The organism is Blautia sp. DFI.6.71 (genome assembly GCF_020593585.1).
Lineage (GTDB): Bacteria > Bacillota > Clostridia > Lachnospirales > Lachnospiraceae > Blautia_A > Blautia_A wexlerae.
The window spans coordinates 1-56,640 of record NZ_JAJDMJ010000018.1; the positions used below are offsets into that span (position 1 = coordinate 1).

Annotated in this window: 66 protein-coding genes and 1 pseudogene (1 of these 67 only partly in view); 9 read left to right on the forward strand and 58 right to left on the reverse strand. The window is 41.7% G+C overall.

The genetic code is table 11. From position 1 onward, the window contains the following. Positions 1-436: 436 nt before the first annotated feature. The 9 genes and pseudogenes from LJE12_RS09380 to LJE12_RS09415 form a co-directional block, all read right to left on the reverse strand. Positions 437-3,412: a leucine-rich repeat protein gene (locus tag LJE12_RS09380; RefSeq protein ID WP_173698058.1), complete on the reverse strand. Its 2,976-nt coding sequence runs from the start codon at positions 3,410-3,412 to the stop codon at positions 437-439. 178 nt (positions 3,413-3,590) lie between these two features. Next, complete coding sequence (locus LJE12_RS09385; protein ID WP_025580554.1) at positions 3,591-3,998, reverse strand: hypothetical protein; 408 nt, start codon at positions 3,996-3,998, stop codon at positions 3,591-3,593. A gap of 175 nt (positions 3,999-4,173) precedes the next feature. Beyond that, positions 4,174-6,099 (reverse strand): protein kinase domain-containing protein, encoded by a 1,926-nt coding sequence (locus LJE12_RS09390; protein WP_055150419.1) that lies wholly within the window; start codon positions 6,097-6,099, stop codon positions 4,174-4,176. A gap of 233 nt (positions 6,100-6,332) precedes the next feature. Further along, positions 6,333-7,271 carry a MetQ/NlpA family ABC transporter substrate-binding protein gene (locus LJE12_RS09395; RefSeq protein ID WP_227226623.1) on the reverse strand — a complete coding sequence of 313 codons (939 nt, stop codon included), beginning with the start codon at positions 7,269-7,271 and terminating at the stop codon, positions 6,333-6,335. 71 nt (positions 7,272-7,342) lie between these two features. Continuing rightward, positions 7,343-8,002: a methionine ABC transporter permease gene (locus LJE12_RS09400; protein ID WP_008707324.1), complete on the reverse strand. Its 660-nt coding sequence runs from the start codon at positions 8,000-8,002 to the stop codon at positions 7,343-7,345. Then, positions 7,989-9,044 carry a methionine ABC transporter ATP-binding protein gene (locus LJE12_RS09405; RefSeq protein ID WP_008707322.1) on the reverse strand — a complete coding sequence of 352 codons (1,056 nt, stop codon included), beginning with the start codon at positions 9,042-9,044 and terminating at the stop codon, positions 7,989-7,991. The genes LJE12_RS09400 and LJE12_RS09405 overlap by 14 nt, the downstream gene beginning before the upstream one ends. Positions 9,045-9,575: 531 nt before the next feature. Next, a pseudogene (locus tag LJE12_RS21065) lies at positions 9,576-9,785 on the reverse strand (transglutaminase domain-containing protein); the annotation flags it as partial. Positions 9,786-9,803: 18 nt separating this feature from the next. Next, entirely contained in the window at positions 9,804-10,076 is a 273-nt protein-coding gene (locus LJE12_RS09410; protein WP_020994112.1) for a hypothetical protein, read from the reverse strand. Beyond that, positions 10,070-10,246, reverse strand: a complete 177-nt coding sequence (locus LJE12_RS09415; RefSeq protein WP_008707318.1) for a hypothetical protein — start codon at positions 10,244-10,246, stop codon at positions 10,070-10,072. Before LJE12_RS09415 ends, LJE12_RS09410 begins: the two co-directional genes overlap by 7 nt. Before the next feature lie 466 nt (positions 10,247-10,712). Here LJE12_RS09415 and LJE12_RS09420 point away from each other — a divergent pair, with 466 nt between their 5' ends. Next, positions 10,713-11,420, forward strand: coding sequence for a hypothetical protein (locus tag LJE12_RS09420; protein WP_008707316.1), 708 nt, complete (start codon positions 10,713-10,715; stop codon positions 11,418-11,420). Here the strand turns inward: LJE12_RS09420 and LJE12_RS20025 are convergent. The 3 genes from LJE12_RS20025 to asnB form a co-directional block, all read right to left on the reverse strand. Next, positions 11,412-11,543 carry a hypothetical protein gene (locus tag LJE12_RS20025; protein ID WP_005424140.1) on the reverse strand — a complete coding sequence of 44 codons (132 nt, stop codon included), beginning with the start codon at positions 11,541-11,543 and terminating at the stop codon, positions 11,412-11,414. The genes LJE12_RS09420 and LJE12_RS20025 overlap by 9 nt on opposite strands. 82 nt (positions 11,544-11,625) lie before the next feature. Further along, positions 11,626-12,144, reverse strand: a complete 519-nt coding sequence (locus LJE12_RS09425; RefSeq protein WP_173706080.1) for a sigma-70 family RNA polymerase sigma factor — start codon at positions 12,142-12,144, stop codon at positions 11,626-11,628. A 252-nt stretch (positions 12,145-12,396) separates the two neighbouring features. Beyond that, a complete protein-coding gene (gene asnB / locus LJE12_RS09430; protein ID WP_173706081.1) occupies positions 12,397-14,229 on the reverse strand; it encodes an asparagine synthase (glutamine-hydrolyzing) in 1,833 nt (610 codons plus the stop codon). Between the two features lie 505 nt (positions 14,230-14,734). Between asnB and LJE12_RS09435 the strand changes: the two genes are divergently transcribed. After that, entirely contained in the window at positions 14,735-16,522 is a 1,788-nt protein-coding gene (locus tag LJE12_RS09435; protein ID WP_055060271.1) for a peptidoglycan-binding protein, read from the forward strand. 85 nt (positions 16,523-16,607) lie between these two features. Here the strand turns inward: LJE12_RS09435 and LJE12_RS09440 are convergent, their stop codons facing one another. Next, positions 16,608-17,249, reverse strand: a complete 642-nt coding sequence (locus LJE12_RS09440; RefSeq protein WP_055201253.1) for a hypothetical protein — start codon at positions 17,247-17,249, stop codon at positions 16,608-16,610. 469 nt (positions 17,250-17,718) lie between these two features. Then, positions 17,719-21,483, reverse strand: coding sequence for a phosphoribosylformylglycinamidine synthase (locus LJE12_RS09445; RefSeq protein ID WP_173679122.1), 3,765 nt, complete (start codon positions 21,481-21,483; stop codon positions 17,719-17,721). Between the two features lie 439 nt (positions 21,484-21,922). Here LJE12_RS09445 and LJE12_RS09450 point away from each other — a divergent pair, with 439 nt between their 5' ends. Beyond that, positions 21,923-22,801, forward strand: coding sequence for a LysR family transcriptional regulator (locus tag LJE12_RS09450; RefSeq protein ID WP_008707308.1), 879 nt, complete (start codon positions 21,923-21,925; stop codon positions 22,799-22,801). Between the two features lie 76 nt (positions 22,802-22,877). Here LJE12_RS09450 and LJE12_RS09455 read toward each other — a convergent pair whose 3' ends face one another. The 3 genes from LJE12_RS09455 to LJE12_RS09465 form a co-directional block, all read right to left on the reverse strand. Continuing rightward, the gene (locus LJE12_RS09455) at positions 22,878-23,708 is read right to left on the reverse strand and encodes an Mrp/NBP35 family ATP-binding protein (protein ID WP_008707307.1); all 831 of its coding nucleotides are present in this window, start codon (positions 23,706-23,708) and stop codon (positions 22,878-22,880) included. Positions 23,709-23,935: 227 nt separating this feature from the next. Continuing rightward, on the reverse strand, positions 23,936-24,283 hold the full coding sequence (locus LJE12_RS09460) for a metal-sensing transcriptional repressor (protein WP_008707305.1): 348 nt from the start codon (positions 24,281-24,283) through the stop codon (positions 23,936-23,938). A 130-nt stretch (positions 24,284-24,413) separates the two neighbouring features. Continuing rightward, positions 24,414-24,641, reverse strand: coding sequence for a hypothetical protein (locus LJE12_RS09465; RefSeq protein ID WP_019162473.1), 228 nt, complete (start codon positions 24,639-24,641; stop codon positions 24,414-24,416). 352 nt (positions 24,642-24,993) lie between these two features. Between LJE12_RS09465 and LJE12_RS09470 the strand changes: the two genes are divergently transcribed. Beyond that, positions 24,994-25,566 (forward strand): xanthine phosphoribosyltransferase, encoded by a 573-nt coding sequence (locus tag LJE12_RS09470; protein ID WP_022380651.1) that lies wholly within the window; start codon positions 24,994-24,996, stop codon positions 25,564-25,566. A 46-nt stretch (positions 25,567-25,612) separates the two neighbouring features. Here LJE12_RS09470 and LJE12_RS09475 read toward each other — a convergent pair whose 3' ends face one another. The 41 genes from LJE12_RS09475 to murB all read right to left on the reverse strand — a co-directional run bounded on the left by LJE12_RS09475 (position 25,613) and on the right by murB (position 53,426). Continuing rightward, entirely contained in the window at positions 25,613-27,145 is a 1,533-nt protein-coding gene (locus tag LJE12_RS09475) for a substrate-binding domain-containing protein (RefSeq protein WP_226824643.1), read from the reverse strand. Positions 27,146-27,170: 25 nt separating this feature from the next. After that, positions 27,171-27,812, reverse strand: coding sequence for a hypothetical protein (locus tag LJE12_RS09480; protein ID WP_025579611.1), 642 nt, complete (start codon positions 27,810-27,812; stop codon positions 27,171-27,173). A gap of 2 nt (positions 27,813-27,814) precedes the next feature. Beyond that, positions 27,815-28,537, reverse strand: a complete 723-nt coding sequence (locus LJE12_RS09485) for a type 1 glutamine amidotransferase (RefSeq protein WP_055057340.1) — start codon at positions 28,535-28,537, stop codon at positions 27,815-27,817. Next, complete coding sequence (locus tag LJE12_RS09490; protein WP_055057339.1) at positions 28,537-29,871, reverse strand: MurT ligase domain-containing protein; 1,335 nt, start codon at positions 29,869-29,871, stop codon at positions 28,537-28,539. The genes LJE12_RS09485 and LJE12_RS09490 overlap by 1 nt, the downstream gene beginning before the upstream one ends. A 330-nt stretch (positions 29,872-30,201) precedes the next feature. Beyond that, positions 30,202-31,089, reverse strand: a complete 888-nt coding sequence (locus tag LJE12_RS09495) for a phosphatidylinositol-specific phospholipase C/glycerophosphodiester phosphodiesterase family protein (RefSeq protein WP_227226624.1) — start codon at positions 31,087-31,089, stop codon at positions 30,202-30,204. A gap of 283 nt (positions 31,090-31,372) precedes the next feature. Then, a complete protein-coding gene (locus LJE12_RS09500) occupies positions 31,373-31,909 on the reverse strand; it encodes a bL17 family ribosomal protein (protein ID WP_008707287.1) in 537 nt (178 codons plus the stop codon). A gap of 138 nt (positions 31,910-32,047) precedes the next feature. Beyond that, positions 32,048-33,007 carry a DNA-directed RNA polymerase subunit alpha gene (locus tag LJE12_RS09505; RefSeq protein WP_008707285.1) on the reverse strand — a complete coding sequence of 320 codons (960 nt, stop codon included), beginning with the start codon at positions 33,005-33,007 and terminating at the stop codon, positions 32,048-32,050. 146 nt (positions 33,008-33,153) lie between these two features. Further along, on the reverse strand, positions 33,154-33,747 hold the full coding sequence (gene rpsD, locus LJE12_RS09510) for a 30S ribosomal protein S4 (protein ID WP_008707284.1): 594 nt from the start codon (positions 33,745-33,747) through the stop codon (positions 33,154-33,156). A 31-nt stretch (positions 33,748-33,778) separates the two neighbouring features. After that, positions 33,779-34,174 carry a 30S ribosomal protein S11 gene (gene rpsK, locus LJE12_RS09515; RefSeq protein WP_008707283.1) on the reverse strand — a complete coding sequence of 132 codons (396 nt, stop codon included), beginning with the start codon at positions 34,172-34,174 and terminating at the stop codon, positions 33,779-33,781. 162 nt (positions 34,175-34,336) lie between these two features. After that, entirely contained in the window at positions 34,337-34,705 is a 369-nt protein-coding gene (gene rpsM, locus LJE12_RS09520) for a 30S ribosomal protein S13 (protein ID WP_008707282.1), read from the reverse strand. 321 nt (positions 34,706-35,026) lie between these two features. Continuing rightward, a complete protein-coding gene (gene rpmJ / locus LJE12_RS09525; RefSeq protein WP_003497809.1) occupies positions 35,027-35,140 on the reverse strand; it encodes a 50S ribosomal protein L36 in 114 nt (37 codons plus the stop codon). Positions 35,141-35,698: 558 nt separating this feature from the next. Beyond that, complete coding sequence (gene infA, locus LJE12_RS09530; protein ID WP_005428560.1) at positions 35,699-35,917, reverse strand: translation initiation factor IF-1; 219 nt, start codon at positions 35,915-35,917, stop codon at positions 35,699-35,701. Positions 35,918-35,942: 25 nt separating this feature from the next. Then, complete coding sequence (map, locus tag LJE12_RS09535) at positions 35,943-36,698, reverse strand: type I methionyl aminopeptidase (RefSeq protein ID WP_008707279.1); 756 nt, start codon at positions 36,696-36,698, stop codon at positions 35,943-35,945. Positions 36,699-36,730: 32 nt separating this feature from the next. Next, complete coding sequence (locus LJE12_RS09540) at positions 36,731-37,375, reverse strand: adenylate kinase (RefSeq protein ID WP_008707277.1); 645 nt, start codon at positions 37,373-37,375, stop codon at positions 36,731-36,733. 69 nt (positions 37,376-37,444) lie between these two features. Beyond that, entirely contained in the window at positions 37,445-38,761 is a 1,317-nt protein-coding gene (gene secY, locus LJE12_RS09545) for a preprotein translocase subunit SecY (RefSeq protein ID WP_008707275.1), read from the reverse strand. Next, positions 38,761-39,201: a 50S ribosomal protein L15 gene (gene rplO, locus LJE12_RS09550; RefSeq protein WP_008707274.1), complete on the reverse strand. Its 441-nt coding sequence runs from the start codon at positions 39,199-39,201 to the stop codon at positions 38,761-38,763. Before rplO ends, secY begins: the two co-directional genes overlap by 1 nt. Before the next feature lie 143 nt (positions 39,202-39,344). Further along, on the reverse strand, positions 39,345-39,527 hold the full coding sequence (rpmD, locus tag LJE12_RS09555) for a 50S ribosomal protein L30 (RefSeq protein WP_008707273.1): 183 nt from the start codon (positions 39,525-39,527) through the stop codon (positions 39,345-39,347). Positions 39,528-39,542: 15 nt separating this feature from the next. Next, a complete protein-coding gene (rpsE, locus tag LJE12_RS09560; RefSeq protein WP_008707272.1) occupies positions 39,543-40,052 on the reverse strand; it encodes a 30S ribosomal protein S5 in 510 nt (169 codons plus the stop codon). A gap of 18 nt (positions 40,053-40,070) precedes the next feature. Next, positions 40,071-40,439, reverse strand: a complete 369-nt coding sequence (gene rplR / locus LJE12_RS09565) for a 50S ribosomal protein L18 (protein WP_008707271.1) — start codon at positions 40,437-40,439, stop codon at positions 40,071-40,073. Between the two features lie 17 nt (positions 40,440-40,456). Further along, the gene (gene rplF / locus LJE12_RS09570) at positions 40,457-40,996 is read right to left on the reverse strand and encodes a 50S ribosomal protein L6 (protein WP_025579624.1); all 540 of its coding nucleotides are present in this window, start codon (positions 40,994-40,996) and stop codon (positions 40,457-40,459) included. A gap of 88 nt (positions 40,997-41,084) precedes the next feature. Beyond that, positions 41,085-41,486 carry a 30S ribosomal protein S8 gene (gene rpsH / locus LJE12_RS09575; RefSeq protein WP_008707269.1) on the reverse strand — a complete coding sequence of 134 codons (402 nt, stop codon included), beginning with the start codon at positions 41,484-41,486 and terminating at the stop codon, positions 41,085-41,087. A 143-nt stretch (positions 41,487-41,629) separates the two neighbouring features. Beyond that, a complete protein-coding gene (locus LJE12_RS09580; protein WP_008707268.1) occupies positions 41,630-41,815 on the reverse strand; it encodes a type Z 30S ribosomal protein S14 in 186 nt (61 codons plus the stop codon). Positions 41,816-41,830: 15 nt separating this feature from the next. Further along, on the reverse strand, positions 41,831-42,370 hold the full coding sequence (gene rplE, locus LJE12_RS09585) for a 50S ribosomal protein L5 (protein WP_008707267.1): 540 nt from the start codon (positions 42,368-42,370) through the stop codon (positions 41,831-41,833). A gap of 21 nt (positions 42,371-42,391) precedes the next feature. Continuing rightward, a complete protein-coding gene (gene rplX, locus LJE12_RS09590) occupies positions 42,392-42,703 on the reverse strand; it encodes a 50S ribosomal protein L24 (protein ID WP_008707266.1) in 312 nt (103 codons plus the stop codon). Between the two features lie 11 nt (positions 42,704-42,714). Beyond that, positions 42,715-43,083, reverse strand: a complete 369-nt coding sequence (gene rplN / locus LJE12_RS09595; RefSeq protein ID WP_008707265.1) for a 50S ribosomal protein L14 — start codon at positions 43,081-43,083, stop codon at positions 42,715-42,717. A 13-nt stretch (positions 43,084-43,096) separates the two neighbouring features. Next, positions 43,097-43,351 (reverse strand): 30S ribosomal protein S17, encoded by a 255-nt coding sequence (gene rpsQ / locus LJE12_RS09600; protein WP_008707264.1) that lies wholly within the window; start codon positions 43,349-43,351, stop codon positions 43,097-43,099. Between the two features lie 15 nt (positions 43,352-43,366). Then, entirely contained in the window at positions 43,367-43,576 is a 210-nt protein-coding gene (rpmC, locus tag LJE12_RS09605) for a 50S ribosomal protein L29 (RefSeq protein WP_020994114.1), read from the reverse strand. Continuing rightward, on the reverse strand, positions 43,566-44,003 hold the full coding sequence (gene rplP, locus LJE12_RS09610; RefSeq protein WP_008707261.1) for a 50S ribosomal protein L16: 438 nt from the start codon (positions 44,001-44,003) through the stop codon (positions 43,566-43,568). Before rplP ends, rpmC begins: the two co-directional genes overlap by 11 nt. Next, a complete protein-coding gene (gene rpsC / locus LJE12_RS09615; RefSeq protein WP_008707259.1) occupies positions 44,003-44,659 on the reverse strand; it encodes a 30S ribosomal protein S3 in 657 nt (218 codons plus the stop codon). Before rpsC ends, rplP begins: the two co-directional genes overlap by 1 nt. Positions 44,660-44,670: 11 nt before the next feature. Continuing rightward, on the reverse strand, positions 44,671-45,060 hold the full coding sequence (rplV, locus tag LJE12_RS09620; protein ID WP_008707257.1) for a 50S ribosomal protein L22: 390 nt from the start codon (positions 45,058-45,060) through the stop codon (positions 44,671-44,673). A gap of 88 nt (positions 45,061-45,148) precedes the next feature. Continuing rightward, positions 45,149-45,430 (reverse strand): 30S ribosomal protein S19, encoded by a 282-nt coding sequence (gene rpsS / locus LJE12_RS09625; protein WP_227226625.1) that lies wholly within the window; start codon positions 45,428-45,430, stop codon positions 45,149-45,151. Positions 45,431-45,445: 15 nt separating this feature from the next. Beyond that, the gene (gene rplB, locus LJE12_RS09630) at positions 45,446-46,291 is read right to left on the reverse strand and encodes a 50S ribosomal protein L2 (RefSeq protein ID WP_008707253.1); all 846 of its coding nucleotides are present in this window, start codon (positions 46,289-46,291) and stop codon (positions 45,446-45,448) included. 123 nt (positions 46,292-46,414) lie between these two features. After that, positions 46,415-46,714 (reverse strand): 50S ribosomal protein L23, encoded by a 300-nt coding sequence (gene rplW, locus LJE12_RS09635; RefSeq protein WP_008707251.1) that lies wholly within the window; start codon positions 46,712-46,714, stop codon positions 46,415-46,417. Beyond that, entirely contained in the window at positions 46,714-47,334 is a 621-nt protein-coding gene (rplD, locus tag LJE12_RS09640) for a 50S ribosomal protein L4 (protein WP_008707249.1), read from the reverse strand. Before rplD ends, rplW begins: the two co-directional genes overlap by 1 nt. Before the next feature lie 21 nt (positions 47,335-47,355). Further along, positions 47,356-47,988, reverse strand: coding sequence for a 50S ribosomal protein L3 (gene rplC, locus LJE12_RS09645; protein ID WP_008707247.1), 633 nt, complete (start codon positions 47,986-47,988; stop codon positions 47,356-47,358). A gap of 96 nt (positions 47,989-48,084) precedes the next feature. Beyond that, on the reverse strand, positions 48,085-48,402 hold the full coding sequence (gene rpsJ / locus LJE12_RS09650) for a 30S ribosomal protein S10 (RefSeq protein WP_008707245.1): 318 nt from the start codon (positions 48,400-48,402) through the stop codon (positions 48,085-48,087). A gap of 563 nt (positions 48,403-48,965) precedes the next feature. Continuing rightward, the gene (locus LJE12_RS09655; protein WP_008707244.1) at positions 48,966-50,111 is read right to left on the reverse strand and encodes a hypothetical protein; all 1,146 of its coding nucleotides are present in this window, start codon (positions 50,109-50,111) and stop codon (positions 48,966-48,968) included. Between the two features lie 207 nt (positions 50,112-50,318). Further along, on the reverse strand, positions 50,319-50,573 hold the full coding sequence (locus LJE12_RS09660; RefSeq protein ID WP_008707243.1) for an HPr family phosphocarrier protein: 255 nt from the start codon (positions 50,571-50,573) through the stop codon (positions 50,319-50,321). Next, entirely contained in the window at positions 50,570-51,529 is a 960-nt protein-coding gene (whiA, locus tag LJE12_RS09665; protein WP_025579631.1) for a DNA-binding protein WhiA, read from the reverse strand. Before whiA ends, LJE12_RS09660 begins: the two co-directional genes overlap by 4 nt. A 10-nt stretch (positions 51,530-51,539) precedes the next feature. Next, on the reverse strand, positions 51,540-52,427 hold the full coding sequence (gene rapZ, locus LJE12_RS09670) for an RNase adapter RapZ (protein ID WP_025579633.1): 888 nt from the start codon (positions 52,425-52,427) through the stop codon (positions 51,540-51,542). Between the two features lie 78 nt (positions 52,428-52,505). Continuing rightward, positions 52,506-53,426 carry a UDP-N-acetylmuramate dehydrogenase gene (gene murB / locus LJE12_RS09675; RefSeq protein ID WP_173721270.1) on the reverse strand — a complete coding sequence of 307 codons (921 nt, stop codon included), beginning with the start codon at positions 53,424-53,426 and terminating at the stop codon, positions 52,506-52,508. A 649-nt stretch (positions 53,427-54,075) separates the two neighbouring features. Between murB and LJE12_RS09680 the strand changes: the two genes are divergently transcribed. The 5 genes from LJE12_RS09680 to LJE12_RS09700 form a co-directional block, all read left to right on the forward strand. Further along, positions 54,076-54,495, forward strand: a complete 420-nt coding sequence (locus LJE12_RS09680) for a stage V sporulation protein AB (protein WP_008707239.1) — start codon at positions 54,076-54,078, stop codon at positions 54,493-54,495. A gap of 117 nt (positions 54,496-54,612) precedes the next feature. Then, a complete protein-coding gene (locus LJE12_RS09685; protein ID WP_022381085.1) occupies positions 54,613-55,077 on the forward strand; it encodes a SpoVA/SpoVAEb family sporulation membrane protein in 465 nt (154 codons plus the stop codon). Between the two features lie 69 nt (positions 55,078-55,146). Then, on the forward strand, positions 55,147-56,229 hold the full coding sequence (locus LJE12_RS09690; RefSeq protein ID WP_020994117.1) for a stage V sporulation protein AD: 1,083 nt from the start codon (positions 55,147-55,149) through the stop codon (positions 56,227-56,229). Positions 56,230-56,259: 30 nt separating this feature from the next. Next, the gene (locus LJE12_RS09695) at positions 56,260-56,616 is read left to right on the forward strand and encodes a SpoVA/SpoVAEb family sporulation membrane protein (protein ID WP_008707235.1); all 357 of its coding nucleotides are present in this window, start codon (positions 56,260-56,262) and stop codon (positions 56,614-56,616) included. Between the two features lie 6 nt (positions 56,617-56,622). Continuing rightward, on the forward strand, positions 56,623-56,640 hold the start of the coding sequence (locus LJE12_RS09700) for a stage V sporulation protein AA (RefSeq protein ID WP_055052571.1). 597 nt of this gene lie beyond the right edge of the window; the window shows 18 of its 615 coding nt (coding positions 1-18); its start codon is at positions 56,623-56,625; its stop codon lies beyond the right edge, outside the window.

Sequence of the window (56,640 nt, forward strand, 5' to 3'; positions counted from 1 at the left end):
ATGACCCTCTGCTTGTAAGGCAGATGCTCTCCCAGCTGAGCTAAGATTCCATATTGTGCTTGTTTCAGGCGGCTTATTTGTTGTCCGCTCCGTAACTTGCTTTGCTATTATATAATGGATTTTGTCGGATGTCAACACCTTTTTTGAAACTTTTTTAATTTTTTTTATTTTTCTAATTGTTCATACATTTTAAATCCATCTTATCACCTGAATTTTCCAAAGAAATACAGGTAAATGAAACCCGGAAACAGAATTGCTCATGACAACAACTCTGATGTACCGACAAGTTGATTCTTGAAACAATCTTGTCGGTACACTAATTCCGGGCTTCTTCTTCAAGAACTATCTTTTTATGTGTAGCAGAAATTTTTACTGATTCTGCCTCTATATAATTTTAACTGTATGGTTTTAGCTATATAATCTTTGTTTCTATTTCTTATTTTGTAATCTTTACAGAATTTTTCTGTCCTTTGCCCTTGAAAAGCTTCTGGTATGCACTTAATTTTGCTGCCGGAACTTTGATTACTGCCTTAGCAGAAATTCCCTTTAATGCAGATGCTCCTACTGTTTTGAGCACTTTAGAATTAACTGTAATGGAAGTCAGCGCTTTACATCCGTTAAACGCCTGTTTTCCAATTGTGGTTACTTTGGATCCTATCGTGACTTTTTTCAGTTTTGTGCAGCCATTAAATGCTTTATCACCAATTGCTGTTACATTAAATGTATAACCATTAATTTTTACTGTTGCAGGAACAGATGCACTTGTAAGAGTTTTCTCTGCCGGAGCATAAACGCTTACTGTTCCATTCTTGTATGCGGATTTAGTTACCTTGTATTTCAGGTTTCCGGATGTGTATACCTTTCCTTTTGCCGGAATCGCCGCAATTTCGAAATTCTGGATCGCTGTGCCAACATAATTGCCTTTACCTGTAATGATCACAGATGCTGTGGAGCCGGCTTTTGTGTTATTTGCATAGGAAACGGTGTAGTCTGTTCCGGCTTTCAGTTTCTTGCCGTTTAAGGTTACTGTTACTGACGGTTTAAGCGCCTTACCTGCATAAAGTTGAGTCTTGATTGTAGAAATTTGTGCAGATGCGATGCTGTTCAGAGATTGACCTGAGAACTCATAGTATGCAGGAATCTCAACAGCTTTTATTTTCTCTTCATTTGTCCACCAGTCTACATAAAATAAACGATGTTTATTTCCATCAATTCCGGCTGTTAAACCTTCGAATTCATCCAGATGAATGTATCGAGGAAGTACTACTCCATATTTTTTCTCACCATTTACATCAAATCTAAACTGCGCCAGAAGTCTGTTTGTAGAATATTCTTCATCCAGACTAGCATTGACCGTAACAAGATTTATTTCTTCATTCTTGTATATTTTTGTAAAGTAAAACCAGTCATTATCCTCTGTCTCATCCCATGCATACCTATATGTTGGATCAAAACAGTCTTTCGATACAGGAACGCCTGCTGCCTGCGCTTCTTTTGTATCAAACTGTCGAACGATCAGATTTCTTGAATATGTCTCACCTTCCGTTTCATATGTACCAAGTTTCAATGCTCCACCTATATACAGCTGCGCTGTCTGTTTTCCGTTTGTTCCAAGATAAATCTGCGGAATTGCTGTCTGAGAGTATTCTGCACTGTCAATTTCACCAAATTTCAGATAAGCTCCCGGCTGTCCATAAATGGTTATTTCCGGATTAATCACTGCTTTCTCAAAATTCAGATATTCAGATACAACCAGACATACACCCTCTTCTGATGTCAGTTCTTTACAGTTCAGGCTCTTCACTACAGCATCCGCAATCTTAATTTTATCTGCTGTTACATTTGCATTTAATCTGGCATTCATAAGTTCCACTTCTCCAGAGCCTGTAAAGGTTAAAGTATTCGCCTTTACAAGAATCCTGGACAGTGACAGTTTCTTGCCTGCCGGAACATTTACAGAAGAAATTGAAACCGGAACAAAATTATCTGTATCTGTGCTTTCGTCATAATTATTCTGTCCCTCTATCTTCAGTGCTTTCGCAGCACTTGGAACAGTAAGCGTTCCACTGATCTTGGTGTTAGCTTTCATATTCATCAGATAATAACCACTGGCATTGTTCTTCTTCTGATATGCATTTATATATCTTTCCGCCTGTGCTGTCGGTGCGACATTAATCCACACACATCCTCCATCAGGGAATTCTGCCCTTCCGCATGCCTCGAAAATCTCCTTTGCTGACATTCCTTCACAATCCCGGAATTCCTGAAGATCAACCGCATTATCTTTATCCGGATTCCAGATTTTTCCATTCATATCCTGAGTCGTACCATCTTCTGAATAGACCCAAATTCTGGAAAGCATTTCCACAATATCTTCGTCAGACATATCATATTTCACTGCCTGTGTACCAGCCGGAACAGGAATATCTTCCCATTCACCTTTCTCATCTGATGTCTTATATATAATTCCAATTCCGTAAGGACTGCTCCACTTCTCTCCATTTTCATTTTCAAACTCGCCAGTACCCCAGTCAAATGTTTTATGGAATACCGGAGCAGTCTTACTGTTTACAATGTGTATAAAAAAAGCATTTTCATCCTGTGGATTGTTTTTGATATTATCCGTTTCATTGTAAATATTAAAAAATTCACTGGAACCAAATACCTGCAGATCATGGCTGTTATTTCTCAGATATATATTTTCTACTCCGGAAATACCACCTATCGCATTATTCTGCCCACAAAAGATCACTTTATCATCGGAACCTGTTCCTTTTAATACGCTTCTCATATCCTGACAGAAGAAAGTTGTCGTTCCTTTTCCTTCTTTGATTTCAATCGTCTCTGGCGGATCTATCATACCCCAGAATACGATGTTTCCGTTCGGTGTAATACTTCTGGCTCTTGCATTCTCCACCAGTACTATCATCCCTTCAGGAGCCACAAAGTCTGCTGCATCTTCCAGATCCTGGACGCTTACAAAACAGTATCCTGTATTTTCTCCTTCGATACTGTTTAACGCATTTGAAAAAGTAGTGTCTTCTACTGTTTTCATGTCCACTTCCGGACGTTCTTCATTCTGCAGGGCATTATTGTACTGTTCCTCTGTTATATATGCCACTTCAAAAGATCCTTTTACCTGTTTAGCACCTGCTGCGTCTGTCGATGCCTCTGATTCTTCTGATGTAAATCCGTCCACTTCCGGCGCTTCGTCCGTATCAAAATCTGATACTTCTTCCCCGGATGTCCAGATTTCTGCCGTATCCTCTGCTTCGGCTTCTTCCTCCGTGCCCTGCATCTCTACAGTTTCTTCCCCCGAAGAAAATTCTGTGCCCATAACAGCTGCGCTTTCTGCCATAGGTGTTATGCACATAAGTGCTGCCAACAATAATGCGACTTGTTTTTTCTTCATACGTAAAACCCTCCTTTTTCTGGATTTGAGTGTATTAAAAAAAGCACCCTGCAAGATGTAATCGCAGCTTGCACAATTTGCGAGAATGATTTTTTTAGTACCTCTGTAATTTTATACACTGCCATCTTCATTTTTGACAGCGTTCAGAATCCCTTCAGGGATATCTTTCAAAAATATTTTACAGTAAAATCTCTTCCCCTATTTCATCCAGGAAGCTGTTCATCTCTTCTAGTGTCATCTTCTCTTCCAGTCCATAAATAATTGCTGCATCGTAACGTACGCGCGGATAAAGTCTCGGCTTCTGACCGATATCCAGAAGCCTTTGTGTATCCGACAGATCAAGAGAAAGGAGAAACGCACACTGCAGTAGTATTTTCCTTGTGGGGATTCGCTGACCGCCAAACAGTTTTCGTGCATAGGATTCTTCCAGATTCAGCTTTCGCACAATATCTTTCTTTTTCATTCCACGCTCTTCGATTATATGCTCAAGATAAAGCCCTACCTCTACCTTGTTTCCTCGTTCCCTTGCAAAATATGCGGCGCCTTCCTCTTTTATCATTCCCATGATTTCTTCTGTTTCTTTCATTTCTTCTCACACCTCTTTCCTGTTCATATCTCCCTTCTGCCAAAACCCGAGGTTATATTTTTTGATCTTTACCACTGTCCGTTATCTGATGACTGATCCATAATTAAAAAGCAGATATGATACTGTTAAGTGTACCATATCTGCCCATTTTAGAGCGGGACAATTTTGTCCCTTTTTATGTATAAATTTCAAAATCAGGGGAAGAATCTATCTTCATGATTTCTTCTTTTTGTTCCTCTGTACAGTGTACCTCCGTCAGTCCCGAATGTCCAAACAGCGGTTCAAAATTTTTAATATCTGCATTGGAAATATCTATTACCTGCAGATTCTTTGCTCCTGTGACAGGAGACAGATCTTTCACCAGACTGAAACTTACTGACAGGAAATTTAATGAAGGAAACTGTTCGATTCCTTCCAACGAAGAAATCTGTGTTGTGAATGCAAGTGTCTCCAGCTGTGTCATCCCTTTCAATGGTTTCAGATTCTCCAGTATGGTACTATCCCCCCACATGAACAGCGCCTTTAAGGTACTCATCTGCGAAAGAGTTTCGGCAGCCGCCTCATTTACATCACACATGCACAGAGTATCCAGTTTCTTCATCTCTGTCAATGGCTCAAATATATTGTTTTCTACTTCCATATTACTCATATCCAGGTAATCCAGGCTCAGATTTTTCAGAAAGTCTATATCTGTCAGATTCATCCCCTGTATATTTAATCTTAAAATGCCTGTGCATTCTCCAATCACTGACAGATTCTCTGCCGGATTCTCCATAATACAGAGGGTATCCAGATCTATCAGATTCAAAAGCACAGAGAAATCTGTGATCATATTCTTGCTCAGATAAAGTTTTTTCAAAGGCAGCTCTTTTAACCCGGAAATATCTTCGATTTTCTGGTTACACAGCGCAAGTTCCTCCAGATTTACCATTTGTGCCAGATCCGAAAGATCTGTAATATTTCCGCGCACAGATCCGAAGCTGCTGTCCTTTCCATCCACATGGCGGCCTTCACCCCAGAATGTGTCCTCATCATCAAGAATTTCTTTTCCGACAATGCGGAGTTTCCTTACATTCTCCAGCATAGAGGCAGTTATTTTGTCTGTCTTTGAAAGCCCCAGTTCCTTGCGCACGGCTTCTTCTATCAATTCTTCTCTGAAGATTATCTCTGCCTGTATCTGTTCTTCTGCCGCACTCTGTTCTGCCGTTTCAATCCTTTTGTTTTCAATCACTGTGCCATCCGGGGAAAAAATTGCCAGTATATAACCTGCTGCAATCAGTCCAAAGACTGCGCCTGCTTTTTTATAAACCTTTTTTCTATTGTTCGCCTGACATTTCTCAACTGCTCTCCTTAATTGCGCAGCATCCCCATATCTTTTATCAGGCTCAAAAGAGCAGGCCTTCTCTATGATCTTTTTCATTCTCCGGCTCACTGCACACTCAGAAAGCTGATTCATTTCATAGCTCTCTGAAACCATATACAGCATTGTCTGCCCGATTGCATACACATCTGTACGCTGGTCTGTCTGTGTATAGCCATACTGCTCTGGCGCCGCAGTTCCTCTGGTACCCACCACAAAAGTATCACGCGACCCATCTTTTTTATAACTGCGCATAGTACCGAAATCAATGAATACCACCTCACCACCAGGTGTGACCACTATATTCTCCGGTTTTATATCCCGGTGTATCATAGGCTCATCCGGATTCTGAAACTGCTCTGCTGTCTGGCATATCTTCCTGCTGATCCTGCAGATTTCCGCTTCTGATATGCCACCTTTTTGCAAAACCATCTGAGCCAGAGACATTCCCTCTATATATTCCCTTACCAGATACACTTCGCCATTTTCTTCAAATATCCTGTATGTCTTTGGAATCCCGGACAATTTCCTGTCCGCCATTTTTTCCATGATTTCCATTTCATTGCGCAGAAACTCCGCCTGCCTGTTACGCCCCCATTTAAGCACGCACAGGATTCCGGTAGCTGTCTCTTTCACCAGGAAAGTGGATGAATCTTCGCTTTCCTTCAGACATTCATATACAGTCCAGTGTTCTTGCATGTCTTCTGGCAAATAATCGTTCCATATCTTGTTCTCTTTCATACAATCTCTCCTGCTTTGGTATAACCGATCGCCGACAATCAAAAATGGGTCACATTTTTTCGCGTCACTATGATAATTTTATATCAGTTTCCCAATAAATCGGATTGTCTGTCGCTTTTTATAGAATTACTATAGATTGTATCAGAAAACTTATGGAAATCCTATATGTTTTTGCACAAAAAAAGATTCCCTCTCCAGTTTTACCTGAAAAAGGAATCTCCTGTTATCTTTACTTATTCAGCGTCTTCTGCTGTGTCAGTTGTATCTGCATTTTCTTCTGCCGTGTCATCTGCATTGTCTGCGTCTTTGCTGTCTACATCATCTGCATCTTCTGTATCTATTTCTTCTGCATCTGAGCTTTCTTCAAAAGGAATTACTGCACCATCATATTTCTCATTGATAAAATCTTTAATCTCATCAGATTTCAGTACATCTACAAGTGCCTGAATCTTTTCGCTGTCTTCATTGCCTTCTTTTACTGCGATTACGTTTACATATGTCTTTGCTGCTTCAGAATCAGATTTCTCATATGCAAGTGCATCTTTTCCAACTGAGAAGCCTGCTTCCAGAGCATAGTTTCCGTTTAATACTACGTAAGCTGTCTCACCTGTAACACGTGCTACCTGTGCTGCTTCCAGCTCTACGATCTCCACATTGTGAGGATTCTCTGCAATATCCTTAACAGTTGCATTTAATCCTGCACCATCTTTCAGAGTGATGATTCCGTTATCCTGGAGAAGAAGAAGTGCTCTTGCTTCGTTTGTGGTATCATTTGGTACTGCGATGGAATCTCCGTCTTTCAGATCATCCAGGCTGTCTTTTGTTCCGGGATAGATTCCGAATGGCTCATAGTGAATACCGCCTGCATTTACAAGGTGTGTGCCCTTCTCCTCATTAAACTGATCCAGATATGGGATATGCTGGAAGTAGTTTGCATCAAACTCTCCACTCTCAACTACCTCGTTTGGTCTTACATAATCATCAAATACAGTAACCTCAAGGTCATATCCTTCTTTCTCAAGAAGTGGTTTTGCCTCCTCAAGTATCTCTGCGTGAGGTGTTGCAGACGCTGCAACTGTGATTGTCTTGTCATCATCCTTTGCGTAAACTCCTGTGCTTAAAGTTCCTGCTACTAATACTCCTGTTAAAACTGCTGCCACTAATTTTTTCATAATAATTGTCCTCCCGAATTTTATATTTTAACTTTTTTCATAACCATTTTATAATCAACGATTTCTTAAAACTACTTTCTTCTGTCAATCTTATTTGCGATCATCATTCCCACTGACTGGAAAATCTGTACCAGTACCACCAGCAGGATAACTGTGACGATCATAATATCTGACTGATATCTGTAATATCCATAGCGGATGGCGATATCACCAAGTCCGCCTCCTCCTACTGCACCGGACATGGCTGAATAACCAAGGATCGTTCCGATCGCAATAGTCGCTCCTGTGATCAGTGAAGTTCTGGCTTCTACCAGAAGAACCTTCACGATGATCCTTATATTGCTGGCACCCATAGCTCTGGCTGCCTCGATCACACCTGCATCTACCTCTTTAATAGACGATTCCACCATTCGTGCGATAAAAGGAATGGCAGCCACTACCAGAGGAACTACCGTTGCTGTTGATCCATAGCTCTTTCCCACCACTGCTCTGGTAAAAGGAATCAGCAGGATCAGTAAGATCAGAAACGGAATACTTCTCACAATATTTGCAATTGCATCCAGTATCTTATACAACACTGCATTTGGTTTCAGTCCCTCTTTATCAGACACTGCCAGCAGCACTCCCATAGGAAGTCCGAACAGGTATCCCAGAACTGTGGAAAGAACTGTCATGTAAAGTGTTTCTCCCACACCCTGGACAATCATCATTATTGTTTCATGATCCCACATATTCTGTCACCTCCCCGATTGCTAAACCTTTTTCTTTCAGATACTGCTTCATCATTTCTGTCCTGGTGCTGCCTTCCATGAACTCCAGTATCATCTCTCCCTTGGCTACACCACCTACATTCTTGGTATCTGCCTTCAGGATATTTACCGGTTCTCCGAAGGTAAGGATCAGATTTGCGATCACAGGCTCAAAAGCTGAATTCTCTGAAAATACAATTCGTATTTTCTCACCGCTTTTGATCTCTGCCTGTCCTTTTTCCCTGCCTGCATCCAGTCTGCTGTCTGCGTCGATATCAGAGCCTGTATCCTTTCGGATCAGTTCTTTGGCAACCTCTGACTGAGGATTTGCAAAAATATCTGCAACCAGTCCCTTCTCAACCACTTCACCCTCATACATGATCGCCACATGTGTACAGATTTCACGCACAACCGACATCTGATGAGTAATGATCACTATGGTGATTCCAAACTGTCTGTTAATCTTTTTCAGCAATTCCAGAATAGAAGAAGTAGTCTGCGGGTCCAGTGCACTGGTAGCCTCATCACAAAGTAAGATCTTCGGATCCGATGCAAGTGCTCTTGCAATGGCAACCCTCTGCTTCTGACCACCGGAGAGCTGTGCAGGATAAGCATTCTGCCTGTCCCCCAGACCAACGATCTCCAAAAGCTCTGCTGCCCTCTTTCTGGCCTCTGCCTTCTTCTTTCCTTTTATATAAAGAGGAAAACAGACATTATCGATCACTGACTTCTGCATCAGCAGATTGAAATGCTGGAAGATCATACCGATTTCTTCCCTCTGCTTCCTCAATTCCTTCTCTGTCAAATCTCCAAGAGCCTTCCCATCTATCAGAACCTGTCCCTCTGTGGGAATCTCCAGAAAATTCATACATCGTACCAATGTACTCTTACCTGCCCCTGACATACCGATAATCCCATATATATCACCGGAATCGATATTCAGGTTCACATCCTTCAAAGCCTCGACCACGCCATCTTTCGTGTCAAAAGACTTCCGGACCTTCTCAATCACAATCCCAGACATCTCATTCTCCCTCTCTCTTATTCCCCGCTCCGTTGAGCATGAACATACTATACCACTACACTTCCAAATATGCCAATTCATAATATCTAGCACCAGTTATAGTTTAAAACTATATTTTTATCGCTTTACCACATCAAATTCTATATCTCCTGGATTTATTCAGAAAGAAAAACAGCAGGAGAAAGGTCATATTCCTTTCATCCTACTGCTTTGAAAACGTAATATTCATTAAATTCCATCATCCACATCCGGTTCTTTGGGATTTGCACTTTTGCATCCATTACAGGTCATCCTCTGCTATATTCATTTTGACTTGGATAATCCATCTGAGAATAATTTGTCGTTTTGTCCCATGTAACATGAACCTGAGTCAAGCGGATATTCGCAATCCGGATCCAGAATACGCACTTACCATTTTTACTCTTCCAGGTATTTTTTGCGCAGCATTTACAGTTACTGACATTACCATACAAAACAGTATCAAAAAACACCTGTCAAAATCGCTGAGAACTTTTTCTTCCTCTTAGCTCCTTATCTTTTAATTTTTTTCACAGATGAGAACGCACTGTAAACTTTCTTTCCTTTCACTGTCTGATATGCGCGGATTTTATACTGATAAGTAGTATTCTTTTTTAATCCCTTATCTGTAAAAGAAGTGGATCTTGTGTCACTGACTTTTTTCCATGTCTTTCCAGTCAGTTTGTATACTTCATAACCAGATGCACCTTTTGTCTTGGCCCAGGTTACTTTCCAGCTCTGTCAAGCCCCATCATATTTTTCCAGCCCCGGATAGGTTTCCAGGAAATATTCATATCTCTGTACCGGATTACAGGTAAGAATCATTTTTCTGTATTCATATTCCCTCATAGATGCCACACTCTGCATTCGATTACAGACCAGAGCAATTTCTATATTCTCCATAGCCAGCTTTCGAAGAACATCCGCTGATATCCTTACAATTTCACAATCCGTTATCAACTCCACTGTCAGGAAAGAGGTTATCTGCTTGTCCAAATTCATGATCCCTACCAAAGCTTTACCTTCTCGTTCTCTTTCATCAGCAAAGTTTTTGCTTTCAACTTACAGATTTCCGAGTTCTCCGCCAACACCTCCAGCACAGCTTCCGATTTTATTCCTATCACATTATGAAAAAAATCTTTCAGTTTTTCCTCTTCATTTTCCCTTTTTCTTTCATCACTCATACTTTTTCCTTTTTACACTCTCAAAATCACCAGACAAAACCATCTTGCTTAAAGTTACTGTTTATCCTGTTCTTTTGCAAACAAGATTTTCTCTAATTATATCTTATTGTCTGACAAATAGCAATTTCACCGCTTGATTCAAATCAAGTAATCAAAAATATTTTTCCCAAACATACCCTTCACAATTTTTACTGCTACACAAAAATAGCTATAAGACTTCATTTTTGAAATCCTATAGCTTTGCTATTGATAATATTACGTTGTATTTGTAATCATCAATTATTTTCCAGTAACCATTGGAACACGACTAATAAACCGAACAATACTTGTGTCTTTATTCTTTATCATATTCAAAAATAACCGAAATCCTACTCATTTCTAAAACATATTTCGATAAGTCAAAATTACAATTTTCACACTTTAATTGATATAATATTCAACAACTAAACAAGGAGGCCATTTAACCATGAATAATGTAAAAATTATATGTATCGCAGGCAGTATCGTACTCGGTAGTATATTGCTATCCGGACAAGCTTTTGGCAAAGCCCCCTCAGATCTAATCACCCTTTCCGCCCCTAAGGAGCCTGAGGGGCAACATGTATCTTATGATATAGATGGTTCCGGCTCTTATTATGACAGTGAGTCAGATACAACTTACTATTTTGTCAAGGGGATTGTCACTTCTTATTCTAATCATACAAAAACCTTTTCACTGACTTCCGACGTCGGTGAAACTTATGAGTTACCGGCAGATACGGATATTAATATAACCGACTATCTCAACACAGAAGCACATATATGGTACTCAGAAGACTCTCAAAAAAACTTAAAATTACTTGTGTTCTCTCCTCAAATTTTTTGGGAACATATTAATGAGCTGGAATCAGATGAACAAATTCCGGATGGTGCCACAGAAATCGATGGGACTCTTTCAAAATATATCTCTTTCTGGTTAACAGAAGATAAAATAGATGTTACTCTCTTATTTGTTGAGGACAACGATGGAAACACTCATATATATGCAGAGGATAACACATGCAATAATTGTAATAGTTCTGTTTTTGGCAAAACAATCGGCGACTATATCAAGTTATATGAAGATATGCATTTAAATTCTCAAGTATATGATGATTTTAATGTTGCATATCTTATATCAGAAGCATCATCTTGACTTACCCAAATGTCTGGTTGAGAACCTGATGTTTTTTACATCAAACATATCATATATTTTAAATGCCGCAGCCAATATTTTCAAAGGCTGCGGCATTTTTGACTTAATTTTTCTTTCAAACATGTTGCTTCTTCTTTTGACTGCTGCAAATATGTTTATGTCACAAATTCAAGCAATATTCAGCACTTACTATTTATGTAAAAAATCATTTCAGAAATTGATATATTTTTTTCTTTTCTCTGTTTACATATTGACGGCTAAAGTGTAAGAAAGATGCGATTTCACTATCTGACCACCCTAAAATCAAGTATTTTAAAATATCCCTTTGGTTTGAAGTCATTTTTAAGGTTATATTTTTCAGATCAAATGCTAATTCCACAGATGAATAATCCGCTCTATAGCTTTCTTGTAAATCACCTTCATTATCCATATATGCACATTCGTATTTTTCTTTTTTTAAGTTTCTCTTGCAAAGATGAGCAAATTTATATTTCACTGAATTGGTAATGAATTTCAAACACTGATAATCGTCTTCACAAGTGGCGATTGTTTTTACTGCTTCTATAATTGCCAAATTCAATTCTTGAGTTGCGTCATCCCAATCTAGAAAGAATATTTTTTTTGCATATGATTTTACTAAAGGTTCCATTATGCAAAGTAAGCTTTGCATGTATTTTGAATCATTTTTTGCCTGTATAACCAAATCTTTATATTCCTGCATCATATACCCTTTTATTTTTTAAAGAGTATCTGGGCATAAAAATGTAAACTTATTTTTTATTTTTTCGTTCAGAATCAAGGGTTTCTTATATCTATAAAAAAAGGAATATTGTATTTAAACAACATTCCCAATTTACATTCTGCATATAATCCTCACTACAGAAACTATATATTTTACAGCTGTTTCCTGACATCATTACCAAAAACACTTTCAAAATCTATTTTTACAATCCTTTTTGGTTTATTCTTATTATTTTTACTCATCAAAATATTCCTGATACCAGAACAAAAACGCCAGCACCGTCCAGATTTTCCGGCTGTTGTCCTTCTTTCCCGCGTGATGCTCCTCCAGAAGCGCCGTCAGCTTTTCCGTGTGGAAATACTGACGGGATATGGGGCTTTGAAACATTTTTTTAACTCTCCCGTACCAGTCGTCGTCCCGCAGCCAGACACGAACAGGCACCGGAAATCCCAGCTTTTTCCGCGCGGCCGTGTCTTCCGGGATGTATTTCCGGGCCACCTTCCGAAACAGATGCTTCGTCTTTCCGTGGGCGAATTTTGCCTCCGGCGGAAGTGTCCGGGCAGCCTCGAACACATCCCGGTCCAGGAAGGGCACGCGCACCTCCAGCGAATGGGCCATGCTCATGCGGTCGGTTTTCTGCAAAATATCTCCGGCCAACCAGTAATTCAGGTCGATGGTCTGCATTTTCTCCGGGTCGGAAAGTTCGGCGGCTTCTTCATAAGTCTTTCGCAGAAACTCCTGACAGGACGGCGTGTCAGTCGGATTTTTCAAAAGCTCCCGGCGCTCCTCGTCGGTGAAAATATGGGCGTTCCCGATAAACCGTTCCTCCACCCGTTGGCCGGCCCGGATCAGAAAGCTCTTGCCGCGGCGGTCCGGCAGTTTTTTCGCCTGCCGGGAAACCGCACGCCGGATCTTTTCAGGAATCCAGGCCACTTTCTGAAGAGCCAGAGGCTCCCGGTAGATATTATAACCGCCAAATAGTTCGTCCGCACCCTCCCCGGAAAGCACCACCTTCACATAACGAGACGCCTCGGCAGCCAGAAAATACATGGCGACGGCAGAAGCATCACCGCTGGGCTCGTCGAGGGCGTACATCACCTTTGGAAGCACATCCCAGAACTCCTTTTTCCCGATAGTGTGCATGTGATAAGAAAGATGCGCATACCGGGCCACCTCCCTGGCCATGTTTTCCTCGTTGTAGCCGCTGTTCCCATCCAGAAATCCCACCGTAAACGCCATTTTTGCCCCGGACAACACGGCAATAAAACCCGAATCCACACCGCCGGACAAGAAAGTTCCCACTTCCACATCACTGACCATATGGCGACGGACGGATTTTTTAAGCACGCTCTCCAGTTTTTTCTCCATATCCGCCAGCGAACACCCCGCCTCGGGCTGTAGCTTCGGCTGAAAATATCTGCAGATTTCATACTTTCCCTGGCGGTAAAACAGCATACAGCCCGGCGGAAGGCGGTAGATTCCCTCAAAAAAAGTTTCCTCCAGCACGGAATACTGAAAAGAAAGATACTGCTCCAGCGCCCGTTCATTCAACTTTTTCGGGACGCCCGGGAACTGCAGGATGCTCTTAATCTCCGACGCAAACACGAAATTTCCATCCACCACTGTGTAAAACAACGGCTTGATTCCGAAAAAATCCCTCGCCAGCATCAGTTCTTCTTTTTTCTCATTCCAGACGGCGAAGGCAAACATTCCACGAAGCTGCTCCACAAACGCCGGACCATAAGCCTCAAGACCATTCACCAGCGTCTCCGTGTCCGAGCGGGTGACAAAAAGAATCTTCTTTTCCCGTTCCATCTGCTCCCGCAGTTCCTGGTAATTATAGATTTCTCCGTTAAACACCACTGTCAGGTTCTGACTGCTGCTTTTCATAGGCTGCAGGCCGCCTTCCAGGTCGATGATACTCAGGCGGCGAAATCCAAGGGCCACGCTGTCATTTACAAAACTGCCCTGCGCATCTGGACCTCGATGTACCAGCTTTTCCTTCATTTTTTCCACAATCTCTCTTTTGTTCTTTTTCTTTCCGAAAAATCCACAAATTCCGCACATGCTTTTCTCCATCTCGTATAATAAGTTTGTAAGCAAGAGAAATCTCTTACAGACTTATTTCTTTTTATGGTATAGAGGTAAGGACATCTAAGAGGTATTCCCCTCATCCCATTCCCATCTATACAGTCAATAGTTACATTGACATATCGTTTATCCTTGTTGTCAACCTTTACTTCTTTATTTTACCTCATATAACACCCCATAATATATTTCTGGCACTAACAACACCTAAAAGTCTTCCAACAGTAACAACTGTCTCATTTTCATTCTCAAAAGTCATTGCGCAGTAGCATACGGTACAGCCCAAGGGCTTTTTTCGTTTTCAGCCATCAAATTTGCTCTTCATCACTTGCCGAACATGAATCCTGCTTTTGCACTTCTGCTCATTGGATTTCACGGCACTTTTTTGTCAAAAATCTTGATTAGCGGTTTACATTTTGAGACTATTTTTCTCCTTATAAAATGAATTTGCAAATTCCAAAATTTCAAAAGGAGAAAAAACACAATGACAGATCATGAAAAACTTGTAATGCGAAATATTATTTATGCAGTGGAAACTGGCGGACAAGTATATGGACAAAAGGACTATGCTGATTTTACGGAAGCATATACCAACAGTTCTGCGGAACATGCGATCACAATCGGTGCCGGACAGTGGTATGGCAATGAGGCTCGTACACTTCTTCTTAAGATTAAAACTACTGATGCCGCAACTTTCAGCAAGTATGATACGGCCGGTGTCGCGGCGGATCTTAATAAAACAGACTGGTCAAACTATCAGCTCTCAAAAACCTCGGCAAAAGCGAAGGCAATTGTACATATTATCAATTCAACAGTTGGTCATCGCTGCCAGGATCAGCTTATGGATGGACAGATGGAAACTTATGTGAAGGAAGCAGCTTCTCTGGGCGTTACAGCAATGGATGCCAAAATGATGTGTGCAAATTTTCGCCATCAGGGTGGACTTTCTGCGGTGAAAAGGATTCTTGCCAAGACTACAAAGCCTTACACACTGGATCATCTTTATACTGCCTGCCAGACAGATACCGGAAATCAGGTCGGAGCATATAAGAGCCGACAGAAAATGGTATATAATGCATTAAAGACCTATATCACTAATTATAAGGTGACAGCATCCGATGCAATTCAGGCAGCGATAAATATTGCAAAAGCAGAAATCGGTTATCGTGAGAAAGCATCGAATGCAAATCTTGACAGCAAGACCGCAAATGCAGGAACCGCTAATTATACAAAGTATTGGCGGGATGTTGCACCAGAATACCAGGGTCAGGCATGGTGTGCCTGCTTTATAAGCTGGGTATTTATGAAAGCCTTTAACAAGTCGAAGGCTTCGGAATTATTAAAGCATTGGCCGTATATAAGTGTTCCAAACATTTCAACCAAATTTACCAATTATTCTACGCCGAAAGCTGGAGACATCGTAATGTATCATAATGGGTCGGTATTTAATCATACTGGACTTGTTATTGCTGTTAGTGGTAATTCTTATACTACCATTGAAGGCAATACAAATGACGGTTCCGGTGTGGTAGCTGAAGGGATCGGCGTATATCAGAGAAACCGTACATTGAGTGCGTCCTCCGGTACAAGATTCGCCAGGCCGGATTATAGTATTATTAATTCCATTAATAACTCTGGCGAAACAACAACTCCTTCTACCTGGACAACGAAAAGCACTGGGGTATGTACTGGAGATGGCGTTTATGTACGTCAGACGCCAGGCGGAGCCATCATGGGTACGGTATCAAAGGGAACCAGCCTTGAGCTAGATGGAACCAACTCTGGTGTATGGGTTCATGTGAAAGTGTCTGGAATCGGAATCGGTTATATGCATCAGGATTATGTAGGCAAAGGAACTGCTTCCACAGGTTCCTCCGCAGTTAAAACAGCTCAGACTGCATTGAACTCAAAGTTCAAAGCCGGATTGACTGTAGACGGTATCTGGGGATCTGCGAGTCAGAAAGCATATATTAAAGCAATCCAGACTGCACTTAATTCCGTATACGGCACTGGCCTTACAACCGATGGCATCTGGGGAACAAACACATCCAATGCCTGTGCTGCTCATGTGCTTTCAGAAGGGGCCAATAACCTTTATGTCGGAGTTCTGCAGATTGGTCTTTATGCTCATGGTATTACCCTGAATAACGGGATTGATAATGCCTTTGGAGCCGCCACAAAGCAAGGTGTGAAAAAATTCCAGACTTCTAAGAGATTAACTGCGGATGGAATTGCGGGAAGAGATACTTTTGCAAAGCTTGCAGGTGTTTAACGATTTTTGAACATGCGCCTGACGAGCGCACCTGAGAAAAAGGCGCTGCATATGCAGTGCCTTTTCCGAGAAAATGCGAGAAAATCTAATATTCACTGGGAGAGGTATCTTCAAAATCTTCGTTTTCCGATTCACTCACATCAGGTACATATTCGTCGGTCATTTTCTGCGCTTCCTCTAATGTACTGGAAGGTAAATATTCCTCCCCATCACTCGTAAGCATGATTACTATATTAACGTTATTCTGACTATAATACTCCAGGTCAACATTCAGTCCGGATCGTACAGCACTCCCATTAGCTATATTCAGGACGGCGTTTTCTATATTAAAAACCATATTATAATAATTTCCTGATTCGCCCACTTCTACTGTTATCGTATTTTCATCGGAATACAGAATATTACCAGTGATATATTGGATATCATAAGTTTCTTCCTGTGCAGATTCCTGATCTGCGGGATCTCCCTGGCTTTGGTAAATTTCCGCTTCTGCGTTATTTCCAGACTGTTGATTCTGCACACTGTCTCCTGGATTTGCTGCCACAGCTGTGGGCGTTGGCTTCCTGGTAACAGCCGTAGTAAGATTTGGAATAAACTTTACAGCATCCTTACCACTTTCGCTTTCCGTTTGCGCGGATTCGTTGCTTCCTGACAATTCACATCCTGTCAGGGTCACCGTGATACCTGTCAATATCACAAAAAACACTTTCAGAATCTTTTTTCTCATTTTTTATCCTTTCTTTTTTACTTTTTACAATTTTTATTTTACTCTAAATAACTTCCCATTACCTATTTCTGGCACTAATAACACCTAAAAGTCTTCCAACAGAAATCGGACATGTTTTCAATCTGGAATTAAACCATAAATACCGTACCCAAGAGCAGATGCGCAGATTGCTAAAATATTAAAAAAATTTTTCTCATGTCTAAATCGGACGAATATACCACATGCAGACAAAATACGGGAAGCCTTGATTTTACTGGCTTCCCGTTAGTTTTGGTGTCAAACTTGAGTGGCGACCTTCACACTCAAAAAAGGGCGCTACCCAACCAGGCGAATACGCAAAGTTAATACACTCCTCCACACCACAATCCCGGCGCTCCTAAAAAGAAAGCGCAAGGGTGGAGTCCAGAGGAGGGACAGCGCTTTCTGTCCTTCCTCTGGGAACCTTCCGTCTGGAAAGTTTTCCCCTATTTTACTTAAAATATTCCACACCAGACTCGAATATTTTAATATCCTGCTCTCCATAGATATTAATGGCAACTCCGTCCCCGCGGCGTTCGCTATGTGCCATCTTACCAAGGATACGTCCATCCGGGCTGGTAATACCTTCAATGTTCATATAAGAACCATTGACATTCCATTCTTCATCAACGCTAAGCTGTCCGTCCGGAGTCACATACTGAGTTGCAACCTGTCCATTTGCAAACAGTTTCTCAAGCCACTCGTCATTTGCAACAAAACGACCCTCACCATGTGAAGCCGGGTTACAGTAAACACCACCAAGCTGTGCTTTCTGCAGCCATGGAGATTTATTACTTACAACTTTTGTATAAACCATCTTGGAAATATGACGTCCAATGGTATTGAATGTCAGTGTCGGAGAATCTGCCTTCTGTCCGCAGATTTCGCCATACGGTACAAGACCAAGTTTGATCAGCGCCTGGAAACCATTACAAATACCAAGTGCCAGACCGTCTCTCTCATTGATCAGCTTCATAACAGCTTCTTTGATCTTCGCATTCTGGAATGCAGTTGCAAAGAATTTCGCGGAACCATCCGGTTCGTCACCTGCGGAGAATCCGCCCGGGAACATGATGATCTGTGCCTGATCGATTGCTTTCTCAAAGAGCTCTACAGAATCATGGATATCTTCAGCAGTCAGGTTCTTGAATACTTTTACATCCACCTCTGCACCTGCACGCTCAAATGCACGTGTACTGTCATACTCGCAGTTTGTTCCAGGGAATACAGGAATAAATACACGAGGTTTTGCAACTTTGTTCTTGCATACATAAATGCTGTCTGCACGATAAAGCTTCTCATCTCTGTCAGCTGCCTCTTTGTCATTCTCAGAAGAAACTGTCTTAAATACTTTTTCCAGAGTACCTTTCCATGCATTTTCAGCTTCGTCTACAGTGATCACTGTATTTCCATAGGAGAAGTTACCGTCAGCAGTTACTTCACCGATCACTGTATAAGTGATGGAAAGTTCGCCAACTTTTCCATCCGGAACTTCCAGAATGATATCGCCAAATCCAGGTGCAAAGAAATCTCTAGGATCAAGATTATGCTCGATCTTCACTCCCATGCCATTACCAAATGCCATCTTCGCAACAGCTGCTGCAATACCATGACGGTCAAGTGCATAAGCAGAAACAACCTTGCCATCCTGCATATCTTTATGAAGTTTCTCATACTGATCCATGATTCCTGCATAATCCGGCAGATCATACTGATCTTTCGGTGCACGAAGCCATACCAGTTTATTTCCTGCTTTCTTTAATTCCGGTGTGATCACATCCTGGATCTTCGCAACGTCAACTGCAAAAGATACCAGTGTCGGAGGTACATCAATATCATTAAATGTACCGGACATACTGTCCTTACCACCGATAGATGGAAGTCCAAATCCCATCTGTGCTGCATAAGCACCGAGAAGTGCTGCGAAAGGCTGGCTCCATCTCTTAGGATCTTCTGTCATACGACGGAAGTATTCCTGGAATGTAAAACGGATTTTCTTATAGTCACCACCTGTAGCCACGATTCTTGCAACAGACTCTGTCACTGCATAAGCAGCTCCGTGATATGGGCTCCAGGAAGATAAATACGGATCAAAGCCATAGCTCATCATGGTTACAGTATCTGTTTTACCATTCTGTACCGGAACCTTTGCTACCATGGACTGAGTCTCTGTGAGCTGATATTTACCACCGTATGGCATAAATACACTGCCTGCTCCGATAGAACCGTCGAACATTTCCACAAGTCCTTTCTGAGAGCATACATTTAAGTCTGCCAGAGTTTCCATCCATTTAGCTTTTACATCAGCTACATCCGGGCGCTCTTCAAAGAGATTGCCTTCTTTGTTAGGGATTTCTACTTCTACAGTTGTCTCCTGATGTGCACCGTTAGTGTCAAGGAATGCACGGGAAATATTTACGATTTCTTTTCCTCTCCATACAAGTACCAGACGAGGATCCTCTGTTACAACTGCAACCGGAATTGCCTCCAGGTTCTCTTCATTTGCATAGCCAAGGAAAGTATCTACATCTTTCGGGTCAACTACTACAGCCATACGTTCCTGAGATTCGGAGATTGCGATCTCAGTTCCGTCAAGACCTGCATATTTCTTCGGAACCTTGTCAAGATCTACCCTCAGACCTGCTGCCAGCTCACCGATAGCAACGGAAACACCGCCTGCACCAAAGTCATTACATTTCTTGATAATATGGCTGACTTCTTCACGGCGGAACATACGCTGGATCTTACGTTCAGTAGGAGCATTACCTTTCTGAACCTCAGCACCGCACACTTCAATAGAAGCTTCTGTATGAACCTTGGAAGAACCTGTAGCACCACCGATACCGTCACGTCCTGTACGTCCTCCAAGCAAGATAATGATATCTCCCGGATCAGAGTTCTCACGGATAACCGCACGTCTTGGAGCAGCACCCATAACAGCACCGATCTCCATACGTTTTGCCACATAATTTGGATGATAAACTTCTTTTACATAGCCTGTTGCAAGACCGATCTGGTTTCCATAGGAGCTGTAGCCATGAGCTGCGCTTCTTACCAGTTTCTTCTGCGGAAGTTTACCCTTGAGAGTTTCTTTTACAGAAACAGTAGGATCTGCCGCACCAGTTACACGCATTGCCTGATATACATAGGTACGTCCTGAAAGCGGGTCGCGGATCGCACCGCCAAGGCAGGTAGCTGCACCACCGAATGGCTCGATCTCAGTAGGATGGTTATGTGTCTCATTCTTGAAGTTGATCAGCCATTCCTCTTCTTTACCGTCTACGTCTACAGGAACTACAATACTGCAGGCATTGATCTCATCAGATTCTTCCTGATCAGCAAGCTTTCCTTCTGCTTTCAGTTTCTTCATAGCCATCAGAGCCAGGTCCATCAGGCAGACAAATTTGTCCTTACGGCCCTTGTAAAGTTCTTCTCTGTCAGCAAGATATTTCTTGTAAGTATCTACGATCGGTGCTTTGTAATCACCTTCGTCAAATTTTACATCTGTCAGTTCTGTGGAGAAGGTTGTGTGACGGCAATGATCAGACCAGTATGTATCAAGTACACGGATTTCTGTCATGGACGGGTCACGTTTCTCTTCTTCTTTGAAATAATGCTGGATATGCTGGAAATCCTTGAATGTCATGGCAAGATTTAAAGAATCATAAAGTTCCTTTAATTCTGCTTCCGGCATTTCCTTAAATCCGTCAAAAATCTTAACATCTTCCGGTTCCGGGAAAACAGTTACCAGTGTTTCCGGTTTCTGCAGACCTGTCTCACGGGAATCTACAGGGTTGATGCAGTGATGCTTGATAGCATCAAATTCTTCATCTGAAATAGTTCCTTCAATTACATAAGTAGTTGCGGAACGAATGATAGGCTGTGCATTCTCATCCAGGAACTGTACACACTGAACAGCAGAATCTGCTCTCTGGTCAAACTGTCCCGGTAAAAATTCTACAGAGAAGATGCGGGAGCCTTCTGCTGCCTCAAAATTTTCCAGATATAAATCATCTACAGGTGGCTCTGCAAAAACAGTTTTGCATGCTTTATCAAAAACTTCATCAGAAATATTTTCTACATCATAGCGGATCAGCACACGTACTGCTGTTACGGATTTAATTCCCAGATAGCTGCTGACCTCATGTTTTAATTCCTTTGCCTGTACAGCGAAGGCCGGTTTCTTTTCTACATAGACACGTCTTACGTTACTCATAGAAACTCCTTTCTTATGTATGCATTGTTTTAAAAATGCTTTAAAAGCACCTTGCAGCCCGACTCCAGTGAACCTGCTGCTTGAACTATTGCTTTCTTTATAGTATCATAGGAAATATCATTAGTAAAATTAATATATCTTATATTTTTTATTAATGTAACTAATTAGTTACTGTTCACTGGTAATATCCCGCGAGGTGTTTTTTGTGAGCGAAGGTCACAGAAAACCCGAGATATACCGCGCGAATTTATGCGATTAGCATAAATTCTGTGCATCGCGAAGCGTGTTACTGAGAACGGAGTGAACAGTAACACTAATTAATCACTATCCGTGAAATGTTTTGGAATGAATATGCCAAAATCCCGAGACATACTATCTAAAGTTCCATTGTTGCCGACAATTTGTATCATCACATTATTTTATGAAAGGATTTATTTCTATGGATATTAATCTTGAACTATACAAAGTATTCTACTATGTTGCCACCACCCTCAGCTTCTCAGAGGCCTCCCGCCAGCTTTTTATCTCCCAGTCAGCAGTCAGCCAGTCCATTAAAACTCTGGAAAAGAAGCTAAATCATCCTCTTTTTATCCGCAGTACCAAGAAAGTATTGTTAACTCCTGAAGGAGAACTTCTGCTCCAGCATGTAAAACCGGCTCTCCAACTTCTGGACGAGGGAGAATCTCTCCTGTCAGGAGACAATCTGCTGAAAGGCCAGCTGCGTATTGCTGCCAGCGATACGATCTGCCGGTATTTTCTCATTGATTATCTTCAGAAATTCCATCAAACCTACCCGGATGTCCGTATCAAAGTCACAAACAGTACCTCCATCGGCTGTGCAGAGCTTCTGGAGAAAGGTCAGGCAGATCTGATTGTATGCAACTGTCCTAATTCCAGACTTGGCAGCCATTTTCAGACACGTGTACTAAAAGAATTCCACGATGTATTCGTTGCCAATACGGATTACTTTCCTGTACACACTGTTCAGACCGAACTGCAGGAGCTTCTGAACTATCCAATCCTGATGCTTTCCCCCAAAAGTACCACCAGTGAATATCTGCGAGAGGCATTCACAGCCCATAATCTCAAGCTTCTTCCTGAAGTAGAGTTAAACAGTAATGACCTGCTTCTGGATCTGGCACGGATCGGACTGGGGATTGCCTGTGTTCCTGATTATATGTTAAAAGAAAATGATCAGCTGACACCGCTGATGTTAAAAGAGCCTCTTCCCGGACGTCAGCTTATACTTGCCCAGCATGACAGTCTTACTGTCTCTCAGGCTGCTGAACGCTTTATTGAAATGTTTACTTCCATATAATAAAAGAAGTCCTCACTCAGTACTGAAACAACAATTTTTATAATCGCGTTTCTTACTGAATGAGAACTTCTTTTTCTTATTTCGGCATTACAGCCAACGCATCAGTAATATACTGATTATCGATTGCTGCAAAGAATCCGCCGTCTGCCTTGGTTGCATAATCCATATCAATCGGCATTTTTCCAAGTACAGGAACCTTCAGCTCTGCTGCGATCTCATCAATATGGCTCTCACCAAAGACTTTGATCTCTTTTCCGCAGTCCGGACATTTCACATAGCTGTAGTTCTCTACGATTCCAAGTACCGGTATCTTCATCATCTCAGCCATATTAAAGGCTTTCTTAACGATCATCTTAACCAGATCCTGAGGTGATGTTACGATCACGATTCCTTCGATCGGCAGAGACTGGAATGCTGTAAGCGGAACATCACCTGTTCCAGGAGGCATATCCACAAACAGATAGTCTACGTCGCCCCAGATAACATCTGTCCAGAACTGTTTTACCATATTTGCAAGAACCGGACCTCTCCAGATTACAGGAGTATCCTCTGTAGGAAGCAGAAGGTTGATGGACATTACCTTGATCCCGTTTTTTGTGATCATCGGGTAGATACCTTCATCATTTGCCATTGCTGCACCCTTTAATCCATACATTTTCGGAATGGACGGTCCTGTGATATCCGCATCCAGGATACCGACTTTGTATCCCTGTGCTGCCATCATGTTTGCCAGAGAGCCTGTTACGAAGGATTTACCAACTCCACCCTTTCCGCTGACAACCCCGATCACATGTTTTACATTTGACTGAGCATTCATTTCTGCCTGAAAGCTCTGCTGTTTCTTGCTGCTGGAACAACCTTCGCAGCTTGCTTTGTCGCATGAAGTGTTGTTACATTCTTTTGCCATAATTAATCTTCTCCTTTATATTTACGCACTGCTGTACTGACAAAATATTGTTACTGTTCACTCCGTTCACAGTAACGTAGCCAAAATTCATTCCAGATTGCCTACGGCAATGGAATTTTGGCTTGTATGTCTCGGGATTTTGGCATATTCATGCCAAAACACCTCGCGGGATAGTGGTGTGTGAACAATAACAAAATATTCTCTATTGCCAGTCTGGAGTACGCATATTACTTTACAAATCTGTCAATTGCTACCTCAAGTTCTTTAATTGCCTCTTTATCACCATGTTCCACTGCATCTACGATACAGTGTTCGATATGATCCTGCAGAATGATCTTACCTGTATTATTGATAGCAGATTTCACTGCTGAAAGCTGTATCAGAACTTCCGCACAGTCTCTTCCGTCCTCTATCATACGTTTGATAGATTCCATATGTCCGATTGCTCTGGACATACGATTCAGCACTGCCTTTGTATGCGCATGACTGTGATGATGCCCATGCTCCCCATGAGAATGTTCAACTACCGTCCCATCCTCCAGTACATGCGTATGTGTCTTTTGTTCCTCGGCCATAACATTCCCCTTTCTCTTTCAGAATATCCGATTCTTTACCGCTTATCTGTCTTTATATCCTCACACACTGTCTGTGGCTTTCCTGCTTACAGCACTTCCGTACAGCGTAAATGATATTATACCACATTTGTCAAATTTCTGTAAAGGAGCAACGCTGTTTTATTTGTGAAGTCGTAATATCAAAAATAATGGTTCCATCCTCCAGGACAGTTTTTTCATAGGAAACTTCTTTTCCTTTGAATTTATTTCTGATATATTCTTCCGGATCCTCAAGTTCCAGCTCTTCCACAAAAACATCACGCATCTGATTCCGCGGACATTTATTAAAAATTTCCCATATCAGTTCATATTCTTTCATATTCCATCTCCAGTCCGTAAGACGGATATTCACAATCCGTTTCACTATTTAGCCCTCTTCGGCTGATTTACGGCAATCTGCACAGATTGTCCTGCGGTTTTTCCCAACCAGTCTGAGACTATTATAATTATTTTTAGATTTTTTGTCAAAAATAATTGCATGAAGACGAATTATAGCGTATCATAGTTTATAATTATCAAAACAGCAATGTTACTGTTCATTTTGCAGCCTGATGTTTTTTTGAATTCTGCATATTCACAGTAACTGTAACTATTCAGTACTTTCGGGAAGCAGTGTACCGGATAGTTACCGACAGCTACAAACTAATTACATATATAAAGGAGAGAAATCTATGAAGCTTTTAAAAGACCGAATTCTTAAGGATGGAGTTGTAAAACCGGGAAATATTTTAAAAGTAGACAGTTTCTTAAATCATCAGATGGATATTACCCTCATCAATGAAATCGGCAAAGAATTCAAACGCCGCTTCTCCGACTGTCCAATCACTAAAATCCTTACAATTGAAGCATCCGGTATCGGTATCGCCTGTATTGCTGCACAGTACTTTGATGTACCTGTAGTTTTTGCCAAGAAAGCACAGAGCGTGAATCTGGATGGAGAAATGTATACAACTAAAGTAGAATCTTTCACTCATAAGAAAGTATATGATGTGATCCTTTCCAGGAAGTTTCTCGGACCTGAAGATCATGTACTTCTGATTGATGATTTCCTTGCTAACGGATGTGCACTTCTCGGCCTGATCGATATTGTTAAGAAATCAGGGGCAACTCTTGAAGGAGCCGGTATTGTTATTGAGAAAGGATTCCAACATGGCGGTCAGGAGATCCGCGATATGGGAATACGTCTTGAATCTCTTGCCATTGTTGATTCCATGACAGACGATTCCTTAACCTTCAGAGATTAACTATAAAAGGATGGGAAAACCCATCCTTTTTTGTTCTATGAATTCTTTATTTTTTCTGATCTGATGTTTTCTCCACTTTTGAGTTATCTTCGGAATCATAGATCAGATTTTCTCTCGTTTCACCTTCTGATTTATCTTCTGTTTCGGGAGTTGGTGTCACTTCTTTTGAATCTTCCTCTGAGGCTGTCTTTAATGTCACTTTCGGCACAGGTGTTGCCTCTGGCGCAGGTGTCACCTCCGGTGTCGGTGTGGGATCAGGAGCGATCTCATCTTCCGTATAAGTTCCGTTATCCACAAGAATCTGATAATTATCCTTGTCGATCATCTGTGCTCCACATGTAAAAGTTCCCACAATCTTTACTCCGTTATCATACTGTGAATAATCTTTTACGTCAACTTTCTCTCCTGTCAGATAGTCAATGGCCATCTGTGCTCCGCCCTTAGCCAGTTCCTTACGGTCCATAAACATGGTAAATGACATTTTACCTGCTGCAATATCCTTTACTGCCTGTGCCTCACTGCCATATCCTGTGATCATCGGCCATTCATCACTTCCCGGTTCCAGACCACTGTCATTTAAAATTTCCTCTGCAGCATAAGCAAATCCGTCATATGCAGTACAGATAATATCCGGAGCCTTCTCCTCTGCATAAAACTCACTTATGATTGAATCAAGTTTTGTCTTTGCAGATGTCTCGCTCCATCTCATGATTCCTGTATCATCAAATGACGTATTTCCGGATTTACATACAAGTGTTCCATCATCCAGATATTCCTGAAGCCCTTCCTGGATTCCATTACACAGAAACAGTGCAGCATTGTCATCCGGAGATCCCATGAGAAATTCTATTGTATAAGACTTCTTATCCTCTCTGGCTTTATCCAGATCCATTTTTTTGATAATTTCTTTGGCAATATCCTTTCCTATTGCTCTGGTATCATAAGTTACATAATAATTGATATCCGCAGTATCCCGGATCAGACTGTCATAGGAAATAACCGGTATTTCCTGCTCTTTGGCAGTTTTCAGGATATCTGTCAGACCATAGGAATCTACCGGATCAATGATCAGGGCAGAAACCTTCTCATCAATAAATTCCTGAATCTGGGAAATCTGAAGCGCAGGATCGCCGCCGGCATTCTTCACATCTGCCTCATATCCTCCATCTTCAATCTGCGAAGTCATCTCTTCGCTGTCAATTTTTGCATCCTCATCGTCATCAGAAAGAAGCACACCTATCTTTCCAGCAGAAGCTTCCGTTACCTCAGCATCTTCCTCTGATTCATCATCTGAATCTTTGCCTGAAGAATCTCCGTCTTCTTCCTCCTTCACTGATGTCTCTTTATTGTCTTCGTCTGATTTTGCACTGTCTCCTGCCTTGCTGCTGTCATCGGCATCAGAAGCATTTTTATTTTCTGCCTCTACTTTTTCACCTTCCTCAGTTACTTCGCCTACGCCCTCTTCTTCTACCTGGGCGCTTTCATTTGCTGCTTCTTTTGCCTCATTCTTCCCGCAGGCAGACAGGAACATGGAGGATACCATTATTCCAAGCAGAATAGCTGTTGCTCTTCTTTTCATAATACGATCCTTTCTGATATCATATTTATTTATCAATTCCCTTATAATCTTTTGCAATGTTCTTCAGATAATCCCGATAGGCAACGGCTGCTTTCTTTGGTTTCAGAATATGTACATTTCTTCCCATAGAAGTCAACCATCCAAAAAATGCCTTATCAACCACAACCTCAACAGTTACAATAAAATTATCCTCCCCCTTTATTTTGCAGAAAATCTCCGAACCAAAGGTACGCTGGATTTTTTTCTTTGTAGAATTCTGACATACAAGCCTGATTTCTTTTATATTCTCTCCTGTTTGGGAGGGTGTCGGAGCACTGATCTTTGCAGGTGCTTCAGATTCTTTTCCAATCTGTTCCTGCACATTTTCAGATTTCTCTCCTGTTTCGCCATCTGGCTGATGTATTATCGTATTATCCGCTTCTGTTTTATCTGAAGCAGATTTTTCCTCATAATATCCTCCTTCCCGTCCTCTTCTGTAATGTATATCCATTCCAAAATCACGCAGGGTTTCCATATCATCATAAATACTCTTTCGCTCAGCTCGAATCCCCTGTTCTTCCAGTTTTGCCAGAATCTCCTGCATGGTGACAGGCTTTTGGCTGGTTGTCTCAGACAGCATTTTCTGCAGATACAGTATTTTTCCTTTTTGATTACATGATTTCGCCATAATTATCCTCTTACAAATCTGTGGTATATATAGTCATTTGCTTCTTTTTCCTGACTGTCATCTAACGGTGTAAGTTCTGTTTCTTTTCCATACTTTCTTTCCAACGCATGTTGAATGAGCCAGTCTGCAAGCTGCGGATTCTTCGGAAGTAACGGTCCATGCAGATAAGTCCCTATCACATTCTTATATACTACGCCTTCATAGCCTGACTTACCGTCATTTCCTGCACCGTAAAGTACTTTTCCCAGTGGTTTGTTATTATTAATGCAGGTTCTTCCTCCATGATTCTCAAATCCAACGATCGGCATATCAAACAGCTCACTCTGCAGAACGATATTCTGGATCAGACGGCCTTCGCCCTGCTCTGTATACAAGTCTACCAGGTCCAGTCCTTTCATGTTTCCCTGATCTGTTTTGTAATACTTCCCAAGTAACTGATAGCCACCGCAGATTGCAATGACAACGCCGTTATCTTCCACATAAGCCTTAAAATCCGGCTGGATTTCCTGAAGCTTCTCACATACGATCATCTGCTCTCTGTCCGAACCGCCACCCAGAAGTACGATATCAAGCTTCGAGAAATCTATTTTATCATCCAGCTCAAACGGTATGGTCTCAGCCTCAATCCCACGCCACTGGCATCTCTTCATCAGACACTGAATATTACCTCTGTCACCATAAAGATTCAGAAGATCCGGATATAAATGTCCTATTGTGATTTTCATTATCTCTCACCCTCCAGTCTCTTCAGAATGTTTCTTGTACTGAATAATGCTGTATAGTTTACCAGCACATACAGGTTTCCTGTTCCGTCCTCTACTCTGTCGCGGATTGCTTTCTCAACATCTCCCTGAAGAATAGAAGGAATATCCACATATTTCAGGCGCAGACGCATATCCTGACAGCGGATACCGCTTACAGTGATAGATTTCACTGAATCATTTCCAAGAAGATCAAAATCAACATCCCAGAGCCAGGAAATATCTGTTCCGTCCTGAGCATTATCATTGATCGCAATAATGATGTCCTTCGGTGCCTGATCCTGCATCACTGCGGAAATATTCTGATTAAATCCCGCCGGATTCTTGGCAAGATTTAAAGTTACTCCTGTTCCCTTAATACGAAACTGCTCCATACGTCCGTTTTCCGGATTAAATCTGCGGAGCATATCCCCGAAATGCTCTCCCGCAAATCCTGCAGTCCTCACTCCCGCATAAGCTGCCAGTATATTATACACATTATAAAATCCCTTATAATTTGCTACAATGTGTTTTCCTTCTACACAAAAGCTAAGCTGGTCGCCTACCTTTACATCCTCCGCATCAAAATCCGGCTTCGGTCTTGCAAATCCGCATTTTGGACAATAATAATCTCCCAGCTGGCTGTAATGATAGAAACGATATTCCAGCTTCTCACCGCATCGCTTGCAGAAACGTCCCTCCCTGATTTCATTTGCTGCTGATTTGATCACCGGTTTACTGATACCATAAGTTACATATGGATTCCCGGAATCCATGGCAAGATATGCGGATAATGCATCATCACCGTTTACAATAATCTGCATCTTCGGAACCTTGCGCATCATTTCTTCCAGAATGTTCATAGTGATATCAATCTCTCCGTATCTGTCAAGCTGGTCGCGGAAAAGATTTGTCAGAAGCATATAGTCCGGTTTGATTCTCGGAAAAATATGTCTGGTGGATGCTTCATCGGCCTCAATGCATGCATAGTCCGCATCAATTTTACCATTCCATTTCGAAGCCAGCACAAATGCGGCAACAACTCCATTGAGCATATTGGAACCTGTATGGTTACAGATTACTTTCTGTCCTTCCGCTTCCAGTGCCGCACAGAGCATATTGTTGGTAGTTGTCTTTCCATTTGTACCGCAGGTTGCAAAAATAGCCTTTCGTACCTGTGAGGAAAGCTGTTCCAGAATGTCCGGACAGATCTTAATCGCCACTTTTCCTGCCCAGGTCACACCCTGTCTTCCCATTTTCTTACATACGTATCCTACAAATTTTGCTGCACAGACAGCAATCATTACTCTTATTTTCATTGTGTATGATAATTTCCTTTATAAATATAATCTTTGTTATTGCCGCTTATTTGTTTCAACTCACAGTCGGTAATTTCACAGAGTCTGACGTGTCAACAACATACTGACTGTGGTTTGCCTCATGTCAGTGGGAGATACCGATTTCTCTCCGCCCGCCACTGCCGTTCATTTTCTTATTTGCAATTCATCTACCACCTATAGAGGAGGGAGAATTCTTGCTATATCCTGTTAAAATTCTTTTTGCTCCTGATATCTTTACCCTTATTCATTCCGGAACAGCTATAGCTATAATAATCCTCTATGATCATTTCATAATGCCGGCAGAACAACTCAGTTAAACATAGTATCCTGCAAATAGTCTGAGCATACACCTGCCGCACCCTCTTGCATATAATATTGTGCTTCTTTCAGGTCATTCACAGTATAAATATATAACCTGATTCCTTTTTTGTCAAAAATCTTCTGCACATCCTCTGACCAGTATTTATAGTAGACTGTAGCTGCCTGAATATTCTTTTCTCTGCAAAATGCCGCAATTTCAGTCAGTTCTTTAATAGAGTATTCCTGCCATAAAGAATAAATATATCCTGGAAAATCGTACAGCAGTGCTGTTCCGGCAAACATTGCCTGGTTATAAATTTCCGGTATGACCTGCCGCATCACATCCGGGACACCGGCAGCCTCTGCCAGTTCAATATAGTCTGCATAATCTTCCACTGTTTTCTGATAATTACGGAGAGAATACTGTTTGGAATCCAGCATCACAAAAGCGTCCGGATAATCACTCAGCAGAACCAGCAGATCTTCAAATGTTATAGGCGTATATTTTCCATAAATAGGCCGGGATAAGAATTCCTCTGAGGACAGAACTTTCTTTTCATCGCCCTCCCATTGTCCAAGAGACTGATACCAGCTATGGCGGCACACCCATACATTGTCAGATGTCTTCACAAGATCAACTTCAAACAACCTGCACCCCATCTGATAGCCTGCCAGAAAACTCTCTTTTGAATTCAGATAGGTTTTATCACCAATCCCTCCCAGTGCATGTGCGATCGTTTTATAATTTTCCCACTTAAATTCAGGTGTGGTGGCAGATATGGAATAAGCATCATTTCCCCACAGGAACAGTGTAACAGCCAGTAATTCCACCAACATCAAAAACATTCTGATGAAATAACCAAATCCTGATCTTTTCTTTTTCGTATTCTGCCTCAATTTTTCAATCTCCTGCCGGTCATTTGTATTCCTCGCTTATCTTTTGCTCTCGTATTTTGTAACAATCCAATGTCTTATTTAACACTTCTTCATCAATATGGTTTTTATATACTCTACGATTTTACGCTATCTGGCTCAAATAATCAAGGGTAATAAACGGTTATGTTACAAGGAAGTGATTTCCTATAGCATAACAAAAAAACTGCATATATACGGCATGAACACCATACATATGCAGTCTTATCATCGTCTGGACAAATATAAAATCGAAAATCTGGCTGGATTATACTAATTCGATCAGTACTTCCATTGCAGCGTCGCCTTTACGCGGTCCGATCTTAACGATTCTTGTGTAACCACCGTTACGGTCAGCGTATTTTGGAGCGATCTCATCGAACATCTTAGCAACCATATCTACGTCTTTAGTGTTTTTCTTTCTTCCGGCACCCTTTGCAGGTACTTCTTTAACCGGGTAGAAAACTTTCATCATCTGACGACGAGCGTGAAGTCTGGAAGGAGCATCTTTCTTGATCTCTTTCTGTACTTCATCGTATACAGTTTTCTTCTTTCCGTCAACAACTTCTTTTACTCTCTTGCCTTCAGCATCTTTACGAGCAACTTTAGCAGTTACAGTAACAGTTTCGAAGTTATCTTTTTCACGAACAGCCATAGCTACAAGGCCTTCTGCGATTTTACGGATTTCTTTTGCTTTAGCTTCTGTAGTAACAATTTTTCCATGATATAAAAGGCTTGTTACCTGGCTTCTCAGTAATGCTTTTCTCTGGTCAGAAGTTCTGCTTAATTTTCTATATTTTGCCATTTAATTTTCCTCCATCTGTGGGACAGCCGGGCACGCTTGTTCGGTCTTACTGTCCGACTGCTTAGGCATCCCCACCGTATAATATCTCTTTGCTAACTGGTTATTGTTCCCTTAGAGAACCAATAACCTGATCAATTCTTACTCTTCTGCAGGCTGAAGCTGTAAGCCCAGCTCTTTCAGTTTCGCAAGAACTTCTTCTAATGATTTACGTCCAAGGTTACGAACCTTCATCATATCATCAGAAGTCTTGTTACATAATTCTTCAACTGTATTAATACCGGCTCTCTTCAAGCAGTTATAGGAACGAACAGATAACTCAAGTTCATCAATGCTCATTTCCAGGACTTTTTCTTTCTCATTGTCTTCTTTCTCGATCATAACCTCAGCGGTCTTTGCATTCTCGGAAAGGTCAATGAAAAGGCTCAAGTGCTCGCTTAATACTTTTGCTGCAAGGCTTACCGCCTCATCCGGATCAAGTGTACCGTTTGTATACACATCCAGTGTCAGCTTATCATAATCGGTTACCTGACCAACACGTGTATTCTCTACAGTCATGTTGACTCTGTCTACCGGTGTATAGATAGCATCAACTGCAAGTACACCAATCGGCATATCATCAGATTTACCTTTATCAGCACTGATATATCCGCGGCCTTTTGTAATAGTAAGCTCCATAGCAAGTCTGCAGTCCTTGCCACCGTTTAAAGTAGCAATCACCTGATCCGGATTCATGATCTCGATATCCTGATCAGCCTGGATATCAGCTGCAGTTACAACACCTTTTCCTTCACATTCGATGTATGCGGTTTTCGGCTCATTGTCTGTGCTGTGGTTCTTAATAGCAAGGCTCTTCAGATTCATGATAATATCGCTCACGTCTTCTTTTACGCCCGGAATGGAGCTGAATTCGTGAAGCACACCATCAATTTTAACCTGGCTTACAGCTGCACCCGGCAGGGAAGACAGCATAATTCTTCTTAAAGAATTTCCAAGTGTAGTTCCATATCCTCTTTCCAGAGGCTCAACTACGAATCTGCCAAATTTTTTATCTTCAGATAATTCGGTAATCTCGATCTTAGGTTTATTAAAATCAAACACTATAGGGTTCCCTCCTTCTGGGTTAATAAAAGTTTGAGGGGTATTCATTCAAATACTACAATTCAGCGGAAGATAATAATCAACCACTGAATCGTATAAATAATAGAAATATTACCAGGTAATTTTCTATGATATAATCCTATGGATTATTTGGAGTACAACTCGACGATAAGCATCTCGTTTACAGGAACATCAATTGCTTCTCTGTTAGGAAGTTCTTTTACAGTTCCTTTTAAGTTCTCCTGATCTACATCGATCCATTCCGGAACAAGACGTCCGCCAGTTACTTCAAGGATACCTTTGTATCTTTCAGAACCTTTGGATTTTTCTCTGATCTCGATCTGATCACCGGCTTTTACAAGGTAGGAAGGAATGTTTACACATTTTCCGTTTACAAGTACATGCTTGTGGTCAACAATCTGACGAGCTTCTTTTCTTGTTCTTGCAAATCCCATACGGAATACTACATTGTCAAGTCTGCTCTCAAGAAGGATCATAAGGTTTGCACCAGTCTGTCCAGGCATTCTGTCAGCTTTGTCGTAGTAGTTGTGGAAAGGTTTTTCCAGAACTCCGTAGATGAATTTTGCTTTCTGTTTTTCTCTTAACTGTAAACCATACTCAGACATTTTACGATTTGCACGTTTTAACTGTCTTGTGGATTTTTTATCAATTCCTAAATAAATCGGATCCAGGCCAAGGGATCTGCATCTTTTCAGAACAGGCACTCTATTTACTGCCATTTCTCAAATACCTCCTAATATTCTAAATCAATTAGACTCTTCTGCGTTTTGGTGGGCGGCAACCGTTGTGTGGTACCGGAGTTACGTCGCGGATGCTTGTTACTTCCAGTCCGCAAGCCTGAAGGGCACGGATTGCAGCTTCACGTCCAGAACCTGGTCCTTTTACCATAACATCTACAGTTTTCAAACCATGAATAAGTGCAGCTTTTGTTGCAGTCTCAGCTGCCATCTGTGCTGCATAAGGAGTAGATTTTCTTGAACCTCTAAATCCAAGACCACCAGCACTTGCCCATGAAAGAGCGTTTCCTTCATTGTCAGTCAGAGTAACAATTGTATTGTTGAAAGAAGACTGAATATGTGCCTGTCCGTGTTCAACGTTTTTCTTGACACGACGTTTTGCAGTCGCTTTTTTAGTCACTTTAGCCATTTTAAAACTAACCTACACTTTCCTATTTATCAATCAAATATATGTTACAAGAAACACCATGTCCACTAAATTCATTTCCTCGCTTCGCTCGTCATTCATCAAGTGTCCATGCAAGCTTCCTCATAAGATCAGCCTACGCTTATCAGATGTTTAAAGCTTTATTTATTTCTTCTTATTAGCTACTGTTCTCTTAGGACCTTTACGTGTTCTGGCGTTGGTCTTAGTCTTCTGACCACGAACCGGAAGTCCTTTACGATGACGGATACCTCTGTAGCATCCGATTTCCTGCAGTCTCTTAATGTTGAGGGCGATTTCTCTACGAAGGTCACCTTCTACTGTCATTGTTTCATCAATAACTGCGCTGAGTCTCTTTACTTCGTCATCAGTCAAATCTCTGACACGTGTGTCAGGATTAACTTCTGCCTTTGCAAGGATTTTGTCTGCGCTTGGTCTACCAATACCATAAATGTAGGTAAGACCGATTTCAATACGTTTTTCTCTTGGTAAGTCTACACCAGCTATACGAGCCATGTACTGTTTCCTCCATCTTCTACTTTGAAAGTCCTTAATGCCTGTACATCACTTACCCTCGCGAATTCTCTCACTCAAGTAAGGTGAAATGGGATGTATCGGACACATCACTTCCTTATTTCTCAGTTCCTAATTGGGGTGCCTCGGTAAAACACCCAGCTGCAATTGGCGAAAAGCAGCCTTTCCGAATTACTGCGGCCAACGGGCCAACGTTGCCTCTCGGTATTAGGCAATACATGCTAAAACTATCTTAACAGTCTGAACAACCCTTCCGGGCGTCTCACACTGCAGCCGCACGTTATACAAACTTTAAACCGTCAATCAACCCTGACGCTGTTTGTGTTTTGGATTCTCACAGATTACTCTGATAGATCCTTTTCTTTTAATGATCTTGCATTTTTCGCAGATCGGCTTTACAGATGATCTTACTTTCACTGGAAATCCTCCTTCCGTAAATTCATTAAAATCTGCAGTTTTTTGAGCGCACAAATACAATATACTCACGCGTTCGGCTTATATATTATCACAGCAAAATATAAAATGCAAGCACTTTTTTGAATAAAATCACATTTTTTCATTTTCTCCCCCATTTCCCCCAATCATCCATCTATAAAAACTAGTTTTAATATCTATTCCGGAGCATGTTTGAAAAATCACAGCTAAACCTTCCCACTGCCAACACACAGCGTAGAAAAATAATTCATTTCATGTGCATTTGCAGGTATCTTAGATATTCTTAGGCGAAAAAAATCTGCGTTATGAGCCGACTGTATCACTGTCTGAGCGAAGTTTGCAACGGAGCGAGTTTGATAAGGCGGCTCATGCCTTTAGCAGATTTTTTTCACCTTAGAATATCTTAGATGCCGAAACCGCACATGAAATGAATTATTTTTATACGCGTCCCTTTTACGCGTCCCTTCTGGCACAAAAAAAGAGAACCAGATCCCTCCAGCTCTCTTTCTCATCACTGCACCAACTGCAGTCCAATATTTCTTACTTATCTCTCCAGATAATCCTGCCCTTAGACAGATCATACGGAGACAGTTCAATCGTAACTTTATCTCCAGGAAGAATACGAATAAAATTCATACGTAACTTACCACTGATATGTGCAAGCACCACATGTTTGTTCTCCAGTTCCACTTTAAACATCGCATTAGGCAGCTTTTCCAGAACAGTGCCTTCCACTTCGATTACATCTGCTTTTGACATTTTAAACCTCCTGTATGTCGTCCAATTATTTCGTAAGAGTCAGAATCTCCGGATCTCCGTCTGTAATAAGAATCGTATTCTCATAATGAGCAGAAAGAGAACCATCCATAGTTACAACAGTCCACTCATCATCCAGCCATGCCACATCTGCACGTCCCAGATTGATCATAGGCTCTACAGCAAGTGTCATACCCGGCATCAGACGAACTCCTCTTCGCTTCTGCGGAAAATTCGGGATCTGCGGATCCTCATGAAGGTGAGTGCCGATTCCATGTCCAACCAGGTCGCGGACAATCCCATAATGATATTTTGCAGCATGAGCACCGATTGCCTTGGAAATATCATTCAGATGATTTCCCGCACGTGCGGCCTTGAGTCCCTCAAAGAAACACTCTCTGGTCACATCCATCAGCTTACGTGCCTGCGGTGAAACTTCACCGACAGCATAAGTCCTCGCTGCATCAGAATGATACCCCTTATAAATAAGACCGGCATCAATCTTTACAAGATCTCCCTCCTGAATGATCTTCTCTTCAGACGGGATCCCATGAACTACCTCATCATTCAGACTGATACAGAATGACGCCGGAAACCCTCCGTAGTTCAGGAAATTCGGGATGCATCCCAGATCACGTATCATCTGTTCTCCGATACGGTCAATCTCCTTTGTGCTCACTCCCGGTTTAATGTAAGGGATCAGACCATCATGCACTTTTTCAAGCAGATGACCTGCCTCCCTCATAAGTTCAATTTCATGTTCTGTCTTGATAGAAACCGACATTTTACCTCCAGATGGTGTTTAAAAACACCCAATTACTCTCCCAGGATGGCAACAATATCTGCAAATACTTCTTCAAGATCTTTTGTACCATCCACTGATTTTAAAATTCCCTCTTTAGTATAATAATCGATCAGCGGCTGTGTCTGCTCATGATATACGTTAAGACGTTTCTGAACTGTTTCAGGCTGGTCATCATCACGAAGCACCAGTTTCTCTCCACAGGTATCACAAACGCCCTCAACCTTCGGTGCTGCATGTACAACATGATAAGTAGCACCACATTTCAGGCAGGCACGTCTTCCGGACATACGGTTTACAATATTGGAATCCGGAACATCCACATCGATTGCATAATCAACTTTACTTCCCAGTTTGTTCAGAGCCTCTGTTAAGCACTCTGCCTGAGGAATTGTTCTTGGAAAACCATCCAGCACATAACCATTTGCTGCATCCGGCTGTTGTATTCTGTCCACAACCAGATCACAGGTCAGTTCATCAGGTACGAGAAGTCCCTGATCCATATAAGTTTTTGCTTTTTTACCCAGTTCTGTTCCATTTTTGATGTTTGCGCGGAAAATATCTCCGGTAGAAATATGCGGAATCTGATATTTCGCAGCAATTTTCTTCGCCTGAGTTCCTTTTCCTGCCCCCGGTGCACCCAACATAATGATTTTCATAAGTTATACCCTCCGTTTTCTTTTTTAGCAAATCAAGGCTGTGATGCCATGCACCACAACCTCTCATTTTTAATTGTTCAGAAAGCCTTTGTAATTACGTACGAGAAGCTGTGACTCAATCTGTTTCACAGTTTCGAGGATAACACCAACAATAATGATGATAGATGTACCACCGAATGAAACATTCGCTCCGAATACACCATTAAAGATGAACGGAATCACGCACACAATGATAAGACCTACTGCACCTATAAATATAATATAATTTAAGATATTAGTCAAATAGTCTGACGTAGGTTTTCCAGGACGAATACCCGGAATAAATCCACCCTGCTTTTTGATATTATCTGCTACTTCCAGAGGATTGAATGTAATGGAAGTATAGAAATATGCAAAGAAAACACAAAGTACGATGTAAAGAACCAATCCCCATGTATACTGGAGCTGTTTCGGATTACACCAGTTATTGGAAGAAAGACCACGAATAATCTCACTTCCGATTCCTGTACCATTACCTTTTCCTGTTAACTGCGCAATGACAGCCGGGAAAGACATAATGGAGGATGCAAAGATTACCGGGATAACACCGGCGGTGTTAACCTTCAGCGGAATATTGGTGGACTGACCGCCCATCAGCTTTCTTCCAACCATTTTCTTGGAATACTGAACCGGAATTCTTCTCTCTGCTCCGTTAAGGATAAGTACCAGAACTACTACCAGAAGAATAACGGCTGCAATGATCAGTCCTGCAAGAGTACCCTTTGCAATTGTTTTTCCTTTAATAAAGTTCTCATACAGTAATGTCAGGTCGCTTGGTACTCTGGAAATGATATTAATGGTAAGTACGATGGAAATACCATTTCCAACGCCTTTTTCCGTAATACGCTCACCGAGCCACATCAGCATAGCTGAACCGGCTGTAAGGCAGGCAACAACTACAACACCTTTAAAGAAGTCCAGATTCGGAATCATACCCTGACGTCCGAATCCGATTGCCATTGCGATTGACTCAAATAAAGCAAGACCTACGGTCACATAACGTGTGATCGCAGTCATCTTCTTTCTTCCCTCTTCACCATCTCTCTGCATTTCTTCCAGTGCCGGAATTGCAATGGTAAGAAGCTGAATGATAATGGAAGATGTAATATATGGTGTGATGTTTAATGCGAAAATTGACATTCTTTCAAATGAACCACCGGTAAATGCATCAAAGAAATTGAATGCATCACCGGCATTGCTGCTGAACCACTGTTTGAAGAAATCACTGTCAACTCCCGGTACCGGAATCTGGCAGCCGATACGGATGATAAAAATCATCCATATCAGATACAACAGCTTGCGTCTCATTTCTTTCACTCTAAAAACATTTTTAAGAGTTTCAAACATTAGATCACCTCTACTGTACCACCAGCAGCTTCAATTTTTGATTTTGCAGTCTCGCTGACAGCATTTACTTTGACATTAAGTTTCTTTGTCAGCTCACCGTTTCCAAGAATTTTAACGCCATCAGCGATCTTGGAGATTGCACCGCTTGCAAGTAAGCTTTCTGCTGTAACTTCTGCACCATCTTCAAAACGGTTCAGTACGTCAACGTTGATTGCAATAATCTCTTTTGTATTTCTGTTTTTGAATCCTCTCTTAGGCAGACGTCTGTATAAAGGCATCTGACCACCTTCAAATCCCGGTTTCTTGTGACCGGAACGAGCTAACTGTCCTTTGTGTCCTTTACCGGCTGTTTTACCGTTTCCAGAACCATGTCCACGGCCTCTTCTGAAGTTATCGCTGTGCTTAGAACCTTCTGCTGGTCTTAAGTTTGATAATTCCATGTTGGCACCTCCTTATTATTATTTCAAATCTATAAGTTCAGATTGTATTGTGTCTGAATATGTTTCTGTATGCTCCTGCCATTCTCTGCGAATAACAGGTTCATATCAGATCCATATCAGAATTCTCTCTGGTTAAATCGCAATTAAGCTTCTTCAACCTTTACCAGGTGCTGTACCTGCTGAATCATTCCTCTTGTTGCTGCGTTATCCGGCATTTCAACTGTTTTGTGCATTTTTGTAAGACCCATAGCTGCAACAGTTTTTTTGTGTTTCGGAACTGCACCAATAGGAGATTTTACTAATGTAACTTTTAATGTGTTTGCCATTTTTGTATTTCCTCCTTAAGCCAGAATCTCATCAACAGATTTTCCGCGAAGTCTAGCAACTTCTTCCGGAGTTTTTAACTGTCTTAAGCCTTCGATTGTTGCAAGAACAACGTTCTGTTTGTTTCTGGATCCCATACATTTTGTACGGATGTTTTTGATACCAGCTAACTCGATTACCGCACGGGCAGGACCGCCGGCGATAACTCCAGTACCTTCCGGAGCTCTCTTCAGAAGCATTTCAGCGCTTCCGTATTTTCCAACGAAGTCATGTGTAATAGAGTTGTTTTCGTCTCTTGCTACTGTTACTAATTTCTTAATAGCATCCTCTTTTCCTTTGCGGATCGCTTCAGGAATTTCGGCTGCTTTACCTAAACCTGCACCAACGTGTCCGTTGCCGTCACCTACAACAACTAAAGCTGTGAAACGGAAGTTACGACCACCTTTAACAACCTTGGTAACACGCTTGATTGATACTACTTTATCTTCTAATTCTAACTGACTAGCATCAATAAGATTACGTTTCATGTGTTTCGCTCCTCCTTATTAGAATTTCAGCCCAGCTTCTCTTGCTGCGTCTGCCAGTGCTTTAACTTTACCGTGGTAGATATAGCCTCCTCTGTCGAAAACAACGCTTTCGATGCCAGCTTCAACAGCTTTCTTACCAATAACGGTTCCTAAATGTGCAGCAGCTGCTACATCATCAGTGTTCTCTAACTCAGCTCTTACTTCTTTCTGAAGAGTAGAAGCAGATACTAAAGTTTTTCCTACAGTGTCATCAATGATCTGAGCATAAATATGCTTGTTGGAACGAAATACTGCTAAACGTGGTGTTGTTGCAGTTCCGTTTAAATGATGACGTAATCTTCTATGCTTATTCTCACGAATTTTCGCTCTAGATGCCTTATTTACCATTTTCTCACCCTCCTGAATTATTTCTTACCAGTCTTACCAACTTTACGTCTGATAACTTCATCAACATACTTAATACCTTTACCTTTGTATGGCTCAGGTCTTCTCTTGTCTCTGATCTCAGCTGCAAACTGGCCGACTTTTTCTTTGCTGATACCGGATACGATAATCTTGTTACCATCTACTTTGGTTTCGATTCCGTCTGGATCTTCCATTTCTACCGGATGAGAATATCCAAGGCTAAGCACAAGCTTTTTGCCCTGTTTTGCTGCTTTATAACCTACACCGTTAACTTCAAGCTCTTTTGTATAGCCTTCGCTTACACCAACAACCATGTTGTGGATCAAGCTTCTTGTTAAACCGTGAAGAGATTTCATTTTCTTTAAGTCGTTTGGTCTGGATACTACTACATGACCATCTTCGACTTTGATTTCCATTTCTGTAGGAAGTGCTCTTTCGAGAGTTCCTTTTGGTCCTTTTACAGTTACTACGTTGCCTTCAGCGACAGTTACTTCTACGCCTGCAGGAATAGCAACCGGAAGTCTACCAATTCGTGACATATGTTTGTCCTCCTTACTTAGATTATCGGAGAGGATGTTTCATCCTCTCTGTTTTCAGTTTGTTCTCTATAAAAAATCTTGGTTCAAATTACCAAACGAATGCTAATACTTCGCCGCCAACCTGAAGTTTACGAGCTTCTTTATCAGTAATAACACCTTTGTTTGTAGAAAGAATTGCGATTCCAAGTCCACCAAGAACTTTTGGAAGCTGATCCTTACCTGCGTAGATACGAAGACCAGGTTTGGAGATTCTCTTTAAACCAGTGATGATTTTTTCGTTTTTGTCTTCACCGTATTTCAGTGTGATATGAAGAGTTTTAACAACTCCGTCTTCAACTAAATCATATTTTGCAATATATCCTTCATCAACAAGGATGTTAGCAATTGCAGTTTTCATTTTGGATGCCGGAACATCTACTGTGTCATGTTTTGCAGTGTTTGCGTTACGGATTCTTGTAAGCATATCTGCGATTGGATCGCTCATTGTCATGTTAGTTTCCTCCTGTTATTCAGACTTTACATGTGCATATATATTAATTGTTTACATTGTTACCTGTTTTATCATAAATCTCGTTTGGACATATGATCGGACTGATAAATCAGCCGATCGTTTATTTTATTTAAATCCGGTTCCTACCAGGAAGCCTTCTTAACACCCGGGATCTGTCCCTTGTAAGCTAATTCACGGAAGCAGATTCTGCAGATTCCGTACTTTCTTAAAACAGAATGTGGACGTCCACAAATATTGCAACGTGTATATTCTCTTGTGGAGAATTTCTGTTTACGCTGCTGTTTGATTTTCATTGCTGTTTTAGCCATGAATCGTTCCTCCTATTATTTTGCAAACGGCATATTGAATAATGTCAGTAATTCACGAGCTTCTTCATCAGTCTTGGCTGTAGTAACGAAGATGATGTCCATACCTCTTACTTTGTCAACTTTGTCATATTCAACTTCCGGGAAGATCAGCTGCTCTTTGATACCCAGAGCGTAGTTTCCACGACCATCGAATGCGTTCGGGTTAACACCACGGAAGTCACGTACACGAGGAAGTGCAAGGTTGATCAGACGATCAGCGAACTCGTACATTTTTTCTCCTCTTAATGTAACTTTACAACCGATCGGCATACCCTCTCTGATTTTAAAGTTAGCGACAGATTTTTTAGCTTTAGTAGCGATTGCTTTCTGTCCTGTGATAAGTTCCATATCTGCGATTGCAGCATCAAGAAGCTTAGCGTTTTCTTTGGCTTCACCAACACCCATATTGATTACGATCTTGTCGAGTTTTGGCACTTCCATAACATTTTTGTATCCAAATTTTTTGGTCATGGCATCCATGATCTCATTTTTGTACATTTCTTTTAATCTACTCACTTGTCATGCCTCCTCTCTTAATTAATCGATAACCTTACCGGTCTTTTTAGCAACGCGGACTTTTTTGTCGCCGTCCATCTGGAATCCTACTCTTGTAGCCTGTCCATCAACAACCAGCATAACGTTGGAGATGTGCAGTGGAGCTTCTTTTGTAATGATTCCGCCCTGCTGATTTGCAGCAGATGGTTTGCTGTGTTTTGTAACTTTGTTGATATTCTCAACAACAACGGTATTGTCTTTTGCGTTAACTGCAAGGACTTTACCCTCTTTGCCATTATCTTTACCAGCGATAACTTTTACAGTATCACCTTTTTTAATTTTCATAGCTGACATTAGGCACCCTCCTATAATACTTCCGGAGCTAAGGAAACGATCTTCATGAATTTCTTTTCACGAAGCTCTCTGGCAACTGGTCCAAAGATACGTGTTCCTCTCGGAGTTAAGTCGTCTTTAATGATTACGGCAGCATTTTCATCGAAACGGATGTAAGATCCGTCTTTACGACGAGCGCCTTTTTTAGTTCTAACTACAACAGCTTTTACAACGTCACCTTTTTTAACAACGCCGCCTGGTGTTGCATCTTTAACAGTAGCAACGATTGTATCGCCAATGCTTGCATATCTTCTTGTAGAGCCGCCCATAACACGAATACAAAGGATTTCTTTTGCACCAGTGTTGTCGGCAACTTTCAGTCTAGTTTCCTGCTGGATCATACTGGTTTCCTCCTTATTTAACTTTCTCTACGATTTCAACCAGTCTCCATCTTTTATCCTTGGATAACGGTCTGGTTTCCATAACTTTTACGGTATCACCGATATTGCACTCATTGTTTTCGTCATGAGCTTTTAATTTATATGTTCTCTTCACGATCTTTTTGTAAAGAGGATGTTTTACATGGTCTTCAATAGCAACTACAATGGTCTTGTCCATCTTATTGCTGACAACCTTACCCACGCGGGTTTTTCTCAGATTTCTTTCCACGATAGTTTCCTCCTATTATTTGGAAGCGTTAGCCTGCTCAGTAATTACTGTCTGGATTCTTGCAATGTTCTTGCGAACCTCTTTAATGCGGCTTGTATTCTCTAATTGATTAGTTGCATTCTGAAATCTCAGATTGAAAAGTTCTTTTTTAGCAGCTACTAATTCTTCATTTAATTCTGCAGCTGATTTTGCCTTTAAATCTTCCACGAATTTATTAATTTTCACTGTTATCACCGCCTTCTAAGTCTGCACGAGAAACGATTTTACATTTACATGGTAACTTGTGCATCGCAAGACGTAATGCTTCACGAGCGATTTCCTCGGAAACGCCTGCGATTTCGAACATTACACGTCCTGGCTTAACAACTGCTACCCAGTATTCGAGAGCACCTTTTCCGGAACCCATTCGTGTTTCTGCTGGTTTCGCTGTTACTGGTTTATCTGGGAAAATCTTGATCCAAACCTGACCACCACGTTTGATATAACGAGTCATAGCAACACGGGCTGCTTCGATCTGGTTGGAACGGATCCAACACGGTTCGGTTGCAACAAGTCCGAATTCACCATAATTGATCTTATTACCTCTAAGGGCTTTTCCTCTCATGGAGCCACGGAATTGTTTACGACGTTTTACTCTTTTTGGCATTAACATTATTTATCGCTCCCTTCCTTAGTTCCTTTTGTTGGAAGTACTTCGCCATTGTAGACCCAAGCTTTTACGCCAACTTTGCCGTATGTTGTGTCTGCTTCTGCGAATCCATAGTCAATATCTGCACGAAGTGTCTGAAGCGGAATAGTTCCTTCGCTGTAGAACTCTGTACGAGCCATATCAGCACCGCCAAGACGTCCGGATACGGATGTTTTGATACCTTTAGCTCCGGCCTTCATTGTTCTCTGCATTGTAGATTTCATAGCACGTCTGAAAGAGATACGGTTCTCAAGCTGAAGTGCGATATTCTCTGCTACTAACTGAGCATCCTTGTCTGGTCTCTTTACTTCTTTGATATCTACGATAAGTTTCTTGTCTGTGAATTTCTTTAATTCAGCTTTAACTTTTTCGATCTCAGCTCCGCCTTTACCGATTACGATACCAGGTTTAGCTGTGTAGATGATGATCTTAACTCTGTCAGATGCTCTCTCGATCTCAATCTTGGAAACACCTGCGCTGTATAATTTCTTTTTAAGGAATGTTCTGATGTTGTAGTCTTCTACCAGGTAATCAGCGAAGTCTGCATCAGCATACCATCTTGAATCCCAATCCTTGATAACACCGACTCTAAGGCCATGTGGGTTAACTTTCTGTCCCATGCTTTTCCTCCTTATCTTTCATCCAGCACGATGGTGATATGGCTTGTTCTCTTCTCGATTCTGTAAGCTCTACCCTGTGCTCTTGGCTGAATTCTCTTCATTGTAGGTCCTTTATCTGCATAGCAGGCTGCAACGTAGAGGTTGTCTGCATTCATTCCATTATTGTTTTCAGCATTTGCAATTGCTGACTCAAGAAGTTTCTTGATAACGCTGGAAGCGTATCTTGGGTTGTATGTTAAGATACCAAGTGCTGTCTGCACATCTTTACCGCGGATTACATCTAACACGTAGCAGGCTTTCTGAACAGAAATTCTTGCATAAGATAATTTTGCAGACGGTCTTGTCTCTCTATTACTCTCATTTCTGGCTCTTTTTATCTGGCTTCTATGTCCCTTTGCCATTTTAAAGTGCCTCCTTTCCTCTTTCTCTCAATATCAGGTTAACCTGTCCGCTGTCTTGTGGGCAGCAGACAGAATATAAAGTCAAATACTAGCGAACACTGGATTTCTTTTCGTCTTTTCCGTGTCCTCTGTAAGTTCTGGTTGCAACGAACTCACCGAGTTTGTGGCCAACCATATCTTCTGTTACATATACCGGCACGTGTTTTCTTCCGTCATGGACAGCGATTGTGTGTCCTACGAAGGACGGGAAGATTGTAGAACGGCGTGACCAGGTTTTGATAACGGATTTGTCATTTGCAGCGTTTAATGCGTCTACTTTTTTAAGTAAGCTGGCATCTGCAAAAGGTCCTTTTTTCAGTGAACGAGACATGCTTAATCCTCCTTATTATTTCGATAATGCTTTTCCATCGCGTCTTCTTACGATGAGCTTGTTGGACGGTTTGTTTTTCTTTCTTGTCTTCAGACCAAGAGCAGGTTTTCCCCATGGAGTACATGGACCTGGACGACCGATACCGGTCTTACCTTCACCACCACCATGTGGATGGTCATTCGGGTTCATTACGGAACCACGAACAGTAGGTCTGATACCCATGTTACGTTTACGTCCGGCTTTACCGATGTTAATCAGGTTGTGATCTCCGTTTCCGACAACGCCTACAGATGCGCGGCATACGATCGGAACCATTCTCATTTCACCAGATGGCAGACGCAGAGTCGCGTATTTGCCTTCTTTAGCCATTAACTGAGCGCCGTTTCCAGCAGAACGAACCATCTGTCCGCCCTTTCCAGGATGAAGCTCAATGTTGTGTACCATAGTACCAACCGGGATAAGCTCTAATGGTAAGCAGTTACCAACACGAACTTCTGCATCAGCTCCGTTCATAACTTTCTGACCTACTTTTAAGCCTTCCGGTGCAAGGATATATGCTTTCTCGCCATCTACATAAGAGATTAAAGCGATGTTTGCTGTTCTGTTTGGATCATACTCGATGGAAACTACTGTTGCAGGGATTCCATCTTTTCTTCTCTTGAAGTCGATGATTCTGTATTTTCTTCTGCTTCCGCCTCCGCGGTGTCTAACTGTAATCTTACCCTGGTTGTTACGTCCAGCGTTTTTCTTTAAAGACACGGTAAGAGATTTCTCTGGTGTAGATTTTGTAATCTCTGAGAAATCGGAACCAGTCATATGTCTTCTAGACGGTGTATATGGGTTATAACTTTTGATTCCCATTTTTGTTCTCCTTTCAAATTTGTCCTCACGCTTTTGAATGCGTATACTCGCGATAATCAGAGTGCCGAAGATTCATAAGAAGCAAAGCTTCCGAAGTGGCACTCGTACCGCATGGGCTATCAATTAAAGTCCTTCGAAGATTTCGATATCTTTGCTGTCTTCTGTCAGAGCTACGATAGCTTTTTTGGTTTTAGCAGTTGTTCCAACTGTCATACCACGGCGTTTTTTCTTTCCATCCATATTCATGGTGTTAACGCTCTTTACTTTTGTTCCTTCGAACATTTTCTCTACAGCTTCTTTAATCTGAGATTTATTTGCTTCCGGATGAACTAAGAAAGTGTATTTCTTTTCAGCCATTGCATTCATAGATTTTTCTGTAATCACTGGTTTCTTGATTACGTCATAGTACTTGATATCAGCCATTATGCATATACCTCCTCGATGGATGCTACAGCATCTTTGGTTACGATTACGGTGTTGTGGTTCATAACATCGTATACGTTGATAGTACTTGGAGTTGCAGTCTGAACATCAGTGATGTTTCTTGCGGAAAGGATTACGTTCTTGTCATCTGTTGCTGTGATAACCAGAGCTTTCTCAGCTTTCAGGTTTGTAAGAACTTTCTGCATTTCCTTTGTCTTAACATCTGCTAATGTAAGAGCATCAACAACTACTAATTTATTGTCCTGAACTTTGGAAGTCAGAGCAGATTTTAAAGCAGCTCTTCTTTCTTTCTTGTTCATTTTTACTTCATAATCTCTTGGTACCGGAGCGAATACAACACCGCCGCCAGTCCACTGTGGTGCACGGATGGAACCCTGTCTAGCATGACCTGTTCCTTTCTGTCTCCACGGTTTTCTTCCGCCGCCGCTTACTTCAGAACGTGTTTTAGCTTTCTGAGTACCCTGGCGATTATTTGCAAGCTGACGAACAACAGCAAGGTGAACAAGATGCTCATTGACTTCTACGCCGAATACTGCATCATTCAGTTCCATTGTTCCAACTTCGTTGCCTTCCATATTATAAACAGTTACGTTTGCCATTTGTGTGCTCCTCCTTTCTTATTATAAGGACTTTACTGTCTCTTTGATAGTAACCAAAGATTTCTTAGGTCCTGGAACAGCACCTTTAACTAACAGTAAGTTATTTTCTGTATCTACGCGTACGATCTCAAGGTTCTGTACAGTAACCTGAACATTTCCCATATGACCTGGCATGTGTTTTCCTTTGAATACCTTGCTCGGATCAGAACAAGCACCATTGGAACCTGCATGACGGTGGTATTTGGAACCGTGAGCCATAGGTCCTCTTGACTGACCATGTCTCTTGATCGCACCCTGGAAACCTTTACCTTTGGAAACAGCTGTTGCATCAATGTGATCGCCGTCTGCAAAGATATCAGCTTTAATTTCCTGTCCTACTGTATATTCAGCAGCGTTATCAAATCTGAACTCTTTAACGAATCTCTTTACTGCAACGCCAGCTTTGTCAAAGTGTCCTTTTTCCGGTTTGTTAACAAGGCTTTCTCTGATGTCTCCGAATCCAACCTGAACTGCTTCGTATCCATCGTTCTCTTCTGTCTTAACCTGAGTTACGACACAAGGACCAGCCTGTAAAACTGTTACCGGAATCAACTGGCCGTCTTCATTGAAGATCTGAGTCATTCCGACTTTAGTAGCTAAAATAGCTTTCTTCATTCTTTCTTCCTCCTTATAGCGGATTACCGATTACCGGCAATCATATAGTAAATAGCTTAATGCTTAGAGCATTATCAAATTGGGGTTGATGACTAATTATTTAGTCTTCATCTTGATATCGATGTTAACACCTGCTGGCATTTCCAGTCTTGACAGAGCATCTACTGTCTTCTGTGTTGGTGTAAGGATATCGATCAGTCTCTTATGAGTTCTCTGTTCGAACTGTTCTCTGGAATCTTTGTATTTATGAACGGCTCTTAAGATTGTAACAACCTCTTTCTTAGTTGGAAGTGGAACCGGTCCGCTTACCATTGCTCCGTTCTTTTTAACAGTCTCGATGATTTTTGCTGCTGATGCATCTACTAACTGATGATCATAAGCCTTTAATGTGATTCTCATTACCTGATTTGCCATAAAAAAAGTCTCCTCCTATTCGTACTTTTCAAGCAGTACGACAAGCGGCGACTGTACACATCTCCGTGTGTGTCTTTCGATTTTTTACCACACACGCCATCCCTGGATGGTCTTCTGAACTTGTACAGTGACTTGTCGTCAGTTTTCAAACTTGACATTCGCTCCACGGAAAACCTGCCATCTCGGTGGCAGCAACCTCGCGCTTCATTGCTATCAATGTCACAACAATTGAGAGTATACACGACCTCTCAGAAAAATGCAAGTGTTTTTTTCACTTTTTTTGATATTTTTTTGTACTTGATTCCGTACAATTATTTTATTGAATTTGGGCTTGTATGTCGAAACAAAAAAGAATCAACTTGTCGACACACTAATGGCTTTATTATATAGAAACATTACGGAATAGTGAACGACAAGGCCGATATCTGCAGGTCTGCTGACGCAGGACTTCACGATATGATGGAGATCGGATTGTCTGCAGTAAAAAGAACGTGTTCCTTCTATATTATATATATAGGAAGAAACACGTTCTTTTCATCGTCATATTTTTTCAATCTCTTATTTTATTCTTCAGCAGTCTGTTTCTGCGGATAGACCGGCTTCTCATCCGCAATGATATCGGAATAATCAAATAATGTAACCTTTGTAACATCGTCTCTCACAATATCCGGCGCATCGCCCTGACTTCTGGCTGTCTCGGCAATCTGTGCTGCCGACCATGTCGGAATTACCATACGCCTGATTTCTTCCTGTGCGTTTCCTTCTGTTTCCTCTGCTTCTACCGGTTTTCTGTCCGAAGCATTCATCATCTGTTTCAGCTGCTCTTTTACCTGAGGCACGATCACTTCTGTCTTTCCGGAAACAGGCTCCATATGTATATCACCTGCATCCGGTTTTGTCTGTACAGATTCTTCCTGCTTTACCGGTACATCCGCCGTAGCTGCTGCAATCTCTTTTCTGAGAAGTTCATGGGCTTCGCTTGTCGCAGTCTGAATTGTTTCCGGCTGCGCAGGCTTCACAGGTTCCAACTCATCTTCATAGATTTCATCCACAAAACCGCCTGTTTTAATTTTCTTTCGTTCCGGAGCCTTTCCTTTCCTGCGTGCCCTTTCCTCTTTCTTAATCTGGCGTTCCTCTTCTTTATAACGCTTCTCTCTTGCCTTCTCTTCTCTCTTAAGTTCCTTCTTGCTCTTAACATATCCGGGTTCTGTATCTGTTTCATCATAATCATCCTGCGGTTCTTTTTTCAGAAGTTCCGCAACTATATACAGAATTACCAGGAAAAGGACGGCAAGTCCGAGAATAATAAGTCCCTCTATGCTTTCTGTTGCAAGAAGGAGATATCCTGCATATCCTACTGTGATCACAACCTTCGGTATGTAATCCTTCACCTCAACGGCAACAGGTTCTGCATCTTTGTCACTGGAATCTATCACCTTAAAAATATGATTCTTTTTATCCATTTCCGTAATCATATAACGGTATGCTTTAGAATCAGTCTGATACAGAATAGAATCACCAACCGCTGCCTCTTTGATCTTTACCGGAATTGCATAAGTAACCGATCCCATGGGCAGATTCGTTTCTTTACCAGAATCATCCATAATCTCTGTCGTAATTCCCAAAAACGGCGGAACTGCCAGCCCGACAACACAGACAATGGTGCATATCACTATAAAATGTACAATAAATTTCAGAAATTTTGACATTTGTTACGCTCCTCATTTCTACTCTTTTCGCTCATTATACCCTGTTTTATCTTTATGGTCAATCTAATGTTATTGTTATGGCAATGAAATTGATTGCTGTGTTACTGTTCACTTTGTTCACAGTAACATTGCTGTCGTATACACGACAAAACACATCCGAAAAGCGGTCTTCCCTTCCGGATGTGTTCTATCCTGAATACTATTTGATCACTGATTACTTAAGTACTGCTCAATACCTGCCATAGCAGCTTCCTCATCCTCACCATTTGCAGATAAAGTAATTTCTTCCCCTGCATCAAGCCCAAGCGTCATCATACCCATAATGCTCTTTGCATTCACGCGCTTCTTTCCAATCTCTACATAAATCTCACTGTTGAACTGACTAGCCACCTGTACCAACTGTGCCACCGGACGCGCTTCCAGACCTGTGGATAAATTGATGGTGATTGGTTTTTTGATCATAATAATTCTCCTCCTTGTTTTTCCCGCAGTTCGTCAGCCATTGCACTCAGCTTTCTCAGTCTGTGATTGACTCCCGATTTGCCCACCTGCGGGCTTAACATCATTCCTAATTCTTTTAGTGTAGCTTCCGGATACTGCATCCGAAGTTCAGCAACCTGTGCAAGTCCTTCATTAAGCTGCTCAAATCCTATTTTCTGCCGGACCAGCTTAATATCCTCCATCTGCTTGACGGCTGCATTTACGGTTTTATTAATATTCGCAGTTTCACAGTTTACTTTTCTGTTTACTGAATTTCTCATTTCCTTCAGTATGCGGATGTTCTCCAGGTCCATCAATGCCACATTAGCTTCCATAACAGCAAGCATGTCAACAATCTGCGCACCTTCTTTCACATAGACCACATGTGATTTCTTACGCTGTACGATTTTGGCATCTACCGAAAAACTGCGGATGATCGTCTGTAGCTGCTCTGCTCTTTTTGCATCAGAACATACAATCTCAAAATGATACCCCTTCTCAGGATCACTGATTGAACCGGATGCTAAAAAAGCTCCCCTGATAAACGCCCGTTTGCAACAATTCTGCTGTACCACCAGCATATCCGACAATACAAGCGTACCCTGGTCGATACTGTTCGTGACAAGCCGCAGTGCCTGAAAAATTACCTGGATTTCTTCGGGATCAGTTATTTCTATTGTATATACCTTCACCCGTTTCAGGTGACTGTTCTCACGTACAAATATCTTTGTTTCTATATTAAATGTTTTTTGCAATAATGTAAAGCACTTTCTTGCAACTGCTTCATTTTCCGTCTGGATTTTCAGTTTACTGTCCCCTGAAAAACATTCCATTTTCCCACAGGAACATAAAATCGCAGCCAGTTCTGCCATTTTGCAATGTCTGGCCAATCCAATCTGTCTGGAAAGTTCTTCCTTCACCATCCCTGAAAAAGACATCTCTCCTTTATCATCCCTCCTGTTTTCTGACCAGTCGGTCTTTCTGTGCATCTCTGTGTTCCAGCCTGAATCCGTATTTTGTATTTCCAGACAATCTGGAATAAAGTTCTCTTGCCAGCGTGACGGAACGATGCTTGCCGCCTGTACATCCAATTGCGATCACCAGATTTGTCTTTCCCTCTTTCACATAATTCGGAATAAGGAAATTGATCATATCTTCCAGTTTATCCGCAAATGCCCTGGCTATATCACAATCCATTACATAATTAAAAACCCTGTCATCCAGCCCTGTCAGCGGTCTGAGTTCGTCCACATAGTATGGATTCGGCAGGAAACGCACGTCAAACACGAGATCCGCATCTGCCGGTATTCCATATTTAAATCCAAATGACAGTACAGAAATCATCATATTGCAGAAATCCTGATTATCTACAAATATCCTGTCGATCTCCTGTTTCAGTTCTCTTGTCAGAAGATTGCTGGTATCAATGATATAATCCGCACGCTCTTTCAGAAAACGCATCTTCTCTCTTTCCATCCGGATTCCATCATCCACTCTTCCCCCCATTGCAAGAGGATGACTTCTGCGGGTTTCTTTATAACGTTTGACCAGAACACTGTCCTGCGCATCCAGAAACAGGATTTCAAAATCATACCCTGCCTTTTTCATTCTGTCCAGTACAATCTCCAGCTCATCCAGAGAACGCCCGCTTCTTGCATCGATCCCCAGAGCAACATTCTGCACATCTTCTCCATGTATCTCAGGCATCAGTGATGCAAATTTCTCCAGTAAAGGGATCGGCAGATTGTCTACACAAAAATACTTCGCATCCTCCAACATTTTCAATGCAGATGTTTTTCCTGCTCCCGATACTCCTGTAACTATTACAAAACGCATTTTCTATCTCCCGTCACTTCTTAATCTCATCTGTTGCTCATTGGTCTTTGGTCACAGTACTTTTTCGATTCAGTCAGATCAAAATTTCCCAAGAAATTTCACTTCCGGTTCAAGAGTTACGCCAAACTGTTCTTTTACTTTATCCTGTACATCTCTGATCAGTCTGCACACATCTGCTGCAGTTGCATTATCTTTATTGATCACAAACCCACAGTGCTTCTCGGAAACCTGTGCACCGCCTGTCTGGTATCCTCTCAGCCCTGCATCCATGATCAGCTTTCCGGCAAAATACCCTTCAGGACGTTTGAATGTGCTTCCCGCACTTGGAAATTCAAGAGGCTGTTTGCTTACTCTCTGTTCTGTCAGTTCTTTCATTCTTGCTTTTATGGCTTCCTGATTCCCCTGTTCAAGAACGATCACTGCGCTCAACACCAGATATCCTTTTGTTTTCACAAGACTTGTGCGATATCCCATTTCCAGCTTCTCTGCCGGAAGTACGAGAATTTCTCCTGCAGCTGTCATAACAGTGACTTCTTTCAGCACATCTTTCATTTCACCGCCATAGGCACCTGCATTCATGACAACTGCACCGCCTAATGTGCCGGGAATTCCTCCGGCGAACTCAAATCCTGTCAGCGACGCATTTTTGGCTGCCGCCGCGATCTGTGACAGCAGAGCTCCTGCTGTTGCATGGATTTCATTTCCTTTTACTGTAATATCACCATAATTTCTGTAAAGCTGAATAATGACACCCCTGTATCCTTCATCGCTTACCAGAAGATTACTTCCATTTCCAAGAATGAAATATGGCAGTTCTTCATTTTTGCATATCTTCAGAATCCCGCTCAGTTCTTCCTCAGAAGACGGAAGCAAAAAGTAATCTGCCGGACCACCAATCCGAAATGTGGTATGACGTTTCATGGGTTCATCCACTTTCACTTTCTCTTCTCCCAGCAGATCATTAAATTTCTCTATTATATTCTGATTCACAGATTTCATTCCTCAATCTTTCTATATTTATTATGATTTGTTATGTTTCTTTTGACGTTTTCATTCTGTCGAATTTTCCGATCAGTTCCTAGTACATCGTTTCGTAAATAACTATACCAATCGCGTAGGATGCGGATTCGAGTGTGCTGGTATAAAAACGCAGGCGTAGCGGGCTACGCTGAGGCTTTTAGACCTGTGCAATCGGATTCGCAGACAAGTGAGTGGTATAGTTATTTCGAAAACGATGTACTAGAGTGTCAGATAATACAGTCATTATACTGTTACTGTTCACTCCGTTCTCAGTAACTTAACCAAAATTCATTCCAGATTGCCTGCGGCAATAGAATTTTGGCTTGTATGTCTCAGGATTTTGGCACATTCATGCAAAAATACCTCGCGGGATAGCGGTGTGTGAACAGTAACATTATACTATCTCTCTGTCCAAAAGTACAGTTATTCATACATTCTTTTGCTGCCGGATATATTACCAGAATTACTGTTCACTCTGTTCTCAGCAACAAATGAATGACAGTGTATATATTTTTATATTTCTGCCATAATACATATCACAGATATATCTGTCCGGTGCTTCACAATAACAGACTGCCGGACAGTTACCCGAAAACTTCTTTTGTTGTCGGCAGGATCGGAGGCACTTATGTTAGAGCAGATTTTTCTCGGATTTACAGGACTATGTTCCGGTTTTATTATTGCCGGAGGACTAACCGGTCTTATGATCGGCCTTTCTATTATTCCCAGATATGCAGGAATTACCCACACAGCAGATCATATATTGCTGTACGAAGACATCACATTCTGGGGAACCGAACTTGGAAACCTGTTCTTTCTTTTTCACTGGAATATCCGGTTCGGCACCCCGTTTCTGATTCTGTACGGGCTCTTTTCAGGGATTTTCCTTGGTGGATGGATCATGGCCCTGGCAGAGATGGCAGATATTTTCCCTATCTTTGCCAGAAGAAGCAGATTCCAGAGAGGTCTTTCTTTTACAATCCTGTGCATAGCCGCCGGCAAAACTGTCGGGGCACTGATTTACTATTATAACGGATGGCTGCCATAATTTCCAGCTAATCTTTAACATCAGTGCCAAAAAAGCAGCAATCGATTACTCTTTACTCCGTTCTCAGTAACCTGGTGTGCCAAAATTCCGGATTTTCAATCAGAAAGGTTTTATATTATGTCAGACAATAATCTCAGTCAGAAAAAACAGAAACAATATGAAGAATACGTAAAAGCAGTCACTCCTGTCCACAGCCTGCCACTGAATATGTGCAAAGCATTTTTCACAGGCGGAGTCATCTGTGTTGTTGGACAGGTCATCTTAAATTACGCAGATAACCTTGGGCTGGACAAAGATACCGCCGGCTCCTGGTGTTCCCTTATCCTGATCCTTTTCAGTGTGATCCTCACAGGATGTAATCTTTATTCCAAAATCGGCAGATTCGGCGGTGCCGGAAGCCTTGTCCCGATCACCGGTTTTGCCAATTCCGTAGCTTCCTCTGCGATCGAATATAAGGCAGAAGGACAGGTATTCGGCATCGGATGCAAAATATTTACGATCGCAGGACCCGTAATTCTTTATGGAATCCTGAGTTCATGGATTCTCGGTGTGATTTATTATCTTTTTACAATGATCCCGTAACTATTCAGCATCCATATCCTGAGAGGTGTTTTTGCATAAGAATCATACAATTATACAAGGAGGTTTCCTATGAACAGACAAATGACCTGCGGTACATCCAGCATTTCATTTCAAAATCCTGTCTTTGTTCAGAGCTGTGCTTCTGTTGTCAGCCGGAAAGAAGGGGAAGGGCCATTGGGCGCATACTTTGATACCATATGTGAAGATCCCATGTTTGGAACAGATACCTGGGAAGCTGCAGAAAGCACTCTGCAAAAACAGGCCGCTCTGCTGGCAATCAAAAAAAACGGCCTCACCTGTTCTGATATACAGCTTCTTTTTGCAGGCGACCTGCTGGCTCAGACATCAGCCTCTTCTTTCGGAACCGCTGATCTGAAAATTCCTTTTTACGGTCTTTTCGGAGCATGCTCCACTATGGGAGAATCTCTTTCCCTTGGTTCAATGTGTATCGACGGCGGGTACGGAAAATATATCCTCTGTGCAACTTCCAGCCACTTTGCCAGCGCAGAAAAAGAATTTCGTTTTCCCCTGGGATATGGAAATCAAAGGCCCTTATCTGCTACCTGGACAGTCACCGGTGCCGGAGCCTGTATACTTGGATATGAACCGCCACCACGCCCGGACAACAAAACACTAAACACACTCCGTAACCGCAATATCTGTGCAGTTATAACAGGAATCACCACCGGAAGACTGATTGACTTTGGGTTCAGGGATTCCCTCAATATGGGAGCTTGCATGGCTCCTGCTGCCTGCGACACCATAGCCCGAAATCTTCAGGATTTTCACCGAAAACCATCCGATTATGATGCCATCTTCACCGGTGACCTGGGCATGGTAGGACAGACAATCCTGTTCGACCTTCTCACAGAAAAAGGATTTGATATCTCATCTGTCCATCAGGACTGCGGTATGCTGATCTATGATCCTCAGACTCAGGATACACATTCCGGCGGCAGTGGATGTGGATGTGCCGCCTCTGTTCTGGCAGGCTATATTCTTCCGGGTATAATACAGAAAAAATGGAAAAGGATTCTCTTTGTTCCCACAGGTGCCCTTCTGTCAAAGGTAAGCTTCAACGAGGGGGATCCAATTCCCGGTATCGCACACGCTGTTGTAATAGAACAGTACAGGGTTCCGGATATGATGTAGATACAGAAATTTTTTCAGGAGGAAAAATACATGGACTATTTTAATGCATTCTGGACAGGCGGACTGATCTGTGCCCTGGTACAGATTCTTCTGGACAGGACAAAGCTTATGCCCGGACGGATCATGGTACTTCTGGTATGTACAGGCTCTGTTTTAAGCGCTGTCGGAATCTATCAGCCATTTGCAGAATTTGCCGGAGCAGGCGCTTCTGTTCCCCTGCTTGGTTTTGGCAATATCCTGTGGAAAGGAATGAAAGAATCCATTGACAAAAACGGACTGATCGGACTCTTTATGGGAGGCTTTACCGCCTGCGCGGTGGGAGTCTCCGCAGCTTTGATCTTCTCTTATCTTGCAAGCCTGATCTTCAAGCCCAAAATGAAAGGATAACATACCATGAGTGATACTCTCTAT

What these genes read in the sequence shown, in the direction of transcription:
- LJE12_RS09380 (WP_173698058.1), bottom strand. Translation starts at nt 3,412, where the DNA reads ATGAAGAAAAAACAAGTCGCATTATTGTTGGCAGCACTTATGTGCATA.
- LJE12_RS09385 (WP_025580554.1), bottom strand. Translation starts at nt 3,998, where the DNA reads ATGAAAGAAACAGAAGAAATCATGGGAATGATAAAAGAGGAAGGCGCC.
- LJE12_RS09390 (WP_055150419.1), bottom strand. Translation starts at nt 6,099, where the DNA reads ATGAAAGAGAACAAGATATGGAACGATTATTTGCCAGAAGACATGCAA.
- LJE12_RS09395 (WP_227226623.1), bottom strand. Translation starts at nt 7,271, where the DNA reads ATGAAAAAATTAGTGGCAGCAGTTTTAACAGGAGTATTAGTAGCAGGA.
- LJE12_RS09400 (WP_008707324.1), bottom strand. Translation starts at nt 8,002, where the DNA reads ATGTGGGATCATGAAACAATAATGATGATTGTCCAGGGTGTGGGAGAA.
- LJE12_RS09405 (WP_008707322.1), bottom strand. Translation starts at nt 9,044, where the DNA reads ATGTCTGGGATTGTGATTGAGAAGGTCCGGAAGTCTTTTGACACGAAA.
- LJE12_RS09415 (WP_008707318.1), bottom strand. Translation starts at nt 10,246, where the DNA reads ATGAGTGATGAAAGAAAAAGGGAAAATGAAGAGGAAAAACTGAAAGAT.
- LJE12_RS09420 (WP_008707316.1), top strand. Translation starts at nt 10,713, where the DNA reads ATGAATAATGTAAAAATTATATGTATCGCAGGCAGTATCGTACTCGGT.
- LJE12_RS20025 (WP_005424140.1), bottom strand. Translation starts at nt 11,543, where the DNA reads ATGTTTGAAAGAAAAATTAAGTCAAAAATGCCGCAGCCTTTGAAAATA.
- LJE12_RS09425 (WP_173706080.1), bottom strand. Translation starts at nt 12,144, where the DNA reads ATGATGCAGGAATATAAAGATTTGGTTATACAGGCAAAAAATGATTCA.
- asnB (WP_173706081.1), bottom strand. Translation starts at nt 14,229, where the DNA reads ATGTGCGGAATTTGTGGATTTTTCGGAAAGAAAAAGAACAAAAGAGAG.
- LJE12_RS09435 (WP_055060271.1), top strand. Translation starts at nt 14,735, where the DNA reads ATGACAGATCATGAAAAACTTGTAATGCGAAATATTATTTATGCAGTG.
- LJE12_RS09440 (WP_055201253.1), bottom strand. Translation starts at nt 17,249, where the DNA reads ATGAGAAAAAAGATTCTGAAAGTGTTTTTTGTGATATTGACAGGTATC.
- LJE12_RS09445 (WP_173679122.1), bottom strand. Translation starts at nt 21,483, where the DNA reads ATGAGTAACGTAAGACGTGTCTATGTAGAAAAGAAACCGGCCTTCGCT.
- LJE12_RS09450 (WP_008707308.1), top strand. Translation starts at nt 21,923, where the DNA reads ATGGATATTAATCTTGAACTATACAAAGTATTCTACTATGTTGCCACC.
- LJE12_RS09455 (WP_008707307.1), bottom strand. Translation starts at nt 23,708, where the DNA reads ATGGCAAAAGAATGTAACAACACTTCATGCGACAAAGCAAGCTGCGAA.
- LJE12_RS09460 (WP_008707305.1), bottom strand. Translation starts at nt 24,283, where the DNA reads ATGGCCGAGGAACAAAAGACACATACGCATGTACTGGAGGATGGGACG.
- LJE12_RS09465 (WP_019162473.1), bottom strand. Translation starts at nt 24,641, where the DNA reads ATGAAAGAATATGAACTGATATGGGAAATTTTTAATAAATGTCCGCGG.
- LJE12_RS09470 (WP_022380651.1), top strand. Translation starts at nt 24,994, where the DNA reads ATGAAGCTTTTAAAAGACCGAATTCTTAAGGATGGAGTTGTAAAACCG.
- LJE12_RS09475 (WP_226824643.1), bottom strand. Translation starts at nt 27,145, where the DNA reads ATGAAAAGAAGAGCAACAGCTATTCTGCTTGGAATAATGGTATCCTCC.
- LJE12_RS09480 (WP_025579611.1), bottom strand. Translation starts at nt 27,812, where the DNA reads ATGGCGAAATCATGTAATCAAAAAGGAAAAATACTGTATCTGCAGAAA.
- LJE12_RS09485 (WP_055057340.1), bottom strand. Translation starts at nt 28,537, where the DNA reads ATGAAAATCACAATAGGACATTTATATCCGGATCTTCTGAATCTTTAT.
- LJE12_RS09490 (WP_055057339.1), bottom strand. Translation starts at nt 29,871, where the DNA reads ATGAAAATAAGAGTAATGATTGCTGTCTGTGCAGCAAAATTTGTAGGA.
- LJE12_RS09500 (WP_008707287.1), bottom strand. Translation starts at nt 31,909, where the DNA reads ATGGCAAAATATAGAAAATTAAGCAGAACTTCTGACCAGAGAAAAGCA.
- rpsD (WP_008707284.1), bottom strand. Translation starts at nt 33,747, where the DNA reads ATGGCAGTAAATAGAGTGCCTGTTCTGAAAAGATGCAGATCCCTTGGC.
- rpsK (WP_008707283.1), bottom strand. Translation starts at nt 34,174, where the DNA reads ATGGCTAAAGTGACTAAAAAAGCGACTGCAAAACGTCGTGTCAAGAAA.
- rpsM (WP_008707282.1), bottom strand. Translation starts at nt 34,705, where the DNA reads ATGGCTCGTATAGCTGGTGTAGACTTACCAAGAGAAAAACGTATTGAA.
- infA (WP_005428560.1), bottom strand. Translation starts at nt 35,917, where the DNA reads ATGTCAAAAGCAGATGTAATCGAAGTGGAAGGCACTGTTCTGGAAAAG.
- map (WP_008707279.1), bottom strand. Translation starts at nt 36,698, where the DNA reads ATGTCGGTTTCTATCAAGACAGAACATGAAATTGAACTTATGAGGGAG.
- LJE12_RS09540 (WP_008707277.1), bottom strand. Translation starts at nt 37,375, where the DNA reads ATGAAAATCATTATGTTGGGTGCACCGGGGGCAGGAAAAGGAACTCAG.
- secY (WP_008707275.1), bottom strand. Translation starts at nt 38,761, where the DNA reads ATGTTTGAAACTCTTAAAAATGTTTTTAGAGTGAAAGAAATGAGACGC.
- rplO (WP_008707274.1), bottom strand. Translation starts at nt 39,201, where the DNA reads ATGGAATTATCAAACTTAAGACCAGCAGAAGGTTCTAAGCACAGCGAT.
- rpmD (WP_008707273.1), bottom strand. Translation starts at nt 39,527, where the DNA reads ATGGCAAACACATTAAAAGTTACATTAGTAAAATCTCCTATTGGTGCA.
- rpsE (WP_008707272.1), bottom strand. Translation starts at nt 40,052, where the DNA reads ATGAAACGTAATCTTATTGATGCTAGTCAGTTAGAATTAGAAGATAAA.
- rplR (WP_008707271.1), bottom strand. Translation starts at nt 40,439, where the DNA reads ATGGTAAATAAGGCATCTAGAGCGAAAATTCGTGAGAATAAGCATAGA.
- rplF (WP_025579624.1), bottom strand. Translation starts at nt 40,996, where the DNA reads ATGTCACGAATTGGTAGACTTCCGGTTGCTATTCCTGCAGGCGTAGAA.
- rpsH (WP_008707269.1), bottom strand. Translation starts at nt 41,486, where the DNA reads ATGACAATGAGCGATCCAATCGCAGATATGCTTACAAGAATCCGTAAC.
- LJE12_RS09580 (WP_008707268.1), bottom strand. Translation starts at nt 41,815, where the DNA reads ATGGCTAAAACAGCAATGAAAATCAAACAGCAGCGTAAACAGAAATTC.
- rplX (WP_008707266.1), bottom strand. Translation starts at nt 42,703, where the DNA reads ATGTCAGCTATGAAAATTAAAAAAGGTGATACTGTAAAAGTTATCGCT.
- rplN (WP_008707265.1), bottom strand. Translation starts at nt 43,083, where the DNA reads ATGATCCAGCAGGAAACTAGACTGAAAGTTGCCGACAACACTGGTGCA.
- rplP (WP_008707261.1), bottom strand. Translation starts at nt 44,003, where the DNA reads ATGTTAATGCCAAAAAGAGTAAAACGTCGTAAACAATTCCGTGGCTCC.
- rpsC (WP_008707259.1), bottom strand. Translation starts at nt 44,659, where the DNA reads ATGGGACAGAAAGTTAACCCACATGGCCTTAGAGTCGGTGTTATCAAG.
- rplV (WP_008707257.1), bottom strand. Translation starts at nt 45,060, where the DNA reads ATGGCAAAGGGACATAGAAGCCAGATAAAAAGAGCCAGAAATGAGAGT.
- rpsS (WP_227226625.1), bottom strand. Translation starts at nt 45,430, where the DNA reads ATGTCTCGTTCACTGAAAAAAGGACCTTTTGCAGATGCCAGCTTACTT.
- rplB (WP_008707253.1), bottom strand. Translation starts at nt 46,291, where the DNA reads ATGGGAATCAAAAGTTATAACCCATATACACCGTCTAGAAGACATATG.
- rplW (WP_008707251.1), bottom strand. Translation starts at nt 46,714, where the DNA reads ATGGCTGATATCAAGTACTATGACGTAATCAAGAAACCAGTGATTACA.
- rplD (WP_008707249.1), bottom strand. Translation starts at nt 47,334, where the DNA reads ATGGCAAACGTAACTGTTTATAATATGGAAGGCAACGAAGTTGGAACA.
- rplC (WP_008707247.1), bottom strand. Translation starts at nt 47,988, where the DNA reads ATGAAGAAAGCTATTTTAGCTACTAAAGTCGGAATGACTCAGATCTTC.
- rpsJ (WP_008707245.1), bottom strand. Translation starts at nt 48,402, where the DNA reads ATGGCAAATCAGGTAATGAGAATCACATTAAAGGCTTATGATCATCAG.
- LJE12_RS09655 (WP_008707244.1), bottom strand. Translation starts at nt 50,111, where the DNA reads ATGTCAAAATTTCTGAAATTTATTGTACATTTTATAGTGATATGCACC.
- LJE12_RS09660 (WP_008707243.1), bottom strand. Translation starts at nt 50,573, where the DNA reads ATGATCAAAAAACCAATCACCATCAATTTATCCACAGGTCTGGAAGCG.
- whiA (WP_025579631.1), bottom strand. Translation starts at nt 51,529, where the DNA reads ATGTCTTTTTCAGGGATGGTGAAGGAAGAACTTTCCAGACAGATTGGA.
- rapZ (WP_025579633.1), bottom strand. Translation starts at nt 52,427, where the DNA reads ATGCGTTTTGTAATAGTTACAGGAGTATCGGGAGCAGGAAAAACATCT.
- murB (WP_173721270.1), bottom strand. Translation starts at nt 53,426, where the DNA reads ATGAAATCTGTGAATCAGAATATAATAGAGAAATTTAATGATCTGCTG.
- LJE12_RS09680 (WP_008707239.1), top strand. Translation starts at nt 54,076, where the DNA reads ATGTTAGAGCAGATTTTTCTCGGATTTACAGGACTATGTTCCGGTTTT.
- LJE12_RS09685 (WP_022381085.1), top strand. Translation starts at nt 54,613, where the DNA reads ATGTCAGACAATAATCTCAGTCAGAAAAAACAGAAACAATATGAAGAA.
- LJE12_RS09690 (WP_020994117.1), top strand. Translation starts at nt 55,147, where the DNA reads ATGAACAGACAAATGACCTGCGGTACATCCAGCATTTCATTTCAAAAT.
- LJE12_RS09695 (WP_008707235.1), top strand. Translation starts at nt 56,260, where the DNA reads ATGGACTATTTTAATGCATTCTGGACAGGCGGACTGATCTGTGCCCTG.